This is a genomic window from Thermodesulfobacteriota bacterium (genome assembly GCA_040757775.1).
GTDB lineage: Bacteria > Desulfobacterota > UBA8473 > UBA8473 > UBA8473 > UBA8473.
This window is the reverse complement of the sequence record JBFLWQ010000010.1, coordinates 1-57,671: the sequence shown is the minus strand read 5'-3', so window position 1 is coordinate 57,671 and position 57,671 is coordinate 1. Positions and strand designations below refer to the sequence as shown.

The following is a 57,671-nucleotide window of genomic DNA, read 5'->3' as shown; positions in this document are numbered from 1 at the left end:
GACCAGATCAAAGGGGACCTCATCTCTAAATTCGTTCAAGAGGGCGTGAAAAAGTTCACTTTCCCGAAGGCTGGAATTCAGAAGCTTAAAGATATTTTCCAGTGTTTTGATCTGCTGAACCTTCTCCCTGTTTTTCTTAATCAGCTGAATATTGTCATATGTGAAGGCAGCATTGCTTAAAAGGGAGGTCAAGATGTTGGCATCTTCCGGGGTAAATGGGAGTGCCATTTTACCCCGGGAAAGGGTCAAAACTCCAAAGATATCATGGATACTTTTCAAAGGCATACATAGGAAAGATTTTGTTCCATAGTGAGGACGGTTTTCCCGACCAAAGCGGGTATCCTTTTCGATATCTTCAACCAGGAGGGGGGATCTATTAATAACCGCAAATTTGGCGATACTGGTGTAAAAATCAATCCTATCCCCCTTTTTTAGGATTTCTCCAGGTCCAAAATAGGAATGGACGACAAATGCTTCCTTATGGGGGTCTTCCAGAATTAAAACAGATCCTATATCGGCATTTACCATCTTTAATGCCCGTTCCAGGGCGATATGGAGAATGTCTTCTGTATCGAAGGTCACATAACAAAGGTCCGACAATTCTTTGAGGGTGGTAATCTGCGTCTCTTGTTTGTTAATCTGTTCAAAGTTTATCCTGAGTTCCTTTTCTAGGGCACGGAAAGATTGTACGATTCCGTTTAGTTCGTTTGTAGCCCCGGGTTGGTAGAAACCGGAAATTTCTTTTGTAATATTTTCTGCTATATTTTTAGAAATTGTAGAAACTTGATCGAATATCCTCCGAATTAAAACAAACCCAAACAGTGAAGAAGTAAGAAAGAGGAGAAAAAATAGAGCGATATATTCATCTTCCAGGATATTATACTTCAGACTCATATAGAAGAAGCTGATAATGGGAGCAAAGAAAAAAAAGGCAAATATGACAGGGAGCCTGTACCTGAGATTCTTCTTTTCTATCGATACTTCCCGCAGTCTTTTTTTAAGATTCAATGGGTGCTCCTTATTTCTGTGCCCCAGTTTTTATTCATTGTCCAACACATTGTAATTCCAGAAGAATCTAACATTATAAAAGGATGTGTGTCAATGAAAAAATAGAAAATCCAGAACTATCCCAGCATTTTCGTAATGAATAGGTCAAATTCAAAGATATTTGATAGGGATGTCCGTCTATCTTTCAGTCCGACTCAATTTTTTTATTGACATTCTCAGGTAAATTTGGTAAAAAATAACAAATAAATAGATACATTATATAGGTACCCTCTTTAGAGGGTTTAATAGGGAACCCCAAAAAACGGGGACGGTCCCGCCGCTGTGATCAGTGACGAAACCCACAAAGACAGTCAAGGTTGAACAGTGAACAGTTAAAGGTTAAAGAATCAAAAGACTTTTAACTTCCAATTTTGAACTGTTTTAAAACCACTGGTAGTTTTAAAACTGCCGGGAAGGTGTGGGGAGTAGGGAGATCTGAGAGTCAGAAGACCTGCCTATAAAATAGGACTTGCCTCTTCTTCCAGGAAAGGGGGGTGAAGTAAGCTGGGTGCAGCCCTTAAGTCCAAAAGGATTTAAGGGTTTTTTTATTGCTTTTTTCTAAGGTGAAATGAAGACAATAATCACATCATTTTTTGCATGCATTTTTGTTATTATGGGTGTTGGTACCGCCTTCCCGGCAACTTATGTGGATGAGATGGGAAGAAGGGTGGATATTCCATCAGACCCGAAGAGGATCGTCTCTCTGGCTCCCAGCATCACCGAGACCCTTTATTTCCTGAACGTGGGGAAAAGAATTGTAGGGGTTACGGAATTCAGTAGCTACCCTGATGAGGCAAAGAGGAAACCGAACGTTGGAAGCTATATAAACCTGAACATAGAAAAGATTATCTCGTTGAAGCCAGATTTAATAATAGGTATAGCGGATGGAAATAAAAAAGAGTCAGTGGATACACTGGAAAGGCTGGGATACAGTGTCTATGCAATAAACCCTAGGTGTGTAAAGGATGTCTTTCAGACTATTTATAACATAGGGAGAATAACCGGTTGCGTTGGCAGAGCTAATAGGCTTATTAACGAGTTGAAAAACAGGGTAAATTATGTAGAGAGTCGTACAAGAGGAATAGAAAGACCAAGGGTTTTCTTCCAGATCGGGATTAATCCTGTAGTAACAGTAGGCAAGGATACTTTTCATAATGACCTGATAAAGATGGCAGGTGGTTTGAATGTATCTGGAAGCGATAAAGTAAAGTATCCCCAATACAGCATGGAGCAAATTTTGCTCAATGCCCCTGATATTATTATTATATCTTCTATGCAAAGGGGTGGTGGTTTTGAGCGAAAGAAAAAAGAGTGGATGAAGTGGAAAAACATCCCCGCAGTAAAAAATGGAAGGATTTATATAATTGACTCGGATCTGGTTGATCATCCATCCCCTCGTATTATCGATGGATTGGAAGAGCTGGCAAGGTTGATTCATCCGAGATTGTTTAGATAGGAGTATGCGTTCAGTCGTCAGCATTCAGCCATCGCCCTCTTTTTTACTGAAAGCTAACGGCTGATAGCCGAACTCCTGTAACCAGGCAAAGGTAACTCAGTTATGGTGGTAACTCTTCGAAAAGTAGTACTCGTATCCCTTGCTCTTGTTTTTGTTTTCATCATAGTTGCGATACTTTCCATCTCTCTTGGAACGGCTGATATAGGGTTGATGAAAATATTGAGGGGGATATTTGGAGAGGGGACTGTCCCTATTCGCGGATGGACAGATACCGACAGAGTAATTATATTTCAGGTTCGCTTACCTAGGATCATACTGGCCGGTATAGTAGGTGCTACCCTTTCAGTGGCTGGGGTAGTATTTCAGGCTCTTTTTCGAAATCCCCTTGCAGATCCTTACATTTTAGGGATTTCAAGTGGTTCGGCTGTAGGTGCCATCCTGGCAATTATCTCAGGGGCAGGGCTAGGCTTCTTGAGTATTCCCGTTGCTTCTTTCTGTGGGGCACTGTTGACCATTTTACTGGTATTGGGCATTGCAAGGACAGGATATAGACTTCAAACTAATACTTTACTTTTAGCAGGTGTAATAGTTGGTTCTTTCTTTTCTGCCATTATAATGTTTTTGGTGTCCATTACCCATGATGAGAGGCTTCATAGTATTATCTTTTGGTTAATGGGGGATTTAAGCCTGTCAAAGTACAACGAGATTATAATTGTTACCCCCTTTGTTATTATTGGATGCCTTATTATCTATTTGAATGCCCATCCCCTGAACCTGATCGTTACAGGGGAAGAGACTGCCCTCCAGCTGGGAGTCGAGGTGGAGAGGGTAAGGAGACTTTTGCTTATCACTGCATCTTTAATTACGGGGGTGGTTGTTTCAGTAAGTGGTGTTATTGGTTTCGTGGGACTTGTCGTTCCCCACATGATGCGTATGGTATTTGGTTCAGATCACCGCCTTCTTTTGCCTGCCTCAGCTCTTTTTGGACTTTCTTTCTTGGTTATAGCGGATACCATGGCAAGAACCATAATTGCCCCTGTGGAATTACCTGTGGGGGTGATAACAGCTATCTTCGGGGCCCCATTTTTTATCTACTTGTTGCGAAGAAAAGGAGTCTGATTTATGGATATAATCAAGGTTTCTCGAGTAAGCTTCAAGTATGTTCATGAATGGGTGCTCAGGGATATCTCATTTGGTGTTAAGAAGGGGGAACTTTTGGGGGTAATTGGTCCAAATGGTTCTGGAAAGACGACCTTATTAAAGAGCCTTAACAGAACCCTTACCATGGGAAAAGGAGATGTCTTTATCAATGGGACAAATATCAAGGATACAAATAGAAGAGAGTTAGCCAGGATTGTAGGTATGGTTCCCCAGGAGACTTCTCTTGTTTTTCCTTTTACTGTATTGGAGGTGGTCTTGATGGGGAGATCACCCTATCTTGGTAGACTTAGTTTTGAAGGGGAGAAAGACTATGCGATAGTCAGAGATGCCATGGAGATGACAGATACCCTTTCATTTTCAACTCGAAGTATCAATGAATTAAGCGGGGGTGAAAGGCAGAGGGTACTGATTGCAAGGGCACTGGCCCAGCAGCCACAGATCATACTCCTCGATGAATCCACAGCCTATTTAGACATCAAGCATCAAGTAGCCTTTTTTGATTTAATAAAGACCTTAAATCGGGAAGAAGGACTGACGGTTGTAGCTGTGACTCACGATGTGAATTTAGCTTCTATTTTTTGTGATAGGGTCATGCTTTTAAGTAAAGGAACTGTCCACTGTATAGGAACTCCCGGGGATATAATCACAGAATCCAATGTAAAGGAGGTTTATGAAGCCGATGTATTAGTTGATACCAATCCGCAAACCGGATTGCCGAGAGTAACGCTCTTAGCATCAAGTCTGTCAGATAAAGGAAGGCGGTCAAAAGCCGACGCTGCCCCGCAACTGTAGACGGAACGAAACTCAATAAAGACAGTTAAAAGTCAACAGTGAAAAGTTAAAAGTAAAAGGATAAAAAAGCAAAATACTTTTGACCTGCAACATTGAACTTTTAACTGTTTTGAACCACTGGTGGTTTTAAAACTGCCGGGAAGGTATGGGGATTAGGCATAACCGTAAGCCAGGAGACTTATTTGACAGATCAAATAAACATCCCGACCGAGGGGAAAAGGAGGATTAGGAAATGAAGATGTTGTTAAATTGTATTGTGGGATTACTTGCATGTTTGTCTATGTCATTGTCCACCCTGGTTTGTGCAGAGGAAAAAACTGGGGAAGTAGAGATGAAAGAAGTGGTCGTAACGGCCAGCAGGTTGGAGGAGCCATTAAGATACTCCCCTGACTCGGTTACTGTAGTTAATGAGGATGATATTCATAAAAAAGGGGCGAAAACGGTCATTGATGTTCTCAGAGATGTACCAGGGGTTTCTATTGCCCAGTACGGTCAATTTGGAGGGTCCGCATCTATATACCTGCGGGGTACTAACACTGCCCATACATTGATTATGATTGACGGAGTGAAGGTAGGGGATCCAATGGCCACAGATGGAAAGATGAGTATTTCTGACTTATCTACAGATAACATCGAAAGAATAGAGGTAGTCAGAGGGATGCAAAGCGTGCTTTATGGGTCCGATGCTATTGGAGGTGTCATAAATGTCATTACCAAGAAGGGTAAAGGTAAGCCCGAATTTTACCTTTCCGCAGAGGGGGGGTCTTTTGAAACCTTCAGAGAAAAGATAGGAGTCAGTGGATCAAATGATAAGGTAAGTTACTCTGCCTCTATATTACGTACGGATACCAAAGGGGTCTCAAAGGCGGACAGAGATATGGGAAATACAGAACCGGATTACTACCGCGGTACCAATGCCTCTGCTCGGCTTGATGCCCAAATCAGTGAAACAGTGAGGGCAGGTTTCTCTGTTCGCCACTCTAAGTCAAAGATGGACTATGATGACACGGGAGTTGATGCTGATAAGGTTCAGGATACTGGCATTACCAGCATTTCTACAAATTTCGATCAGAACCTGTTTGAATGGTGGCAACATGTTGTCAAGCTGGGCACCACAGGCACAAAGAGGGAATATACAGCCAATGGCTCTTTTGATGAGACCTATAAAGGGACAACAAACCTGGCGTCATGGCAGCACAATTTCTTTATCAAAGACAAGGATACCATCTCTGCGGGATTCGATTATCAGGAAGAAAGCGGGGATCTCGAGAGTGTGTGGGGGAATATCTCTGAGAAGAAGGTTGATACAAAAAGCTTCTTTATCCAGAACAAATTGACCCCATTTAAAGGACTCTCTTTCACCTTAGGGTCCCGGCATGATAACCATCAGACCTTTGGTGGCGAGGACACATATAAGGGTGCTCTTGCCTATCTCTATGAAGAGACAGGCACCAAGATAAGAGGAAGTTACGGAACAGGATTCCATGCCCCCTCCCTATATCAGCTTTATTCTTCCTACGGTGATGAAAACCTGAAACCGGAGGAGAGTAAAGGCTACGATGTGGGTGTAGACCAGGAATTTTTCGGGAGAAAGGTCCTGCTGTCTGTGACATACTTCCACACAGAGATCAGAGAGTTGATTGACTGGAATTGGGATACATGGAAGTACTATAACATTGGTAAGGTCAAGACAAAGGGCTGGGAAACATTGGTCTCTTTTAAACCACTGGACTGGTTGACCTTAGATGTCAATTACACCTATACCGAGGCAAAGGACGACACGACAGATAAAGACTTGATATACAGGCCAAGACATAAGGGGGGGGTTGCCCTTAACATGATCCCCCTGGAAGGATTAAACCTGAATGTTGATGTTCAATATGTGGGAAAGCGGTATAGAAGCACTGACAATACCCTTGAGATGCCTGAATATACGCTTGTGAACTTAGCGGCGTCTTATGAAATTACCAAACACCTTCAGGTCTTCGGAAGGGTGGATAATATCACAGACCAAAACTACGAATCGGTATATCAGTACGGAGAACCAGGCATCGGGGTCTATGGCGGAATCAAGATAACATTTTAGAGAGCTTTGAAAAAGTATCCCTTTTCGCTTCAGTCCGCCTCAGGCGGAAATTTTTTGACCCATCTATGATCGTAAATCGCGAGTCGTAGACAAAACAGGTATCAGATAGTAGGTTGACAACTATGAAATCCAGATCCTTGATGGTTCAGGGAACGGCATCACACGTTGGAAAGAGTGTTCTGGTTGCCGCATTCTGCCGGATACTCAGACAGGATGGGTATAATGTAGCGCCCTTCAAGGCCCAGAATATGGCACTAAACTCTTTTATCACCAAGGACGGGAGAGAAATGGGAAGGGCGCAGGTCGTACAGGCAGAAGCCGCCGGGTTGGAGCCAGAGGTTGATATGAATCCTATATTGATAAAGCCTAATACGGATATCGGGGCTCAGATAATAATTCATGGAAGGGTTTACAAAAATATGTCTGCATGCCTGTATCATAGTTTCAAAAAAGATGCCCTTGGGTTTGTCAGGGAGAGCTTCAGGAAGTTGAGGGAGAAATACGACTTTATAGTAATAGAAGGAGCGGGATCTCCTGCGGAGATAAACCTCCGGGAAAATGATATAGCTAACATGGGAATGGCTGAAATTGCGGACTGCCCTGTGGTACTGGCAGGGGACGTAGACAGAGGAGGGGTATTTGCCTCCATTATTGGTACTATGGAACTACTTGCCGAAGAAGAGAGGCGAAGGGTTAAGGGTTTTATCATAAACAAGTTTAGGGGTGATATCTCCCTTTTGAAACCAGGACTCGATTTTTTAGAAAAAAGAACGGGGGTCCCGGTATTAGGTACTATACCCTATTTTAAAGACATTTATATCCAGGAGGAAGACAGCGTATCACTAGAAAGATTAATAACTTCAAACAAGAACGGAAAGGTTGATATAGCGGTCATATATCTTCCCCATATCTCGAATTTTACAGATTTTGATCCATTTGAAAAAGAGCCCGATATCAACCTAAGATATGTTAGTCATGGTGAGTGTATTGGGGACGTAGATGTGATTATCATACCAGGGAGCAAAAACACCATTGATGACCTTAACTACCTGTACAATTTCGGCTATGCAGGAGAGATACTCAGACACTATAAAAAGGGTGGATCGGTCGTTGGTGTCTGCGGAGGTTATCAGATGCTTGGTGAATACATTGCGGATCCTTATTGTATCGAAGCTTCTCTCAGCAAAATATCTGGAATTGGTCTTTTGCCTGTAAGAACATCTATAGAAAAAGAAAAGGTGACATCTCAGGTATGTGCAAAAATCCATCCCTTAAACCAGTTTTTCAAAAATACAGGTGAACTAAAAGGCTATGAAATACACATGGGTCTGACAGATTTCTATGAGGAAAGGTGCATGCTTGAAATTGTCGAGAGAGACGGCTCCTCAATCTCGGTTCCGGATGGATTTATATCTGAGAACGGCAGAGTCTGGGGAACATATATCCACGGTATCTTTGACAATGATGGTTTCCGTGAGGAGTTTATCAGAAGGATAAAACTGGCAAAAGGCATTCCTATTGCTACAAGAGGGGAATCAGAAACAAACACTTCTTTCAACTTCCAGGAGTTTAAAGAGACACAATACGACAGGCTGGCAACACTTGTCAGAAAAAATATCGATATGGAGACCTTTTACAGGATTGCAGGTCTGAGGTGAAAGGTAAGGCTGGATGGTCAACTTGTTGAGGGAAGAGGCAGACAAGACTTATGTAAGTAGGTATGATTATCAAACCCATGGAAAAAGAGAGATGAATCTTTTGAACAATAAGACTCTTTGTAATGGCGTCCCTTCAATAGGGTTGGAGAAGATGATTATACCATCAATTCTTCTCCACCTAGCCATTATAGCCCTTATAATTGCTTCTTCAACGTTGTACATTAAGAGAACCTCTTGTCCCCAAATATATATTGTTAGTTTGGTCTCATCTCCATCAGAGAAGCCTTTGGGATTAGGGAAAAAGCAGATAAACAGAGAGGCTGGGAAAATTGAACCTATTAACCCCATCAAGAATTTCCCAAAGATGGTTAAAATAGAAAACGAAAGGATTGCAGTTCCCGAGCCTGAGGCAAAACCCGAACCTAAGCCTCAAAATAAATCAAAGCCCGAATTTGGCTCTGAACCTGAACCCAAACTCAGCATTGTTGGAAGTCTCTCCGAACCTGATGAGAGAATAAAAACAGGGTACCCGGGGTTTCCAGAACAAGGAGTAAGGGAATTAAGTGATAGAAAGGGAGACGCTCTTTATGGCATCAAGGAAGAGTTCGGCGGAGAGCAAGGGGTGAAGGAAGGAATCAATCGAGGTGGAATGCCAATTAGCTACTCGTTATCTAGCCGAAAACCAGTTTTACGGAGTACTGCCCCTTCTTTCATCGCGAATCCTAAACCCCAGTATCCAATGATAGCAATAAGAAGAAAGATGGAAGGGGTTGTTTTACTTAAAGTGGAGGTTTTGGGGGATGGGGGAGTAGGGAAGATAGAGGTGAAAAGATCCTCTGGGTACAAGGCACTAGACGAGTCTGCTTTAGAGGCTGTAAAAAATTGGAAGTTCTTGCCTGCCACATTGAATGGCATTAGTGTTAAAGTCTGGGCAAGCATTCCTATAAGGTTTGAATTGGAGAGATGAGAGAAAAAATAAAAATGTGGGGTGCCCTTCCTAACATCAACATGGAGTAATCAACTAAGTGTTAAAATATTTTTTAACAGCATAATAACTTTAGCCCAGAAAGAGAAACCGCACAGCAATTTGCAATTCAACATTCGCTTCAACTTGAACATTCACTAAATCAACAGGAGATAAGAACGATACAGCATTTCACATACAGCGAGAGAATAACTGGAACAGGAAGATCGGAAGTGCACCCCGTATACTTGTATTTTAACAGGTGGACTGCTACCACCTCTTTACTATGCTATTTTAGGATATCTATCCAGTCAGGTCGCTTTCTCCCTAAAAATTTACGATTATTGGCTTTAGACAACTTTGCCTTTTTTCCAAACCGTGCGAAGAGTTGCGCTAAGTTTTTTGAAAACACAGGAAATGTTCTGTTGTTTTTTATTTCTGCTACCATGTGTTATCCCTTTTGTTTATCCTTGAATGATTTTACCTTATTGACCTTTTTAAACTTAACTTATAAAGCCTGCAATTAGCATACCAAAAATGATAGACTTGTTTATAAAACCTTCCCAGGCTTGATAGTAAAGGTTTTGATGACATTATTGGTATACTTTGATTGTAGATTAAGAGGTTGAGATTGGGACAGTATTGCACTTATGCTTGATAGTAACGATTGGGATGCTAAAGCGAAAGGGGCAAAAAGTGGGACAGATCGCCAGAATGGGACATTATGGCACAATATGGATGCCGTGAGAAAGCCAGATCAAAAACCTGCATAAAGTGATGGGAAAAGAGGTTTTTCTATCCAGACTGATTGGTAGGACTTTGAATATAACCGCTAAATAGGATGGTTTTCCATTAAGAAACCAATAAATGCCTCTAACAGAGGGGACCTTGTTCTTCCTTTATGAAATACAATATAAAAGTTTCTAATTAATTTAAGACCCTTGACTCTGATTTCTTTGAGTACCCCAAGTTTCAATTCGTCCTCTACTGCCCTCTTGGAGAGAATAGATATACCGATTCCAGCCTTGATCCCTTGCCTAATTGCTTCGGTACTCCCCATTTCAGCTATAACCTTTAGAGTGTTCAAATTAGTTCCACTATCATGGAAAGCTTTTTCAATGGTTATACGGGTTCCAGATCCCCTTTCTCTTGAAATATAGGATTGGTCTTTAAGTTCCTCTGGTCTTACAGAGGTTTTTGATTTCCATGGGTGGGAGGAAGGAACAACCAAGATCAGCTCATCCTTGATGAATTCACTGTACTCAAGCCTTCTGTCCTGAATTTTTGCCCCCACAATACCCATCTCGATTCTATTATTAATTACCTGGTCTATAATTTCTTTTGTATCCCCAATCATTAAGCATATAGAGATATTTGGATAATTATCCTTAAATTTGCCGAGTAAATAGGGCAAAACGTATTCTCCCGGTATATTGCTTCCTCCGATAGTAATGTCACCAGACATTTTCCCCGAAAAATTTTCCAGGACCTGTTTAGCCTCAACCCTCAGTTCCAATATCTTCTTCGCATACCTGTATAAGATTTCTCCGGCTTTGGTGGGGATAACCTCTCTTCCCATCCTGTCTAAAAGTCTCGCATCCAGATGGTCCTCCAGAGATTTAATATGTTCGCTGATGGTAGGTTGAGTTAAGTATGTTGCTTCGCCTGCCTTTGAAAAGCTACCCAGTTCAACAACTTTACAGAATATATCCAATTGTCTTAAATCCATCAAATTAGAGGTAACTATGGAGTAATGAGGTTATGGGGTTTTAAACCATACAGACAGTTAACATCAGCGGCTGATGTTAAATCCCATGAAACTCACTGTCTGTTAAGAGATATATTTATACACTTCAATTGCACTCTCTGGGCACATCTTTCCACATATGGCACATGCTGTGCAGCATTCTTCATTTACAAAGATCGGTAATTGGTATCCCTGGGCGCTAAATTTATCTCCCATAATGACACAGTCTTTAGGGCAGAACTCTGCACAATATCCACACCCTTTACAAAATTGTTCGCTTATAGCTATTTCTCCTTTACTTTTTGCCATCATTTTAACCCCTTGTTAATTTTTTCAACAGCCTCTTTAAAGTACTTATATCTCATATTATAAGAAGCCTTGTTTATTCCGCTCAGAATTATTTAGTTCATCCTGAAAAATTCCCTTTTCCGCTCTCTGGTGCAGTATTTTTGACCCATATATGACTCGCTTCAGGCATTTTCAGGAACTCTCCGCCTTTGGCGGATCAACCACCTGAAAATGCTTATCTTCCGCTTCGTCAAGATGGGTACCCCAAAAATCCTGCTCATGTTCGCTTCAAAAGAAATTTTTCGTTTTTCAGGGTGAATTATTTAGTGACAGAACAGAAAGTAAGCCTCTATACTATAGACGTGAATTTTATAGTTGAAAGAAGTATTAAAATCAAGTTTTTTTTGTTTCAAGCCAAAAATTCTTGACACAACTAGTTTAATATGCTAAAAATATCCTTCTAAAAAGATTTAACAATTTGTTATCCCGCTTGGATCCATATATTTGGACTGAGACGGAAGGAACTTCGATAGGGTCGATAAATGGGATAGTTGATCAGGGGAATTCCCCCTAGGTCTATTCGTTAGCCCATTGATAGAAAGCCTTCTGGACTCAGTCCAGAAGGCTTTTTTGTTTTAACTTAGGGGGTATAGATGGGAAAGATAACGATCTTAGACTTACAAAGGATGAAAGATGAAGGGGAAAAGATAACGATGCTTACTGCTTATGATTACCCTACTGCCAGGATTCTCGATGCCTGTGGAGTGGATATCTTATTGGTTGGCGACTCAGTTGGCAACGTTGTCCTGGGGCAGGCAAATACCCTGCCGGTATCTATCGGAGATATGATTCACCACACCAAGGCAGTTGCAAGGGCTTGTAAAAATGCGCTCGTTGTCATAGACATGCCGTTTATGTCTTACCAGACCAGTATAGAGGATGCCAAGAGGAATGCGGGCAGGATGATAAAAGAGAGTGGGGCTGAGGCTGTAAAACTTGAGGGTGGGGCTAATATGGAGGACACCATCAAGGCTATTACAGATATAGACATACCTGTAATGGCACATATTGGTTTAACACCCCAGTCAGTTCATAGAATGGGAGGCTATCGGGTTCAAGGAAAAGAAGATAAACAGAGAGAAAAACTCCTGGCAGATGCCCTGGCAGTTGAGAGGGCAGGGGCATTTTCCGTTGTCCTGGAGGTGATCCCCAGTCAACTTGGTGAAGAGATTACCAAAAGGCTGAAAATTCCAACCATAGGCATTGGAGCGGGCATAAAATGTGATGGTCAAGTCTTGGTGATCAACGATTTATTAGGGCTGTCTGGTGAATTTCGACCGAAGTTTGTAAAGAAATATGTGAATTTGGAAGAGGTAATCTCAAAGGCAGTTAAAGAGTATATCTCGGAGGTAAAGAACAAAGCCTTTCCCAATGACGAGCATAGCTTTAAGTGATATGATGTAGTGAAATGTGAGGGGTGATTTAGGCTAAATATGAAGATGGTAAGTAGTATCAAAGAGATGCAGGAGTTTTCAGAGGGCTCCCGTCTGAAGAATAAGATAATTGCTCTGGTTCCAACCATGGGTTTTCTCCACGATGGCCATCTCAAGCTAATTGAGGAGGGAGGGAGAAGGGCTGATATCTCAATAATCAGTATATTTGTTAATCCTACCCAATTTGGAGTAGGAGAAGACCTTGAAAAATATCCCAGAGATTTAGAAAAAGATAAGAAATTGGCAGAAGGAGTTGGCGTTGATATTATCTTTGCCCCTACTGCTTCCGAGATGTATCCCAAAACCTATCAGACCTATGTAAATGTAGAATATGTAACCAGGAACCTGTGCGGTGCTTCCAGACCTACCCATTTCAGAGGTGTAACAACGGTAGTCGCAAAGTTATTCAATATTGTTAAGCCGCATATTGCCATTTTTGGAGAGAAGGATTTTCAGCAGTTAGTTACTATCAGGCAGATGGTTAAAGACCTTAATTTTGATATAGAGATCATTGGAATCCCTACTGTCCGGGAAAAGGACGGTCTGGCAATGAGTTCCAGAAATACTTACCTGACCCCAGAAGAGCGCAAAGCTGCACTAAGCTTAAATCAAGCAATGTCTGAGGCGAAGGAGTTATTCAAATCAGGTGAAAGAAGGTCCGAAAGTATTCTTCGGGAGGTTGAGAAAAGAATTGAATCAGAAAGTCTAACGGACATCGATTATGTTAATATATGTGACTCTCAAACACTGGAGTACATTAAAGAGATTGATAGAGACGCAGTGCTGGCAATGGCAGTGAAGGTTGGCAAAACAAGACTTATTGATAATTGTACTTTTGAAAGAAGAAGATGACAAATTTTGTGAAGGAGGAAGAAGTGACGTGCAGAGAATCATGCTGAAATCCAAAATACACCGGGTAAGGGTTACAGATGCTAATCTGGATTATGAAGGAAGTATTACCATTGATGAGCTCCTGATGGAAGATGCAGGCATAATACCCTACGAATCGGTTCACATCTATAATATCTCCAATGGTGAAAGGTTTGAAACGTATGCCATTAAAGGGGAAGCTAACTCTGGTACTATTTGTCTTAATGGGGCCGCTGCCCATAAGGTCAGTATTGGTGACCTAATAATAATTGCTAATTATGCGCACTATGAGGAAAAAGAGGCGATAAACCACAAACCTAAGCTTATCTATGTTGATGCAAATAATAGAAAAATAGAGAAAAAATCATCAGTATATCTCCAGTCACTTTAAATTTTTCCTTTTATTTCGGGCAGTATTCGGTATTGGATACTAAAGAGAGGAGATACCTCACCTGGGTGAAGCCTTCAAAAGGGGGCTGCTTATAATTATTTTATTGAAAAAGATTATCCTCTCTGTTAAACTGCTAAATAGTTTGCCCTGAAAAATTCCCTTTCCCACTCCTTAAAGTGGATTTCCAAAAAGCATGTTCCTGCGAAGGCAGGAATCTATGAACTTGCTCTCAGAGACACTTTTTTAAAAGCTCTCGAAAGATACATAAAAATGAAAACGCGGATAAAAAATTATTTTATAACGGGTTTATTAGTAATTATACCTGCTGGTTTAACAATTTACATCCTGGATATCCTTATTGGTATTATGGACAGGGTTCTTAACTACCTACCATTAAAGTTCCATCCTGATACTTACCTACCCTTTCATATCCCAGGGCTGGGGCTGATTGCAACAGCGGTTTTCACAATCCTCGTGGGGATCCTTACCCAGAACCTCTTGGGGAAAAAGTTGGTCTACCTATGGGAATGGGCAGTATCGAGAGTTCCCTTTGTTAGAAATATATATCTTGCCATCAAGCAACTGGTCGAAGCCATATTTGCCCAGGATTCGAAGGGTTTTAAACGAGTTGTATTGGTTGAGGCTCCCATGAAGGACATGTGGATTATGGGCTTCTTAACTGGTGTTACCGAAGGGGAGGTCCAGGATAAAACTGAAAAGAGGGTTGTTAATGTGTTCGTTCCTACCACACCAAACCCCACTACTGGATTATATCTTCTGGTTCCAGAGAAAGATGTTATAAACCTGGATATGACTGTGGAAGATGCCTTTAAATTAATAATGTCTGGAGGGATTGTTACTCCTTCAGACAAGCTAACCGTAACTCCCAAATGTCGAAAATAAGCCATCTGCCTAGTTTGTTATTAAACAGGCGGAAAATTTGTAGTAAAATTCATTAGTTTATTTCTATAGTATTCAACTAGAGGAAAAAAGATGAAGGCTGAAGATAGTGAATCTGCATTGGGGACGAAAACCGCCCCAGATATATATGCTGTAAATGTTAAGATATATAAGCCCAGGCAGACTATAATAAGTGAGGGTGAGAAGAATGAGTACTTTTATGTAATTTTACAAGGTTCGGTAGAGGTATTCCAAAAGGGCAAAAGTGTACGTGTGTTAAAAGAAGAAGATGTATTTGGCATCGAGAATTTTTTCTTATATAGGCCTTACACAACAACCGTTCGGGCATTAACCACTACGCGTATAGCTATCTATAGTACAAAAGTGTTGAAGGATATTATATACACTAAACCCCAACTGACCGAGAAGATACTAATCTCTGTTCTGAGCCAACTGGAGCAAACAACGCAGATTGCTAAAGATAATATTGTGTTGGAAGGTTTAATAGACCTCAATGAGAAGGTCTATGAAGATGGTGAGGTGATAATAAAAGAAGGGGCTATGAGCTATGATTTTTTTAGGCTCCTAAGAGCAGAAGGTGGGTTATTGGTGACGAAGGAGGGTAAAGAGGTGGGCAGGATCAATAAGTCTGGGGAATTCTTTGGAGAGATGAGTGGGCTACTGAGCCAGCCAAGATCTGCAACTGTTACATCCATAGGGAAGAGTGTGGTGCAGGTATTTTCTGGTGCTAACCTGGATGAGATTATTGAATCGTATCCAAAAATAGCAAGAAAATTGTTAGAGGACTTAGCTTATCGCCTGGCAGAAGCAAATAAAAGGATCATTAAGGCATTTAAAAAGAAGGGTACAAAAAAGCATGGAATTGAAGAAGACGACCATATAAGTATGATATAGAAGGATTGAAAGACTTTTATGAAACAAAAGGCCGTTTTTATTAAGACTTTTGGATGTCAAATGAACGAACATGATTCTGAAAAGATCCACAGAATCCTGGGAGATCACGACTATAAATTAACAGAGAATATTAACGATGCCGATCTGGTTTTGCTGAATACCTGTAGTATAAGAGAAAAGGCGGAGCACAAGGTTTACAGCAGCCTTGGAAGGCTTAGAAGATTAAAGGGGAAAAACCCTAAACTTATCATCGGTGTTGGTGGATGTGTAGCCCAACAGGAAGGAGAAAGACTTTTGCACAGGGTTCCTTATCTGGATATAGTATTTGGAACCCACAATATCCATAAATTGCCCGAATTTATTCATGATGTTGAGCGGACAGGGAGGAGAATTCTGGAAACCAGTCTGTATGATTCAGTTCCTTCCCTTGGAGTTTACTCTAACCCCAGAGAAAAAGAGATAAAATCCTATGTTACAATTATGCAGGGTTGTGATAATTACTGTTCTTATTGTATAGTTCCCTATGTAAGGGGCAGGGAGATAAGCAGGCCAAACGGAGAGATACTGGAGGAGGTAAAAAGACTGTCGGAGAGGGGCGTAAAAGAGGTAACGTTACTGGGCCAAAATGTAAATTCTTACGGGAAGGGCATTACAGAGGGTATGACTTTCCCCCGACTGTTGTACTCCATAAATGAGATAGAAGGAATAGAGAGGATACGTTTTACCACATCCCACCCCAAAGACCTATCTGAGGAATTGATTTCTTCTTTTGGACAATTGGATAAATTATGTGAACATATTCATTTGCCTGTTCAATCTGGTTCTAATTCAGTCCTGGAGGCTATGAAGAGGAGATATACGGCAGAAGAATACATTGCAAAGGTAGAAAGGCTCAGGAATACTTGTCCGAAAATAAGCATAACATCGGATATTATCGTGGGATTTCCCGGGGAAACTGAAAAGGATTTTAAAGATACCCTTGAATTAATAGGGGTAGTTAAATTCGACAGTCTTTTTTCTTTTAAATATTCTGACAGGGTTGAAACAAAGGCATCAACCCTCACTGAAAAAGTCGATGATGAGGTCAAAGCCAAAAGGTTAAGTATCCTCCAAACCTATCAAAAACTTTTTACTTTAACTAAAAACAGAGAATTGGAAGGTAAAGAGGAAGAGATATTAGTAGAAGGCCCGAGCAAAACTAACCTAACGCGTTTGACCGGCAGAACCAGATCAAATAAAGTAGTTAATTTTGAAGGGTCATCTGATTTAAGAGGATGTATAGTGCCTGTCAGAATAAAGAGGGCATTCCTTAATTCGCTGGAGGGAGAGATAAATACCACTTATTGTGGTTAATAGGAGGTCTATATGTTTAAAGAAATGAGAGTAGCGGGATTAACAGTGGACCCTTTTACCAACATGCCTATTATTATCCTTAAGGACATGGAAGATAAGAGTGCGGTTCCAATCTGGATTGGACTGCTGGAAGCCAGTGCTATAGCTACTGAGCTTGAAAAAATTCAGCTTCCCAGACCTATGACCCATGATTTATTAAAGAATATTTTGGACAACTTCAAGGTTGATGTAATTAAGGTAGAGGTTAACGACTTGCAGGACAACACCTTCTATGCTACCCTATATCTTAAGATGGGTAACAAGAAGTATGCTATTGATTCTCGTCCCAGTGATGCAATTGCTATAGCCTTGAGAACCAATTCTCCCATATATGTCAGTGAAGAGGTCATTGCTCGGTCCAGGAGGATTGACTTAAGAGAGACAACCGTGGGGAAAGAAGGTAAAGAACCAGAAAAATGGGCTGAAATTTTAGAAAATATGTCTCCAGAGGACTTTGGCAAGTATAAAATGTAAAAGAGCTAACTTAGCAACACTGCAACTTAACTTAGATCAACTCCATAATTCCAATTCCACATTTTGCAACTTTTTGATTCTGTCTCTAAACTCTGCTGCTTTTTCAAATTCAAGATTATCAGCCGCTTTTTTCATCCGGGCTTTCAAATTTTTAATGAGTTTTGGTATCTCATCTGAAGGTATATATTCTTCTTCAGGTTCATTGACAATGGGTACAGTGTAATAATCTGCTTCATAGATTGAGGTTAGGATGCTGGATATAGATTTTTTTATACTTTCAGGGGTAATGTTATTCTTTTTGTTAAACTCAGCCTGAATTTTTCTCCTGCGGCTTGTTTCATGGATGGTAGCCTCTATAGACCGGGTAATGGTGTCGCTATACATTATTACCTCTCCGGCTATGTTTCTGGATGCCCTTCCGCACATCTGTATCAATGACCTTTCAGAGCGAAGGAATCCTTCTTTGTCAGCATCTAATATGGCAACCAGAGATACCTCGGGGATATCCAGTCCCTCTCTGAGCAGGTTTATCCCTATGAGGCAATCGAATTCGTTCATGCGTAAACTTCTGATTATTTTTACCCTTTCCAGAGTTTCAATATCCGAGTGAAGATACCTAACCCTTATTCCCAGCTCACTGTAGTATTCAGAAAGGTCCTCAGCCATCCTTTTGGTCAGGGTGGTAACCAGTACCCTTTCCTTGCGTTTACACCGTTTATTGATTTCATGCAGGAGATCATCGACTTGATCCCTGGCAGGCTTGACTGTGATTGCCGGATCCATTAGGCCTGTAGGGCGAATAATCTGTTCAACAATTTTGCCTTTGCTCTTTTTAAATTCATAATCTCCCGGGGTCGCGGAGACAAAAATAGCCTGGTTTATAAGCCCCTCAAATTCATGGAAATTAAGGGGCCGGTTATCAAGGGCTGATGGGAGACGAAATCCGTACTCTACCAGGGTTTCTTTTCTTGACCTGTCCCCACGATACATACCATGAAGCTGAGGGATTGTTACATGACTTTCGTCTACGAAAATAAGAAAATTCTTGGGAAAATAATCCACTAGTGTAGGTGGTGGCTCTCCTGGTTTTCTGCCATTCATGTGTCTGGAATAGTTTTCTATACCTGTACAGTAACCTGCTTCCTCCAGCATTTCGATATCAAAATTGGTCCTCTCCTCTATCCTTTGAGCCTCTAAAAGTTTATTATGGGAATAAAAAAAACGAATCTGTCCCTTTAATTCTCCCTTGATGGCTTCAATAGCTTTTTTTAGCATATCTTTAGGGGTGACGTAATGACTTCCCGGATATATGGCAACCTTTTCCAGTTTTCTGATCCTTTTTCCCAGGAGGGGATCAATTTCGAAGATAGCCTCCACAAGGTCACCGAATAACTGAACCCTAATGGCCATATCCTCTTCATATGCAGGGAAGATCTCTATCACATCACCCTTGACACGGAATCTCCCTCTATGGAAGTCGAAGTCATTCCTTTCATATTGGATTTCCACGAGCTTTGATATAATCTTATCCCTGGAAATCTCATGCCCCTCTTCCAGTGACAATAACATTCCATAATACGCCTCTGGAGAGCCCAGACCATAGATGCAGGAGACGCTGGCTACGATTATAACATCATTTCTCTCAAGAAGAGAACGGGTAGCAGAGTGCCTCATTTTATCGATTTTCTCGTTTATAGAGGCATCCTTTTCTATATAAGTGTCCGATTGAGGTATGTACGCCTCCGGTTGATAGTAGTCATAATAGCTTACAAAGTATTCCACTGCATTTTCAGGGAAGAGCTCTTTGAATTCACTAAAGAGTTGTGCGGCAAGGGTTTTATTGTGAGCAATAACCAGAGTGGGTTTCTGAACTTTTTCGATTACATTGGCCATGGTAAATGTCTTACCTGATCCGGTGACCCCCAGTAAGACCTGGTACCTTTCTCCAGCAGCAATTCCATTGCTCAGTTTCTCGATAGCCTGGGGCTGGTCACCTCTGGGTATAAACTCTGTTGTAAGTTTGAATTTATTCATAGCTAATATGTTTGCTTGGCAGAAATTTTTCTATGAAATTTTTCTATTGCAAGATGTCTTCTTATCTGATATACAATTTACTTTTTCTCACTTTTATAATTTTTTGTCTATTGGTTTTTATATAAAAATGTGAATCACAGATAATAATAAACAGCGCAGCAACCAGACTACATGAAATCCAGGGGTGATAAGTGAGTTTGACCAGAGCAGCCATAACAAGTGTGGGAAGATTTCTTCCTAAACGCATAGTAACCAACAAAGACATGGAAGAGATGATAGATACGTCGGACGAATGGATCGTTCAGAGGACGGGTATTCGTTCAAGGCACTTCTTAGAACCGGGCTTGGGTAACTCCTACATGGCTAGCAGGGCTGCCAAAGATTGTTTAAAGAAGGTGGGAGTGCTCCCTTCGGAGATTGATGCAATCATTGTAGGTACAATCTCACCCGACATGTTCTTTCCATCGACAGCATGTCTGGTTCAGAAGATGATACGGGCAAACAATGCCTGGGGTTTTGATTTGTCTTCTGGATGTTCCGGTTTCGTCTTTGCCATGACAACGGGTGCCCAGTTTATAGAGTCCGGCCGCTACAAAAAGGTTCTGGTAGTAGGGAGCGATGTAAATACAACTTTCCTCAGTCCTGAGGACAGGAGTACCTATGTGCTTTTTGGGGATGGGGCGGGCGCTGTGCTCCTTGAACCATCAGTGGACCCTGCTCTTGGAATCATCGATTTTGAGAAACGCATTGACGGGGTGGGGGAACCTTATCTTCATGTAAAAAGTGGGGGGAGTAGAAGCCCTACAACCCTTGAAACCGTTAAAAATAACGAACATTTTGTGTATCAGGATGGCAAAACAGTCTTCAAATATGCTGTTAAGAACATGGCCGACATAGCAGTAGCAATGATGGAGCGAAATAATATTCAAAATAGTGATTTGGATCTTTTTGTTCCCCATCAAGCCAATTTGCGAATCATTGAGGCGTGTGCTAAGCGTATGGATCTGGGTATTGACAAAGTGATGGTCAACATAGACAGGTATGCTAATACAACATGTGGAACCATACCTTTGTGTTTCTGTGATGCTGTAGAGCAAGGGCGTTTAAAAAAAGGAGACAGAGTCATAGTTGCCTCTTTCGGTGCTGGATTTGCATGGGGGGGAGTCTACCTTAGGTGGGCTATGGACAACATCTTATCAAAGAAATAAGAGACATACCTTAAGAATACCAAATAGTCCACCCTGAAAAATGAAAGATCTTTTGATTTCTGACTACTGGAAAGTATTGACCATTTTTCTTGACTTTTCAGAACTTCTTTTGATAAAAAGATTAACCGTCCCCATAAGTTGCACAGATCATCTTAAAATCTTCAAACCTCTCGGCAGGTTGCGCAAGGTCTCATTACACAGGAGGTGAGGTATGACAACAAAAGTAACAGTTCCGGGTAAAAAGAATTTAAACTCAACATTAGAGGTAAGCAAAGCCATTAAGGCATATTATGGAAATATAAAGGAAGCCAAGAAAGAAGGAAAACCGATAGTCTGGTCTGTTGGATTTACCCCCAGAGAAATATTCCATGCGTTGGATGTACCAGTAGTTTTCATGGAGCATTTCATACTTTTCATGACGGCGAAACAGCTATCAGGAAAGTACATACAGGCTGCCGAACAAGAAGGAATATCAAGAGATGTCTGTGCCGGTCACAGGAGTTATTTAGGCTGTACTGTTATCGAAGAGATGGACCCGTATATTGAGAAACTTTTTGTCCCACCTGATCTTATAATAGCCAGTAATATTCCCTGCATGTCTGAGTCTAAGTCCTTCCTGTACGTGGCTGATCACTACGGTTGTCCATATTATTTTATAGATGCCCCTATAAACACATGGGGGAAGGATATCCCTGATTATGCCGTTGAATACTATAAGGACCAGCTACAGGGGGCGTTGGATTTTATGGAGGAGCATGGGTACAAGGTTGATATAGACAGGCTTAAGGAGTCCGTCCGCCTTTCCATGAGACTCATTGAGCTATGGAACAAAATAGAAGACTGCAGAAAGTCTGTGCCTACTCCCATAAGTGCAGTCGATGGGCTTACTGCTGCGTATCCACTGATACAGCTGGCTGGTACTGAACTCGGAGTTGAGTTATATGAAAAACTGCTTGCAGAGCTGAAGGAAAAGGTAAAAAGAAAAGAGGGTGTTATTGAAGAAGAAAAGTTGAGACTCATGTGCTTTGGAGTACCTCCTGTCTATAATCTGGGGCTTTTCAACTATGTTGAGAAATACGGCGCAGTAGTTGTGAAGAGCATGTTAGAATATATAGGAGGCGGGGTATATGCTTCTTCTAATATGGATCCGGAGAAACCCCTTGAGAGCCTTGCCTACAAGACCCTCGGTGACATATTCAATCCGCCATCCGGAAATATAGCGGATTTTATTAAAAGAACTATCAGTGATTTCAACATAGACGGAGTTTTCGGGCTGGTAAAGAGGACATGTGGGCTCTTGCCCGGATATATGAGACCGGTAAAAGATATTGTATACAAAGAATTTGGTGTGCCTACAACCATCTTTGATTTAGACGGCATAGATATAAGAGAATATGATGATATTTCTTCCAAGGCAAATCTCGATTCATTTGTTGAAGCCCTGCTGGCAAGCAAAGGGAGGTAATCAATAGAACAAATAAGGTAATCATATAAGAGAATTTTTCAGGACTTCCACTTCGGCCTCTTATTGACATCGAGGACTCCTTTTCTCAACCTGATAGACTGTGGCGTTACTTCAACCAATTCGTCTTCTCTGATGAACTCAATAGACTGTTCCAGAGTCAGTAGTCTTGGAGGGACTAACTGCAATGCTTCGTCAGAACCTGCTGCCCGCATGTTTGTGAGCGCTTTTTCCTTTGTAACATTCACGTCCAGATCATTGTCCCTTGAATTTTCGCCTATAATCATCCCTTCATAAACCGGTGTGTTTTCTTTAATAAAAATGGTTCCCCTTGGCTGAAGATGGACTAGCGCATATGTGGTTGACTTGCCATTTCTGTCAGACACAAGGGCACCGGTCTGTCTTTTCGACATGTGTCCATGCCATGACTCGTACCCGTCGAACAGGTGGTTGAGAAGCCCGGTACCTCTCGTGTCGGTGAGAAACTGTGACCTGAAGCCTATCAGACCTCTTGAGGGTATCCTGAACTCAAGCCTCACCCTTCCGCGTCCGTTGTTATGCATCTTCTGCATCTTTCCCTTTCTCAATCCAACCTGCTGCGTTACCACACCAATAAACTCTTCCGGCAAATCAATAACGAGCAGTTCAATGGGCTCATGCAATGCGCCGTTTACTTCCCTTGTTATTATCTCGGGCATTGATACTGAAAGCTCATAACCCTCACGCCTCATCATCTCTATGAGGATTGCAAGCTGTAGTTCTCCTCGTCCCATAACCTTAAATGAATCCGTATTCGTGAAATCGACCTTTATGGAAACATTGTATAGCAATTCCTTCTCCAGCCTTTCCCTTAAATTTCTGGAGGTAACATACCTTCCTTCCCTACCGGCAAAGGGAGAGGTATTCACTGAAAAGACCATTGAGATGGTCGGCTCGTCAACCTTGATCCGTGGAAGGGGTTTTGGGTTTTCAATCTCCGTAATCGTATCCCCGATATTGATGCCTTCAATCCCTGCCAGTACAACGATATCACCTACAGACACTTTCTTTGCCTCTTCACGTTCAAGTCCATGAAAGGTGTACATTGAGCTTATATTTCTTTTAACGGCATTTCCATCACCATTTATTACAGCCACGTTGTCCCCAATCCTTATTGACCCTGAAAACACCTTTCCTATGGCAAGCCTGCCCAGATAGTCATTGTAGTCTATGTTTGTAACCAGATATTGGAGTACGGCATTGTTGTCGCCTTCAGGCGCAGGGATAGTTCCGAGGATAAGCTCAAAGAGCGGCATTAAATTGCCTGATTTGTCACTGAGATTGCGTTTTGCAACCCCCTGTTTGGCATTAGTATAGACAATTGGAAACTCCAGTTGATCTTCTGTAGCATCGAGGTCGATGAACAGGTCATAGACTTCATTCAAAACCTCCTCTATCCTGGCATCAGACCTGTCTATTTTATTAATAACCAGGATTACCGGCAGATTCAGCTCAAGAGCCTTTTTCAGGACGAATCTTGTCTGAGGCAGCGTACCCTCGGAGGCATCAACTAACAGGAGAACACCATCCGCCATCTTCATTGTTCTTTCCACTTCACCGCCGAAATCGGCATGCCCCGGGGTGTCAATAATATTTATCTTTATACCGTTGTATGTAACCGCGGTATTCTTTGCCATAATGGTAATTCCCTTTTCCCGCTCCAGGTCAATACTGTCCATGACCCTTTCCTGCACCTTTTCATTGGCACGAAAAATACCGGCCTGATGAAGCATGCCATCCACAAGGGTCGTTTTGCCATGATCAACATGGGCAATAATGGCGATATTCCTTAAATTCTCTCGTTTCATAAAACATCTCTCCCTGCCAGACAGTCTGACAGCTCCCTTCTTCTTGTTTCCAGCTTGTCCTGAGTCCTTTCCCATTTCAGAAGTAACTCATCCTGCTCTTCCCTGACTGCTTTGTATTCTTTAAGAAGCAGAACACCCCTGTCGTTATCATTAAAGATGTTCGGTTCTTCAAGCAGTCTTTCCAGATCTTCCTGCCTTGCTTCAAGCTCAGCAATTCGTTCTTCCAAACGACCCACTTCGGTCATGATCGGTTTCAGCGTACCGTATATCAGTTGCCGTTTTTCTGCTTTCCCCCTTTTTTCTTTTTTTCGATCCTGCCCCTTTTTGACCGATGCCTTCTTCCCCCTTCTTCTTTCACATAATGTCCCCTGGTCATAACCGTTAGCAGGTTCCTCCTCTGCCATGGCAATATGGAAATAATATTCGTCCAGATTTCCCGGGTACTCTACGATTCCGCCTCCTCTTATATCCCATATCTTTGTTGCCAGCCTGTTGACAAATGACTGGTTATGCGATACAAAAAGCAGGGTTCCGTTGTATTCAGAAAGCGCATCGATCAATGCCTCTGAAGATGAAATGTCAAGATGGTTGGTTGGTTCATCCATCACCATAAGATTTCCGGGCTTGATAAGAAGCTTTGCAAGTGAGACACGGGCCCTTTCTCCCCCAGATAGAACACCTATAGTCTTGTCCACGTCCTGCCCTGAGAACAGGAATGCCCCACAGACCCCTCTTACGAAACCGATACTCTCATCCGGAGAAACCTGGTACACCTCTTCAATCACTGTCTTTTGATGGTCAAGCATGTCTGAGTGATGCTGTGCAAAATAGCTCATACTGACCTTGTGCCCCAACGATATCTCTCCCTTATCCGGTTCTATTTCACCGGCAACCATCCTGAGCAAGGTTGTCTTACCATATCCGTTTGGCCCGATAATGGCTGTCCTTTCCCCCCTTAACACGCTCAAGTTAATGTCTTTATACAAAGGCCTTTCATCAAACCCTTTTGACATACCTTTGATGGACACGACAACCATTCCACTTCGAGGAGCGGCAGGGAAGGAAAAATGGGGTGCCTTTTCTCTGCGGTGGGTTTTAACCAGTTCCATTTTGTTGAGCAATTTAATCTTGCTCTGTGCCTGTCTGGCTTTACTGGCCTTGGCACGAAATCTTTCAATAAATTTCTCCGCCTCTTTAACTCTTTGCTCCTGCTTTCTGGCATTTGCCTCAAGGGTTCTGTGCTCTTCCTCACGGGCTTTCAGGTAGAAATCGTAATTGCCGCTGTAAGATTTCATCCCTTCCTGACCAAAGCTGATAATTCGATTGATCTGCCGGTTTATGAAATCCCTGTCATGGGACACAAGAATCATAGCACCACTGTAGTCCTTCAGAAACTGTTCAAGCCAATGCACGGACGGGATGTCAAGGTGGTTAGTAGGCTCATCCAGGAGGAGCAAGTCGGGTCTCTGGTATAGAAGACTGGCCAGTGCCGCTCTCATTTTCCATCCACTGCTTAGAGAAGAAACAAGTCTGTCAAAATCAGAAGTCACAAACCCAAGCCCCAACAGTATCTTTTCCGCCGCATGACGCGGGTATTCCAGGTCGAGCCGGTTGATCTCCTGATGTATCTCTCCCAGTTTTTCGGCGATGCTCGTTTGATCCCGTTTACGAGATGCTTCTTCAAGAGATGCCTCTGCCTTTCTAAGCTCATTTTCCATGTCTACCCGCCCGGGAACGGAATCAATAACAGATTGCAAGATAGGTCCTGACAGGGTTTCCTGTATGCTCTGGGGCAGGTAGCCTACCCGGGTGTCTTTTGTTACGATGACTTCTCCACTGTCAGGGGAAACCTCCCCCATGATAAGCCGGAGCAGAGTGGTTTTCCCGGATCCGTTTGGACCTACCAGGCCTATCCGGTCTCTCGGTTCTACCTGTAACCCTATTTCACTAAAAATCTGCCTCCCGGCAAATGAAAGTGAGGCTTTTACGACTGTCAGAAGACTCATTTTGACGAATAGCTCCGAATAAAAAGCATCTTATTTTTGTTTGCTAAAGCTGTCAGTCTATATCTCATGAATCATTGTTTTTTTCAAGGAGTAATTCTGGTTATGCCATGAACCATTTAAAGCATTTAAGAAGATTTATCTTCAAAAATATTTGTTTCTTTGGTTAAAATATAGTATTGTTAAGCATAAATCAAAGGTGTAAACTGATTCACCATAATAATTGTTGGTCCGATGATTGACAAAACGATAACGATGATGATATTGTAATACCTAAATATCATCGATAAGGAGGTCATCATGAATACCGTTACAGTTTCTCCTAAATACCAAGTTGTCATTCCAAAGAATATAAGAGATTCTCTGCAACTTCGCCCCGGTCAGAAAATGAAAGTTATAGAATATAATGGGCGAATAGAGCTAATACCCGACCGAGAAATATCCGACTTAAGAGGTTTCCTCAAAGGAATTAATACGGACTTCATACGTGAGGGTGACAGGTTATGAATATCGTCGATTCTTCGGGATGGCTAGAATATTTTTCAGGAGGACCCAATTCGGACAACTTCTCAACCCCTCTTCAAGATTCGTCATCGTTAATTGTACCTGTCATTACCATATATGAAGTGTTCAAAGTGGTGTTACGCGAATCAAGTGAAAATGAGGCTCTTCAAGTCGTAGCTGCGATGCAAAAAGGTACGATTATAGACCTTACCACAAGTATTGCAATGAATGCTTCGAAGTTGAGCATACAGTATAGGCTGCCTATGGCTGACAGTATCATTCTGTCTACGGCTCAATCTTACGGATGTTTGATTTGGACACAAGATTCAGATTTTGAAAATTTACCGGATGTAAAGTTTTTTCCAAAATAAAATGCAGTTTTTTTCAAGGTTTGATAAGCAGGGACAAACTCAAAAGCGTTACAGGCGATGGGTAAGTGATGCTATACCCCGGGGTGAATGGAATCTGATACGACAGGCAGTTCAGAGGGGGCATCTAACACGTAGCTCTGGATAAATCGAAGAGGTTAATAAAAAGACTGGGAACAAATTGGGGAAAAACCCCGTGCTTCTGCACGGGGTATCCAGGGTTAGTTTTTCATGAATATATGGCAATTCTCAAATATTCATCTTTTTAATTCCCTGTTCTGAGATAATATCCCTATTTTGTTGAAGGTTCCGACTTCCAATCAGTAACAGGTATGAACCTCTGATTTGGAGGATCCGTTTTCACAAGTTTAACCATAGTCATTCCATAATGCATTGTTGGGGTATAAGTTATGGGACTAGACAGACCCTTTGTATCAAAATTTCTCATGGTTTCTAAAGCGTCTACCAGTTTTTCTCTGTCCAAATCTTTTCCAGCCTTCGTCATTCCTTCAAAAAGAACTTCAGCGAGAACCCATCCATACAGATAACTCCTGTTCGGATAAGACGCTTTGGCATTAGGGTTATATTTCATGCTTATATTTCTAGCCCTCTTCATGCCAGGGTAATCCTCATGCCAGGAGCTATAAGAAGTGGCACCAATAAAACTCTTTGTCGCCTCTCCGGCTATCCTCATAATATCCTCTGTGCATGCAGCACTTGATCCAAATGTTGGAACAACAAAACCAAACCTCTTCATGTCTTTCAATGTGGCAGATACACCTGGTGCAACATGATGTATAAAGAGATGCGTTGCCCGAGCTCTCTGCATCGTAAGGACCTGGGAGGTGACATCTATAACAGCCATCGGAATGACCTCGTAATCAATGTCCGTTATCCCAAACACGTCAGCCCATTTTTTAACCAGTTCCTTCATTCTCATGCCTGATTCAACATCAAATGTGAGAAAGGCTAACTTCAAGTTTTTGGGCTTTAACGTATTTACAATATAATCAAATATAACACCTACTTCAGTATCATAGAAACCATTCACCGGCAAAACGTACCTCTTATAGGGAACCTTCAGTGAGTCGTCTGGCGTCCACGGCAGTGTAGGAATTTGGTTTTTTTGAATATCCTTAAATAATACTCTGCTTCCACCCACGCTCACTGGCCCCATGATAGCAAAAACACTGTCTTTAAAAACCAGTTTCTTAAATGCTGAAATATGTAATGGTATAGAATAACGATTATCCTCGATTATTAAACTAATCTTTCTTCCGTGTATCCCCCCCCTATCATTTATATCGGAAACAAGATTTCTATAGGCAAGTGCCATCAGAACTCCGACATTAGAAGTAGGACCTGTCATATCTACCATTACCCCAATTTTTGCCAGGTCATTCGTTACCCCATCCTTTATTCCAGCGTATGAAGGTGCACTTAACAAGAAGATTAGAGTTGAAACAGAAAGACACATGGTTATCAGCAACTTTTTTTTCATTATACTCTCCTTTCGTTGTATGGGGTTAAAACGGCTTGAATATTGTAACCTCTTTTTTTCATCATCACCTCCTTTTCTCTAAATTACTTCCTTGAATTAGAAATAGCCTGCCAGACCATCTCAAACAACTTATTAACATCGTTAGTCAGGCTTTCTTTTTCTCCCCGGGAAAACCACATACTAAAGCGTCTAATAAGAATACCATTGATGATGTCGAGTAACATGCTTGGGTGAACGTCCGGATTGAAAACTCCACTCTTCTGGCCATCTTTAAGAACATCTGATAGTACTTTATAGTACTTTTCCTGTTTAAAACTTTCATCTCTTACCCAACTATTAAGTGGAATGTTCAAAAACATAATCCGTGCCTCATCTATTTTTCGCTCACAGAATTCCAGACATAACCAGAATATCTTTCTCAATTTCTCCTTTGGTTCCTCAATACCATTAAGGTGATCGATCATACGCCCGGTCAGTTCCTTGAGCCATTTATCAGCAAAAAACAACACTAGTTTTTCCTTGTTCCCGTAATATTTATATATGTAACTGAGACTGACTCTTGCCTTCTTGGCAACAGTACGGATGGATGCTTCATGGAAATTATTCTTAGCAAAAACATCCAGGACAGCCGCTTCAATTCTATCTTGTATCTCAGGACTTAACTCGTCAAGGGAATAATTCATTTACTATCTCTTTTGCCCGGAATTTGCATATCAAAAAGATATGTTTCTGTTAAGAGTCAGGTTTTAGGAATAAGTAAGGTTTTAATACCAACCATATTGGAATAACATTGTTACCAATATATCCAGATAGATATTTATTGAAGGCATCCGTTATTTATAACATATTGAAAATAATAGATTATTTTTCTAAGCAAGTCAACCGTATAACCATTAAAGAAACATTGTTACTATAGTTAACTATTTGTATTTATAAGATTATTTTCTATTTATATTATAGAAAGATGCTCAATATGAAATGTTATTACTCTAGCGTACTGTAATTTACATGTCAAGAAAAAAAATGCGGCTTCTTCGTGAAAAATTAAGTAGCGAATTAAATTAGGTAGTTTGCCCTTCCCTTTGCATTTCAATTCCTGTAAAATAAACAAATGTCTTCATATGATGTTATTCTCGTACTTCCCTATCCATTTTCGGATCACCCCTCTTTTCCTGAAGGGATTCTAAAAAAAGCCCTGGAGATTGAAGGCTTTCGGGTAGGGATTATTGAAACTCCATGCTGGCAGAAAAGCCAATCCTTTTCTTTACTTGGCAGACCCAGTCTCTTTTTTGGCATTATTCCGGGACCTGTTGACTCCATAGTATTAAACTATACCTCGTCCCGAAAGAGGCGAAGAGAAGACCTCTATCAGATAAGTGGGCAGGCATATTTTGAGGGTACACCACCTTCCATCAGCAACAAGATCAGACCGGATCGTACCACTATAGTCTTTGCCAACCGTATCAGAGAGATATTCAAAGATGTCCCCATTATAATCGGGGGTCTTGAAGCCTCACTCCGTCTTTTCTCCCATTATGATTTTCAGCAGGACAAGATCAGGCGTTCCGTACTGGTCGATTCAAGAGCTGACGCAGCGGTCATAGGTATAGGCGAGAAGCAGCTCGTTTCAATCGCCCATTTCCTTGCAAAAGGCGGGTCTTTGGAAAAGCTCAATATGCCCGGAATTGCCATGATGGCCAGTCAGTTACCGGCAGAGAAGGGTTTTGTAGAATTGCCTTCCTTTGAATCAGTGCAATCTGACAGGTCTGCACTGATAGGAATGCAACTCGCACTGGAAAGGGCTATATCCGAAGGAAATGGGGTAGCTCAGAAACACGGAGACCGCTATGTGGTAGCACATAGATCTGAGGAGTATTATCCCTCGGATATTGATCGGATCTACGGGCAAACGTACACCCGCAACCATCTGAGAGGCTCCAGCCTTACACCTGCGCTTCAAATGAATATCTTTTCTATAACCTCCCATCGCGGCTGCTGCGGAGGGTGTTCCTTCTGTTCCATAGCCCCTCACCAGGGAAGAAAAATTGTTTCCCGATCCCAGGAATCTATTGTGGATGAAGTAGTCCAGCTAACCCACCATCCTCTATGGCAGGGATACATTTCAGATATCGGTGGTGCCTCTGCTGAGATGTACGGAGTAACGTGTCAAAGACATTCATGCAAGAAGCCGTCATGCCTCTATCCGGTATCCTGTAAATTCTTTTCTCCGGCAAAGTCATACATAGAACTATTAAGGACGTGCAGACAGGTAGATGGGGTCAAGAAAATATTTCTGGGTTCTGGCATACGCCATGATGTTATGGTGAGATATCCCGAGGTGCTGGAGGAGATTATGCTCCATTATGCCGGCAAATCCCTGCGTATAGCCCCTGAGCACACTGAAGATGCGGTTTTGCAACTGATGAGGAAACCACCTTTTAGTATCCTGGAAGAGTTCGTGAATCTGTTTCGCTCAATCAATAAAAGACTAAAACGTAGGATTGAACTTGCATCTTATATCATTATTGGACATCCTGGAGAGAGTTTCCGTGATGTCCTGGAGATGAAAAGAAAATTGAGGGCACTGAGCTTAAGGCATAATGATGTGCAGATATTTACCCCGAGTCCTGGAACACTTTCAACAGCTATGTACTACACTGGCATTAACGCTTCCATGAGACCCATTGAAACTGAGAAAAAGATAAAAGAACTATGTCGCCGCAAAGATATGATAAACAAAATATAACTTGAATTTTGATGACACAACACAGTGGTGCCTTTTTAATTGACAGATAAGCGAAAGTTTGTATAATTACAAGGTAAATTATGAAATATCTTGAAGTAACCGTGAAGTAAATGGTAGAACTTTGAAAAACCAAAGAGACAACATTATCAGTCAGAGGAGGTAGATTATGAAGAGGTTAGCTCTATTTAGTATGGTACTGCTCTTAATGGGAGGCATAGCATACGCAAAGGATTATGAAGTAAAGAAAACAGCAGGGGAGTATGATGTAGAGATAAAGATAGATAAAAGCCAACCTGTTGTGGGCAATAACAATATCGAGATCGGAATTAAAGATGCATCTGGGAAATATGTTACTGACGCAAAGGTAAGAGTTGAATACTCCATGCCGGCAATGCCGGGTATGCCTGCGATGAACTACAAGACAGATACAGTGCTTAAAGGTTATAAGTACAGGGCGACAATCAATCTTTCAATGTCAGGGTCATGGAACACCTCTGTTATGATAACTCGTGGAGGGAAGATAACAAAGGTAAAATTCAATGTGGATGCACGGTAAAAGAAAAAAGTACAGAGATTCAAAAATCCAAGCATTCAAACCCCTGATCTCCCGAATCCTCGTATACTTTACTGTTTACTGTCTACTGACTCCTGCCGCAAATGCCATCGCTGTGGATCTAAAACTCCAGGACATGATAGATGAAGCCCTGAAAAACAACCATGAGATACTCGCATCCGAATCAAGGGTAGCAGTCTCAAAGTACAGGATACCACAGGCAAAGAGTCTTCCTGATCCCATGTTTATGTTCGGCTATCAAAATGAGGGATACGAAAGATACACCTACGGTGATATGCTGGGCGCGCAATGGATGTTTTCTGCCTCCCAAAACTTCCCCTTTCCTGGCAAACTGTCAGTAAAGGAAGAAATGGCTGTAAGGGATTCTGAAACCCTTGCAGCATCGTATGAATCTACCAGGCTAAAAACCATACTAAGGGTTAAAGATATCTACTATAACCTCTTCCTTGCCCACAAGAGCCTCGACCTCATAAGGAGCAAAGCCGCACTTTTTTCACGCATAGAAGATGCCTCACTGGCACGGTATTCAGCAGGCATGGCACTCCAGCAGGAGGTGCTGATGGCACAGACGGAAAAATATATGCTCCTCGAAAAAGAAGAGATGCTCAAACAGAAGGTTCAATCCCTGGAGGCAATGCTTAACACAACTGTCGGGAGGAATGTTAACTCTCCCCTTGGCAGACCAATTGAGCCTGTTTATACTCCATATCCCCACATCATGGATGAACAGATTAAAACAGCCTATGAAAATTCTCCCGAAATAAAATTCAGAGAAAAGATGATCGCCAGTGCTGAGGCAAAGGTTCAGATGGCAAAAAAGGAATACTATCCTGATTTTACCCTTGGTGCCAATCTCTATAAGAGAAGGGGAGAGCTTGATGATATGTGGAGCCTTACAACCACAATCAACATTCCCATCTTCTACAGGACAAAGCAGAGGATGGCTGTGCTTGAGGCAACATCCGCCCTCTCAGAAGCAAGGCATGAAATTGAGGCAACTAAACTTATGCTTGCCTCAGGCATAAGGGAAAATTACTCAATGCTCACCACGACAGAGAGACTAATGGAATTATATAAGAATGGTTTGATTCCCAAAACATACCAGGACTTTGAACAGGCTATTGCCGGATATACAACGGGAAAGATCGAGGCCATAACTGTTATCTCGAGGTTAAAATCCTTCATTGACTACGAACTGTTATACTGGGAACAGTTTGTGGAAAGGGAAAAGGCAATAGCGAGGCTTGAGGCTTTAACAGGAGTCAGAAATCAGTAAACAGGGGAAAAAGAGATCATGAAAAAGATGAAGCGAAAGAATCTTGTAATCATTGCAGGCTTGATCTTGACGACAGGAGTCTTGTTTTATCTTTCCCGAGCGGGTCTCGTTTCTAAAATCTTAAAATCCGGAACTTCAGAACCTGTAAAAACAGGGACTCTAACAGAGCATCAGGGACATACAGGCGGAGGCATACAGTCTCAGGCTGGGTCGGATAAAACACAGGGACAAACGGCAGAGGAAGTTCCAACCGTTGAGATACCCCTCGAAAAACAACAATTGATAGGTGTTAAGACATTGGAGGTAGCCATAAAACCGTTGCAAAAAATTATCAGGACGGTAGGGCGCATTGAATATGATGAAACCAAACTCGCCACTGTCAACACAAAAATCGAGGGATGGATCGAGAAGCTCTATGTGGACTACACAGGCAAGTATGTCAAAAAAGGAGAGCCACTGGTAGAGATTTACAGCCCTGAGCTCTTTGCCACTCAACAGGAATTCATAAGCTTATTAAAGTGGGGGGCGAGACCAGAGATCGGAAATCAGAAATCAGAAACGGGAAAGATGCTCTCAAGAGATGCTGAGGCAATAGTTGAGGCTGCAAAAGAAAGGTTAAGACTCTGGGACATAACGGATAGGCAGATAAAAAAGATAGAGGAGACGGGGAAGCCGATAAGGACGATGACTATCTACAGTCCGGTAAGCGGTTATGTGGTGCAAAAAATGGCCATACAGGGAATGCGTGTGATGCCCGGAGAAAAACTCTTCGATGTTGCCGATTTATCTTCTGTCTGGATCATCTCCGATATCTATGAATATGAGTTGTCGCTTGTAAAAGCGGGACAGACAGCTGTTATCAGTCTCAGCTATTTACCCGGCAGAGAATTTTCCGCGCTCATTGATTATGTCTATCCCAGCCTCGCAGGGGAAACAAGAACAGCAAAGGTAAGATTTACCATCCCCAACCCCGGCGGACAGATGAAACCTCAGATGTTCACCAATGTGGAAATAAAGGTCAAACTCGGTAAAAGGCTTGTCATTCCAGAGGATGCTGTAATTGATACAGGGATAAGACAGATAGTCTATGTTGACAGAGGGGAAGGATATTTCGAGCCGAGGGAAGTTACCCTGGGCCTTAAAGCCGATGGGATGGTGGAGGTTATAAGAGGTCTCAAGATCAAAGAAAAAGTGGCGTCATCAGCTAACTTCCTTATTGATTCAGAGGCAAAACTTAAGGGTGTCATCAGATAATGATTGCAAAGATAATTGAATATAGTGCCCGGAATAAGTTTGTCATCTTTCTGATGGTGTTCATCTCCCTCGCCTGGGGTTACTGGGCGTTGAAGAATACGCCGTTGGACGCCATCCCGGACCTGAGCGACACCCAGGTCATCATCTACACGGAATGGGCAGGTCGGAGTCCCGACCTTGTGGAAGACCAGATCACCTATCCCATTTCCTCCACCCTCCTTGCCGCCCCTCAGGTGCAGGCAGTCAGAGGGTTTTCCTATCTTGGCAGCTCATTCATCTATGTTATTTTCAAGGAGGGGACGAATATCTACTGGGCGAGAAGCCGGGTGCTGGAGTATCTCCAGGCTGTCAAAAACAAGATCCCTGCCGATGTAAACCCCATCCTGGGGCCCGATGCAACGAGCCTGGGATGGGGGTTTTCATACGCCGTGGTTGATGAAACAGGTCGGCATGATCTTTCGGAGCTTCGCTCTGTTCAGGACTACAACATAAAACTCGCCATTGAAAGCGTCCCCGGTGTTTCTCAAACAGCCAGCATCGGCGGATTCGTCAAGCAATACCAGGTCACCATCGATCCAAACCGGCTTCTTGCCTACAATATCCCGATTACAAAAGTGATGGAGGCGATCCGAAAGAGCAACCGGGACGTGGAAGGCAGGGTTCTGGAGATGTCGGGTGTGGAATACATGGTAAGAGGCAGGGGATACATAAAAAACCTCAGGGATCTGGAAGATGTCTCTCTGGGAACGAACAGTGCGGGAACCCCCATTTATTTGAAAGATGTGGCCCATGTTCAGTTCGGACCGGAAATCAGGAGAGGCATGGCAGAACTGGACGGTAAGGGAGAAGTCTCGGGTGGTATTGTCGTCGTGCGCTTCGGTGAGAATGTCCTTTCTGTTATTGAGCGGGTAAAAGAGAAGATCAACAAAGACATTGCCCCAAGCCTTCCCGAAGGGGTGAAGATAGTCACTACGTATGACAGGTCAGACCTGATCAATCGTTCCATCGATACCTTGAAAGATGAGATCATCAAGCTGGCGGTGGCGGTCGGTGTTGTCTGCATTATTTTTCTATTCCATCTGCCCAGTGCCCTGGTTGTAATTCTCACATTACCCGTTGCGATCATTATGTCGTTTATATGCATGTACTATCTTGGAGTCACGTCAAATATCATGAGTTTGAGCGGTATTGCTATCGCCATTGGAGCCATGGTCGATGCCTCCATCATCATGGTAGAAAACGCCCACAAGAAGCTGGAAGAATGGGAAGCACAAGGAAGACCGGGAAACAGGACAGAAGTGATTATCGATGCAGCCAGGGAAGTCGGACCTTCTCTCTTTTTTTCCCTTCTGGTGATCACCGTGGGATTCCTTCCCGTATTCACATTGCAGGCACAGGCGGGCAGATTGTTCAAACCGCTGGCATACACGAAAACGTTTGCCATGCTTTTTTCATCATTCCTTGCCATTACCCTGACGCCGGTATTGATGACTCTCTTTATAAAGGGGAAGATAAGACCAGAAGAAAAAAATCCTATTAGTATCATTCTTCATAAGCTCTATGAACCTGTTGCTGTATTTGTCCTCAGATTTAGAAAGACGGTTATTATCGCTGCCGCCATTATTCTGATACTGACCGTTTATCCCTTTACGAAGCTGGGGTCGGAATTTATGCCCCCCCTTTACGAAGGGACCCTTTTTTACATGCCGGTGACCATGCCCGGGGCATCTATTTCCGAAGTCTCCAAACTATTGCAGATACAGGATAAAATCCTGAAAAAAATCCCGGAGGTTGCCCAGGTTTTCGGAAAGGCTGGCAGGGCGGAAACCGCGACAGATCCCGCCCCCCTTGAGATGTTCGAGACGGTGATCAACCTGAAACCGGAATCCGGGTGGCGCGAAGGAATGACAGTGGAAAAACTCAAGGACGAGATGAACGATGCGCTTACGATACCGGGTATCGCAAATTCCTTTACCATGCCGATCAAGGCCCGCATTGACATGCTTGCCACGGGGATCAGGACTCCTGTGGGGATCAAGATTTTAGGGCAGAACCTCGAAGAAATAGAAAAGATAGGACTTGCCATAGAGCATCATATCAAGGATATTCCGGGAACCCGTAGTGTTTACGCGGAGAGGGTCACGACTGGCTACTTTCTGGATATCGTTATTAAGAAGAACGAGGCAGCGCGATATGGTTTGACGGTAGATGATATCGGGGAAGTGATCCAGGTCGCCATCGGGGGTATGAACCTGACCACCACTGTCGAGGGGCGGGAGCGCTATCCCGTCAATATTCGGTATTCAAGGGAATTACGAAATGACGTGGAAAAGCTCAGGCGTGTACTCGTGCCGGTAATGATGGCAAACCGCCCGGTTGCCCAATCGGCTGCGGGTATGTCCGGCTCACCAGGTCCTCTCCAAATACCCCTGGGGGAGCTTGCAGACATCAGGATTGTCAAAGGCCCTACAGCCATAAAGAGTGAGGAAGGACTCTTGACCTCCTATGTCTATGTAGATTACTCAGGCAGGGATGTGGGTGGTTATGTTGATGAGGCCAAAAAGAAGGTAGCCTCTCTGAAGATCCCCGAAGGCTACCGTCTTTCCTGGAGCGGCGAATATGAATACCTGATTAAGACGCATGAGAGATTGAAACTGGTCATCCCTCTTACGCTCTTCATCATTTTTATCCTGATCTACTTCAATACAAAATCAGTCACGAAAACGGCGATTGTCCTCCTCGCTGTTCCCTTTTCACTGGTCGGTTCATTCTGGCTTCTCTATCTTCTCAATTACAACATGAGTATTGCCGTATGGGTGGGCATCATCGCTCTTGCCGGACTGGATGCGGAAACGGGCGTGGTGATGCTCCTGTATCTTGACCTTGCCTATGAGAAATGGAAAAAGGGGGGGAGAATGAACAACGTGTTTGACCTGAAAGAAGCCATTATGTACGGCGCCGTGAAAAGAATTCGTCCCAAGATTATGACGGTAAGCGTCATTCTTGCGGGCCTTATCCCAATCATGTTCAGCCAAGGCACCGGTGCCGATGTGATGAAACGTATTGCAGCTCCGATGGTAGGTGGAGTTACTACTTCTACAATTCTGGAACTGGCTATTTACCCAGCCATTTACATGATATGGAAAGGGAGAGAGTTCAAAAAGATCAGACCTTAACTTCTTTCGCGGTAAATGCCTCATCTACCATAAGGTTCTCGAATCGGAAGGTACTGTAGCTTGCCAGAATCTTTGCAGGTTCGTAGTCAAGGGTTTCCACGCCTCTGTAATAGGTCTTCTTTTCTGCCTGGTCATTTACTATCTTGTGATCCTCTACAACAATACTTCCACTCTTTATCAGATAGTCACAGTCTCTGAAACTAGCCACCAGTTTATCTGGTTTTGTGTCTTCGTTAATATCATAGATGGCTATATCTGCTTCTGCTCCTACCCCCAGATGCCCTTTATTTTTTAAGCCAAGGATAACTGCAGGATTATGCCTTGTAATACTTGCAATATCTAGAAGGGAGTACTCGAAATCTGGAAGCTCTTTAGCGAACAGATTGGCTCTATTCTCTGCCTTCATCAACCATGAAAATATCTTAGGGTACGCCTCAAATGAGGCATTGGCAGGGCTGTCTGTTGAAAAAGATATATGACCGGAGGGCTGGCTAAGGGCAAGTTTAAAGGCAAAAAATGGGGTTTCGCTCTCAGAGGCATTCCCTTGCGAGAACACAATATCCTCTGAAAGTCCCATATCTACCCTGCCGAAAACCTCGCCAACGGTCTGTTTAGGATTTGATATCCTTAGGTTTTGCCCAAAATCGAATAATCCTAAATCTGCGGTTGCCCCTGCATTAAGGTAGCTCAAGACCTTCTGGTAGGCTTCTTCATTGCCTATGACTGATCCAACATGGGAGAAGTGGAAGCCTGCGGGATTTTCAATCTCTTCACCAAAGAGTTCAGGGGAACTATGCATGATTATCCTTGGAATGATTTCCCTGTTTATACTTGAAAAGAAACTTAGGGCTTTCTTCGCCGTTACATTTCTCAAGATATGCGTTCTCTGAGCATATCTCACGAAGGGTTCATATATCTTTAACCCGATAGCCTTGGTTCCTGCAATGATAATGGGTATAATCTTCTCAACCTCTTCCAGATGTTTGACGGACTTGATCCTGGCTTCAACATCCCTGAGATTCAATACCAAAAAGGCAGAGGTGTCTAATATAGGTATTGAGGACAGTTCATGATGAACGTATCTGGCAGTAACCTGAGTCATGAAAGGTTCGTTTACGTGGGTGTATCCCATCTTGGCGTATATATGGCCAATCTCTCTGGGTGAATAAAAGCGGCCCGTTCCTCTTATGAGGTTTAAACCATAGGTAGCTATATGACTGTGAATATCGATGCCACCTGCCATAATGGTTTTCCCGGAGGCATTGATAGTCCTGTCGGCACTGGAGAATCTGTCTACTATTATGCCATCCTCTATGAAGATGTCTCTCTCTTTTCCATCCAGGTTGTTTCTGGGGTCGTATAGCCTTCCGCCTTCTATCTTTATCTTCATTGGAATTCCTTTATTACAAACGCTGATATATATCTCCCAATATGCGTTCGTCCGATGGATATTCACTCTCCATGACCTTTTTCAATTTGAGAGGCAGACCATCCATTCTGTAAGCAATCCCCCCTGCCTCTATACCCGTAACGGCTGTTGGGAAAACCACCTGGCACTTGCTGGTTGTCCTTGTCCAGAAAGGATCAATAAGAACCACAGGTATTTCTTTCAAGAAATCGGACTTTTCAGAAGGAAGAGACCAAAATGGATCGTCTCCAACTATTAAGGCAGCGTCTATCTCGTGAATGTTTTCCAACAAGGAGTATTTACTACTGTTGGCATCGTAATTACCGGAAAAATCTACTGGCATTGGGCTTTTCAACTCCCTGATAAGAAGCTGTATCACCCCGCTTGTATTGAAATCATCATACAGAGGAAGAATCACAAATCTGGTTTTACTGTTTAACTCCTTAACCAGTGCCATAAGATTCTCGACGTTTCTCTTCGCACTATCCTTGCCTGACAATCCCAAACCGAAGAATATCGTACCATAAGATACTTTGGTCATATACTTGACCATGTTTTCTATGCTAACAATATCCCCTTTATAGTCTTCAACGCTTTCCCCCCTAAGCAATTTCATCATCGTTTCCATTGCCAGAAAATCAGTGCCCCGTTCCACTTGAAGAAATTGGCGGGACAGCTTTCCCATCTCGTTCTCAGCAACATCCACAGTAAAAACCACCCTGTCCTGACTCCCTCTTTCCTTGCATCTTCCCCTTGGATATACCGAATATCGGGCAAGGTGCCTTGGAGTGGAATGTATAGGGTTACACCCCCAATAGATTATAAGATCAGCATTGTTCCTTATCTCCTCCAGAGGTGCTACGTAAAAGTTTGAATTACCCATTGCTGCATAATATGAACTCAAGAGGGCTGCCCCCCTTGGTTCAAACAATCCCTTTAACCTTCTTGCAATATTTAGTGCGATTTTTTGGGCGTTATACCCTGAGTTTGTCAGCCCATAAATCAGGGGCTTTTTTGAACCCTGTAATATATCCACTGCCCTGGAAATGGCTGTCTCATAATCAGTCTCTATCAGGGTTTTCCCCCTGATCATCGGCTTTTCTACCCGTCCCCTTCTTACATTTGAAGTGAATTTCTTGGTAAAAAGAAACTTGTTTATGCCCCATTCACATACATTTCTTATACTCTTTACCCTGTTCTCCTCAACGACTACATCTATGTCATCACACAGGCAGCCACAGGATGGGCATACTACGGATTCATACAGTATTTCCGACAAATTTTACCTCCATTTGTTTTAGACCTTTGCGCAAACTGCCGAAAGCTTTGAAGAAGTCCTCTGAGAGCGAATTCATAGAAATACCAAAATCAAACAAGGCTAATAGCCTTTGTGGGGCATAGCTCCGCACATGCCCTGCAAATATGGGAAGAGGGGTTCGCCCGTCTGCAGGATTGGGGGTCAACCAGCTTAATCTTTCCATCATCTATTCGTAACACCACATTGTCTGAATACCCGGGACCTCTCCCTGACTCTACCTCTTTGCTCTTTTCCATATTTACTTCACATACAGTAACGCATATACCGCATCCATTGCACTTTTCCTGGTCAATTATAAGTCCTGTAATCTCTTTTTCAACCTCAGGACCCAAAAGCCTGTTCAGTTCGGTCAGGGACCCTGAGTACTCATGTTCTAGCAGGAAAGGGCAATCCTCCGGTCTAACATCTCTGGAAATAAGGCGATTAGCAAACCCCATACATGAAAAACCGCACTTCTCACAATCGGTCTTCGGCAGATATTGATACAGTTGGTACATGGATAACTTTGCCATAAAATCACCTTATTTACTTCTGGTCATTAACAGTCATCATACAGGCGATCACTGCCCCAATGATTGTGGTCTTTCCACCGCCGGTAACGATATTTGTCAAAAGGTCTTTTTCTCTTAAGATTTCAAAACAATAAACAGAGCGCTGTATTGCCTCAAGCTGCATACTCCACTGTTTCTCGCTAAAGAGTTCCATCTTGGGCTTAAAGTGAGAAGAGGAGAGATGTCTTAAAAATGCAATACCAGGCTCAGAGATACCCATAAATCCCGATTTTATCCAGTCCTTAAAATTTTCTTCGTGTGGTTTAAAGGAATAGTGCATTTTGTATTATTTCTAAAAGTGCCTTTATGCTTTTATCAACACTTTCTACAAGCTGCTGAAAATGGTTTTTTAAATTTCCATGCTTTGCAATCAAATCTTTTCTGATCTTATCTGCCTTTTCCCCAGAGCTATGCCCGGCTAACTTTGTCCTCAGAGAATGAACCTCATCCAACGGAGATATGATGTCGTTGACTTCATGCTCATCAATGCCTTTTGTTTCCAAGACTCTTTCAAGCAATTTTATGCTCCTAAGTTTTCGATCTTCTTCAGAGTTTTTATCATAACATTTTAATGATATGGCTAATGTTTTCAAGTAAGAATGTTTAAGACCTTCAACAACAAGTTTGTCCAATGTATGAATTTCGTCTGCATATTCTTTTACTGAATCCGTAACCGGATAATTGAGTTGCTGGAATAGTTTCTCATTGGTACATGACCAAAGCTCGACTTTTTCTTTCTCTAATTTTTTCAAAGTTTCCTTTAATTCTGAAAGTGGCTCATAAGATAAATCCCATTCTCCCTCAAAATCCGTTTTAAAGGCTCTCTCTGATACGCCAGCTTTTGGTTCTTCATTAAATGATTTCCAATAAACCTGCTCCGAATAAGGAAGATATCCTAAGTATTTTAAGTAGGTATGCACCTGTCCTGCTTCGTTAATATCATATGTTTGTAAATACCAACTACCTCTACAACTGATAGTTTGCTGATTAATAGTATACTTTTCTGGGTCTTGCTTATACCTTAATAAAACTTCTGGTTTGAAGAAGACGGGCGAAATTTCAAAGGGTTTATCTGATTCAACAAAATAATTACCAAGTTCTTTAGGGTCACATGAGCATTCAGCAATTCTATTATGCTTCCAGTCCGAAGTAATAAATCTCTCGTATTTTTTGGGTTCCAAATCTTTTCCAGTCAAAATTGCAATCATTTTTTTGCGGGGTTGATCATTTCGTATAATTTGAAAGCCTCTGAGCCAGCTCACCGTAGGAAGCTTTTCTTTACTAAATGCTATGCCTCGCCGAGCATAAATTTCATTCTTCTGGTCGTGCAGCTCAGATTCTTGTCTGCTTTTTTCACCAAACCAATCATTACCAAGGGTTCTATCAAAAAACCTCAACAATACCGATTTAGTCAAAAATAAGTGAAAATCAAGCACATCTTGTTTTATAGTTACTAAAACTTCTCCTTGTGTATAGTGTATTTTAATAACCTCTTCAATATCGCCGTCCTCATTTAAGCAGCAATAAGCATTCCTTTCTTCCACGAAATGTAAATTATGAAGGTGGGTCAAGAACTGATTAAGTTCAATATAGCTTTTTTGGCCAACTTTACCGACAAAACTTCTTGAAAATGTAATAGGCGTAGCTTTTTTTAATAATTTTGATCTGTCGGAATCAAGTGGTTTTGAAATAGAAATACTCTTTGGTTTTCCCTTCTCACCAGAAGAATAACCATATCTCCAAGAGCTATTAGGACCGCATTGCCATTGCATTAAATCATCAACATAATTCTCTTTCAAACAACTTTGTGGAAGTAATACAGAATAGATATAAGTTCCGTTATATGAAACATACAGAGGAATTTCACCAATACTTGTATTCAATAAAAATTGCAGAAATTCTTTTTGTTCAAGCCACTGCTTATAATCCTCAGTTCCGTGTTCTGGGATTTTGGATATTTGATCTAATTTCTCTAGTATTCTGTTTTGATTCATAGGTTTTTATTTCGCTCTTTCAAGAGGGTTTATAAGTAAAACGGTATACCCCTTGTCAATTTCTGTCATGCCGCGCTTGACACAGCATCTAGTTGCCTGGATTCCTGCCTCCGCAGGAATGACGAAAAAGCAGACTTTATGGACAAACATAAATTACTCTACCATTACCCTATTCGCCAGCACCGTCTCCCCCGCCAGATTATCCTGCACCTTGCAGGCAATTATCCATTCGCCATCTTTATCGAACTTGTGCCTGGCGGTCAGGATTGCCTCAAATCTTAAATTTCATAATTTCCTTACAGACTTTTTGTTGTCCGGTTTATCTGAGAAAACAGCGTACACACCTTTGCTGCTGCCCCGCTTGCCTGAGCGACTGTCTCCGGTATATCCTTAGGTCCCTGGCAGGTACCGGCTAAAAATACCCCCCTGTTGGAGGTCTCCAGTGGTCTTGAAGTCGAATCCAGCTCTTTGAAAAAACCATGGCAATCAACCTCCAGACCGAGCATTTCAGCGAGGCGGGGGTTCTGTTTCGAAGGTTCTAATGCCAATGCCAGAACTACCATATCAAACTCAATCTCACTGTGTTTCCCATTCTTAGGGTCTTCAAATACTACAATGGGATTTTCAGTAACAGGGTTCTCTCTTATCTCCCCTGGTAGACCTTTGATGAACTTCATTCCCTCTTTTTCCGATCGTACATAGAGCTCTTCAAACCCCTTCCCAAAGGCACGAAGGTCATTGTAGAATATCCACACCTCTGCATCCTGCGCATGTTCCATAACCAGTCTGCCCTCTTTTATACTCGCCATACAGCAGTAAAAGGAACAGTACTCGTGGAAATGCAAATCCCGGGAGCCAACACATTGGATAAATGCCACCTTCTTTATATGCTTACCATCCGGCCTTATGAGTTCTCCACTGGTTGGACCGGAAGCGCAAACTATGCGCTCGAACTCGATATTGGTAACCACATTCCTCACCCTGCCATATCCATACTGCTCTTTTCTGGAGGCATCAAAGGTCTGGGTGCCTGTAGCTACAACGATAGCCCCCACGTGTAAAGTTCGGCTCTTCGGTTCTTCGTTGAGATTAATTGCATCCAGTTCGCAGACCTTCTTACACAGTTCACACTCAATACACTTTTCTTTATCTATTGTATATCTCAAGGGGACAGACTGGGCAAACATCACATAAATGCACTTCCTGGGCTTCAGGTTTAAGTCCCACTCGTTGGGCAATATCACAGGACAGACCTCTACACAGGCACTACATCCATTACACTTTTCCATATCCACATATCTTGGTTGTATTTCAACCTCCACATTGAAATCCCCTGCCTTGCCAGTTATGTTCTTTATGTCGGCATTTGTTATCAGCTCAATCTCGGGGTGTTTGCCGGCATCCACGAGCTTTGGCCCAAGGATACATATTGAGCAGTCCATGGTGGGAAATGTCTTGTCAAGCTGTGCCATAACGCCGCCAACAGACAGGGTTTTCTCCAACACATAAACCTTATAACCCTCTTCGGCGATATCAAGGGCAGCCTGAACCCCACCTACACCACCACCTATAACGAGGACATCCCTGGTCATAACCTCTTCCTTGACAATCTCCCCTTCACCTTCTTTTAGTCTTTCTTTTATTGAATCTATGAGGTTTTTTTCATCCTTCACCTTTCCTATATCAATGTATTCTATACGAAGCCCTTTCGATAAAGATGCCCTATCAAAGACGCGACGGTGAATATCCTCTGGACATGCCACAATGAATATGCGATCGAGTTTATCCTTATCGATACAATCATCTAAAAACCTCAATCCCCTTTGTGAACAGAGATATCTGTAGGAGCGAACGACCGTATTGGGTAAGTCGAGGCTTTTCGCAGTTTTTTCTATATCAATAGCTGAAGTTGCAGATGGACATGTACACAGGAATATGCCGGTTTTATTCATCCCTTACCCCTTTAAATCCTTCAACTGCTTTGCCATCTCTTGAGTAACCCTCTGAAACACAACCCCCTCTGCAGCGGATATCCATTCCAGCCTGAGCCTTTTTGGGTCTATGCCCTTCTTAGGCAGGCTCTTCATTAAAGAATTTACCCGTTCTTCGCACCTGTAATTACCGGATACATAATGACAATCCCCTGGGGGATGGCACCCTGAAACGAGAATCATTCCTGCACCTTTCTCAAAGGCGTACAGTATAATGTCCTTGCTCAACCTGCCTGAACACATGGTACGGATTATCCTGACATTGGATGGATATTGCAGTCGGGATACACCGGCAAAATCTGCGCCGGCATAGGAACACCAGTTACAACAGAATGCGATTATCTTTTCTCCAGGATTCTCTTCCAGTGCTGCATCTATCTGGGCATGCAGCTGCTCGGTTGTAAAGCTGAATGCCTCTATTGCCCCTGTGGGGCAAGCTCCTGCACACACACCACAACCCTTACATGCAGCCTCAACAACCTTTGCCTTTTTTTCTCCTTCAATTTCCTCTTCTATGATTGCCTGGAATGGACACTGTTTTATGCAAATCCCGCACCCAATACATACCTCTGTATCTACCTTCGATATTATCCCGTCAAGCTTTAACCTGTCTTTTGAGAAAATGCCGCATACCTTGGCCGCTGCCCCGCTTGCCTGAGCTATAGACTCAGCAATGTCTTTGGGACTCAGACAGGCGCCGGCCAGAAAGACTCCGTCAATAACAGTATCTATAGGTTTAAGCTTCGGATGTGCCTCCATAAAGAAGCCATCTGGGCTTACGGGAACCTTCACTATTTCTTTTATTAAATTCCCGTCTATACAGGGTTCAAGCCCAACAGCCAATACCACCATTTCAACATCTTGAACGATTAAGTCGGCTAAAGTATCACTGAAGGCACTTATCAACAGGTTATTACCCTCTGTTTCCGATACTTCTCTGATTTCCCCTCTTACGAAAAGTACGCCCGCCTCTCTTACTTCTCTATACATCTCCTCAAGCTCTTTTTTTGGCAGCCTTATGTCTCTGTAATATACAGTTATATCAGTCTCAGGGAAGAGGGCATTCAGTCTCTTTGCCTGTTTTATCGTTGACATGCAGCAGATTTTTGAACAGTACTGGTTCCCGTCTTCCTCCCTGGAACCAATACATTGTATAAAGGCGATTTTTGTGGGCTTCCTGCCATCAGAAGGTCTCAGGGGTTTGCCATCCGTTGGACCTTCAGTGTCCAGCATCCTCTCCAGTTGAAGTGAGGTTATGACGTTCTTGAATTGACTATAACTGTATTTTGGTTTATCCTTGGGATCGAAGGATTCAAAACCGGTTGCCACTATGATACTGCCAATCTCAAGCTCCAGCTCTTCTTCCCCCTCTTCCAGATTTATAGCATTTACGGAACAGCTCTCAACACAGAGTCCACACCTTGTGCATTGTTCCATATCTATCACATAAGTAGAAGGGGTAGCCTGTTCAAAGGGAAGATAGACAGCCTTTCTGAAATCCATTCCTGCATTGAACTCATCTTTAACCTCTACAGGACATACAGCATTGCATTCACCGCACAGGATGCAGCTTTTCTTCACATATCGGGGGTGTTTTATGATTTTAACTTTGAAGTTGCCTATATATCCATCTACGGATTTTACCTCGGCATTTGTGAACACCTCTATATTCGGGTGGATTATTGCCTCTGTCATCATGGGGATAAGCAGGCATTCCGGAGATTGGTGATATGGTGAGACACCTGACAGTTGAGCTACCTTACCTCCCAGCGAAGGGGCCTTTTCGACCAGGTATACACGGTGACCTGCATTGGCTATGTCAATAGCTGCCTGAAGCCCGGCAATACCGCCACCTATGACCAGAGCATTTTTCGTGGTAGGCACTTCTCTGTCGCTCAATGGTTGAAGAAGCCTTGCCTTTGCTACCCCCATTCTGACCAGGTCCATAGCCTTTTTCGTTGCCGCATCGGGCTCGCGCATATGGACCCAGGAGCAGTGCTCCCTGATATTTACCATCTCCATAAGATAGGGGTTAAGACCGGCTTCTGACACTGTTCTCCTGAAGGTGGGCTCATGGAGTTTGGGAGAACATGAGGCTACCACAACCCGATTGAGGTTATGTTCCTTTATGTCATCTCTAATCTGGGCCTGACCGGTTTCAGCGCAGCAGTAGGTATTCTCCCTGGCTATAACCACGTTATCCAGGGAAGATGCAAAATCGACCACAGCAGAAGGGTTAACAACCGCTGCGATGTTCTTACCGCAATGGCATACATATACCCCTATCCGTATCTCTTCATTCATGAAATCACCTAATTCTAACCTATTGAACGCCTTGAAAAAGTATCCCTTTTCGCTTCAGCATACATTTTTTGACCCATCTAAGCTCGCTCCAGTGAAAATTAACAAACTCCCCGCCTATGGCGGGTCAAACATGTTAATTTTCTACATTACGCTCGCTAAGAAGGGTTCCCCAAAAAATCTATGAATTCGCTCTCAGGGATACTTTTTCAAACCCCGTAACCCGTAACTCACAACTCAACCCATTAACTTCTCTACTGCATTCGACCATACAGCCGTAAACTCCCCCTCTTCCGCTTTCACATCTGTCCTTTTCAGGTCGATCGCCTCTTTGTCACATATATTCACACATGCCCCACAGAATGAGCAGTATCTGTCATTGACAAAAACCTCTTTCCCCTCTCGACTGATTGCCTCAGTTGGACATATATCTATGCACTTTGTACATTCTTCAGGGCAGAGCCTGCTGTCAATACCTATCTCTCCAGAAAATACAGGGGTTATGATTATTGAACCATACTCACAATTGTCCTGGCAATGGGGGCAGCCAAGACATCGGGCTTCATTGGGTTTTACTGATTCATCCTCTACTTTTATTAAGTCTCTCGGACAATTTTCAGCGCATAAAAAACAGAACTTGGGACAGTCTTCATAAGTATTATCGATTGTTTCGTCATTTCTGCGACACCACCGGTGTTCTCCCTCCGGGTTTTTAGAGCAGTGACTGGGGCATCTGCTGGTATCTATCTCTATCCTCTTTGGGAATGAAAGTACTCCCTGGTTGTCCAGAAGAATACTTTTTGGAACATTATTGTAGGCTAGGGTGATTGCTGATACAGGGCAGAAGTGAGAGCAGACCTCGCAAAGGACACATTTCTCCTCATCAATATCAATCCTGACCTCTTTTTCATCCCGAATTACCGAGATAGCATCCTTTGGGCAAACCGTTTTACATATATCGCATTTAATACAAACCAATTTATTCAAGGTCAGGGAGATTTCATCCACATACAGCTTCAGCTTAATCTCTATCTTTTCATCTGTTTCAGTCTTTGTATTTAAAGCAATCATAATATCTCCCGAATTAGTGCTCTGAGGGCTTTAGGAATCTATACAAACTGTCATTGCGAGGAGCGGAGCGACGTGGCAATCTTATTATTTATCAATGAGTTGTAAGATTTCTCCTTCCAGTCGAAATGACAAAGTGCGTATTTTTCAAAAGTCTCGTTCTATTAAACAGGCAATAAAAACCAGCACCCTCTATAGATAATTAAATAGCGGGATGTTGTCAATAACATTTATGGAATTTTCTATCTTTTGAAAGCTGTGCATACAATCAATAACACATCTAATATAAGACGCAACCACTGAAAATTCAAGGGCTGGATAGCTGAAAGTGCAGGGTGTAAAAAAGACTTTACTCAGCGGCAGAAAGGTGTTACCTTAAAAAATGACGTCGATATGTGTATTGATAAGAATGACTGTACCCTAAGTTTTTACGGAGGACTCTTAAAATGGATAGTTTATTACCAAAGGTTTTAGGGAATATATCGAGTTACCTGATGAAGTACAGGGCGGTATCCGCTGAGGAATTGATGTGGAAGATAGATCAAGAAATAGACGGTCTGACTGAGGATGATAACAAGAGGCTGGAAAAACTACTGGAAGGTGATGTAAAACAGATGATCTTTGACGGTATAACAGGAAAGATTCGCCTCTCTGTTTTCTCTCCGGATATGCATGTACAGCTTAACTACCTGGGAGAGGTATTTTACACCCCCCCCACCCATAAGTACATGCCTGAGGAACTGGAAAGGGGATTTAAACGTCTTGCCAATTTGCGGTTCCCTATGGTTTCCCGGATAGTAGAGGATGCAGTAAAGGATCTGATGTGCAAATCAGGATATGAGGTATCGGATATTCAGGCAGAGATACAGGGTACCAGTAAGACCATTAAGGCAGTTAAAGACAACCATGAACTCCAGCTCTTTATATTTCCATCGATTGTATTTATAGCTGAAATTCTGGAAACATTAAAGGGGGTAACTGCTGAACACATAGTGGTAGTTCCTTCAGAGAAAAGTCCTGCTCCCTTTGTAAACTTCATCCGGGAAAACATAGATAAACTAAAGGAAAATGTTAAGATGATGATATGGGTCGCCAATTCACTGGAAGGGACCATAAACCCATTTATGGGGACCCCAAAAGATAAGGAGATATGGAAAAATTTTAAAGACCCTGAGAAGTCCCTCCAGGCATGCCAGAATTGGATAAAAGGGGCAGTAAGGTCCAGGGTGCTAGACGAGGATTTCTAGTTTGTCCAGTATCTGCCCTACGGCAATGACAGCTGGGGAATCATCGGGCAGGTCAATCAGTGGCTTCCCGGCAAGATCGTACTCTGTAATATTCTGATCATACGGCACTATCCCTGCAAGCTCAATTCCGTATTTTGATGCACTCTCGCTGAATACTCTTGCCTGTTCTTCCGATGCCCTATTGAGGATAACGCATATTTTATAGAAATTTATCTCCAGACTCTCTGCCAGTTCTTTTATCAATTTTGCCGTATTAATACCCCTCTGAGTGGCATCAGTCACTATGATCATGGTATCAACGCTTCTTGTTGTTCTCCTGCTCAGATGTTCCAGACCCGCTTCACAGTCGATTACTGTGACATCATAATAGCCTGAGAACTTTTCTATGGCATGTCTGAGGATGTCGTTGACAAGACAGTAACATCCCGGACCTTCTGGGCGACCAATGGCCAGAATAGAGATTTTTGGTATCTCAGCCAGGATACCCCGTATCTGATATTCCAGCATCAGATCAACGGGCAAATCGGTGGTTGGACCTCTTCCGGGTCCTTGAACGAGCGTCTCTCTTATGTCTCCTATGGTCTTCTTGATACTGACACCCAATGCAGGGGGGAGGCTCGTTGCCGGATCAGCATCGATTGCCAGAATCTTCAAGTCTTTCTTCTTTAGGTGTTTTATAATGATTGTGGATATGACCGTCTTTCCTGTACCACCTTTCCCAGAAACGGCTATAACAGACTTTTTATTTGACTTCGCAAGGTCGTCTTGAAGGCTTGTCATATTCATCTCCTTGGCTTATAGGTTAAACCTAAGCTACTAGGAATAAAAGAAGGTGTCAAGGGAAAACTATATATCTTGACATAGGGTATATGAATTTGTTATGAGATTTAAAAGTGATTAAAGTACATAGGAGGGAGGTGGAATTTTTGGGCAAGGAAAAGATCGTTATTATCGGTTCTGGACCTGGTGGTTATGTAGGGGCAATAAGGGCTTCACAGTTAGGTGCTGAGGTTACTGTTATAGAAAAGGATGCTATCGGAGGTACCTGTCTCAACCATGGTTGTATCCCTACCAAGGCCATTCTTGCATCCGCTGAACTCTTTACCTCTATAAAGGAAGCAGGAGAGTTTGGGGTTTATGTTAACGAAGTTCGTGCTGATCTCGGAAAGATTATGGAACGGAAGGGTCGTGTTGTCGAAGGCCTGGGCAATGGTATACACGGGATATTCAAGAAAAGGGGTATCAGATTTGTCAGGGGTACTGCAACTTTAATCTCACCAACAAAGATCAGGGTGGAATCCCCTTCTGGTGCTGAAGATATAGATGCCACAAAGATCGTAATAGCGACCGGCTCTAAACCAGCAATGCTGCCTCTCCTAAATTCTGAGCACCCCTCCGTTTTAACGAGTACCCAGGCACTAAAACTGGATAAACTACCCAAAAGTGTCCTTATTATTGGAGGAGGGGCAATTGGGTTAGAGTTTGCCTGTTTCTTCAATGCCTTAGGCGTAAAGGTCACCCTGGTTGAGATGATGGATCAGATACTGCCCAGAGAGGATAAAAGGATTTCGAGGCAGATGACACAAATTCTGAGAAAAAGGGGAATTAAGATCCTTGTGAAGACCAGAGTAAAGGATGTGCTCTCTTACAAAGATGAAGGCATTACCTGTCTTTTGGGCAACGGTGATGAGATTGCAGGTGATAAGCTCCTTATTTCCATCGGAAGGATCCCCAACTCAAAAGGCATTGGATTAGAGTATCTGGGAGTTAATCTCGATGAAAAAGGGAATATATTGGTGAATGACAGGATGGAGACAAATATCAGGGGTATTTATGCCGTTGGGGATGTTACCGGAGGGATACTCCTTGCCCATGTGGCATATGCTGAGGGTATTGCAGCAGTTGAGAATGCCATGGGGATAGACTCTAAAATTGATTATTCTGTTATCCCCCGTTGCGCTTATACTTCCCCTGAGATAGCCAGTGTTGGTCTGACAGCAGATGATGCACGGGCATCAGGGGTAGAGGTTAAGACAGGGTGGTTTCCCTTTTCAGCATCCGGTAAAGCCATGGCCATGGGGCAGGCTGTTGGTTCGGTCCAGCTGGTGGTGGAAAAGGGGACAGAAAAGATTGTGGGTGGTCAGATCATAGGCCCCCTTGCAACGGAATTGATCCATGAGATTGCTTTGACTATCAAACTGGGAATAACAGCTAAAGAATTGAGTGCCACTATCCATGCCCACCCTACGCTGTTCGAGAGCGTGATGGAAGCTGCCCATAGTGTATACGGAAAGGCAATACATGTATTTTAACTCTTTACCTTTCACTGTCTACTGTGTAGCCACAGGGAAGAAAAAATGAAGATCAGCAAAAGGTTAAGTCTTGGACTTTCCCTATTCGTCCTGCTTTTTGTAGGCATAGTAGGGGGTACACATATAGTATATCTCCACAGGACCGACCAATGGCTTGAGGTACATCAGAGATTGGATGAAATAGAGATTAATTTTTTGGATGCAAGGAGAGAGGAGAAAAACTGGCTTTTGTTTGGAGAAGATCGGTTTTCTCCGGGAAAAGAGACCTCCATGGAAAGGTTCAGAGATGCTATAGCCAGAATCAAAGAGGCAGGGAAGGGTGAAGGTAGACTTATAAGTGCACTGGATGATCACATAGCCGTATTTGAAAAGATAGTCGCCACTGGCAGACCAAGCCAGGAACAGATGATTGAACTGAGGAAAAAGGCAAGGAAAGTACATGCCATCATGGAGGAATTTAGGGCAGAGACAGACAGGCTTATAAGCTCATCTCATAGAAAAGACTTCATGATTACTATCGCAGTATTCATCGCTGGCATTATTACCCTTATATTCCTGGGAAGACGCCTTTCTGCCGGCATAGTAACACCCATAAGTCATTTAAAGGACTTTGCCGGGGCAGTGGCTCAGGGAAACCTGGATTATGAAGTAAAGATGTCATCACCTGATGAGATCGGGGACCTGGCTGCTTCTTTAGATGATATGAGGAAAAAGCTGAAAGCGAACAGGGAAGAACTCATTAAAACGGAAAGGCTGGCTACCATAGGGCAATTGGCCGCCCACGTAGGGTACGAGCTGAGAAACCCCCTGTCGGTAATCAAATCCTCGGTTTACTACCTCAACATGAAGCTTAGGGATCCTGAAGAGAAGGTTATAGAACACCTCCAAAGGATAGAAAGACAGATAAGTCTGTCTGACAAGATCATATCAGACCTCCTGGACTTTTCTCGTATGAGGACTCCCGTCCTGGTGGAGGTTCTGGTCAGCGATATTATTGATGATGTGTTATCCAACATTGCAGTGCCTGAAGGAATAGAAATAGTTAAGGACATGAAAAGCACCCTGCCTGCAATTAAGGCGGATAAGGATCAACTCCGGTTGGTATTCATAAATATGGTTACAAATGCCGTTGAGGCAATGTCCGGGGGAGGAAGGCTGCATATCAAAACCGGAGAGAAAGACGGTTTCCAGGAGATAGAGTTCAAAGACACTGGTTGTGGGGTCTCCAGGGAAGACAAGAGCAATATCTTTGCCCCCCTCTTTTCCAGTAAGCCCGCTGGCATCGGTCTTGGACTCACCCTTTGCAAGTCTCTGGTGGAAGGGCATGGTGGTACAATTGAGGTTGAAAGTGAAGTTGGTAAAGGAACCGCCTTTTCTATAAGATTACCCATAGGTTAGACGAAGTTACCCTTACACCCTTAATTTTTTTTCAGGAGATGAAGATGGTAGAAAAGACCAGACTCTTGATCGTTGATGATAACGTGGACTTTGCCTACAACCTGGCTGATGTGTTAGAACTCAAGGGCTACAAGGCATATGTCTGTCCGGATGGACATAGAGCTATTGACACAGTGAAGAAGGAGAGGTTTGACCTCATTCTTATGGATATAAAAATGCCGGGAATGGACGGGGTAGAAACCTACAAACGGATAAAAGAGGTCAGCTCCGGGACAGTAACCATTATGATGACTGCCTATGCTGTGGAAGACCTGGTAGGGGAGGCGCTGGCTTCCGGGGCTTATGACGTCTTTTATAAGCCTTTGGATATCAGCAGGCTATTGATCGCTATCGAAGAATCTCTCAAGGAGGAGAAAGGACGGTTAATCCTGATAGTCGATGATGATAAGGGTATCCTCCATAACCTGAGAGACATCCTCCAGACCAAGGGACATACTGTGTTTATCGCAGATTCCGGGCAAAGAGCCATCGAGTTAGCCAGGGATAAACAGTTTTGCATTGTATTCATTGATGTGAAGATGCCGTTACTCAATGGACTGGAGATCTATAAGGCTATTAAGGGGATTAACCCCCTGGCCTGTGCGGTGATGATGACGGGTTACCGACAGGAAGTAAAGGCACTGGTGGAAGAGGCACTGGACAGCAGTGCCTATACCTGCCTTTATAAACCCCTGAACATGGATGAGGTATTAAATGTAGTGGATGAGATATGCAGGGGTAACAGGAAGGGGATCAAAGTATGAGAAGGGAAAATGGAGAAGATGTCTGAAAATGTAAACCTCCTGATAGTTGATGACCAGGAAGAACTCTGCGAAGTCTTGAAGGATGTATTTCAGGATATAGGGTATCAGGTAGATGCCGTCCAGAGAGGTAAAGAAGCTGTAGCTAAGGCAGAGCATACTTTCTTCCATGTCGTCCTCATAGATATAATACTCCCTGATATAAGCGGGATAGAGGTTCTGAAAAAGGTTAAGGAGATTTCTCCTCAAACCGAGGGCATCATTATCACCGGCAATGCCTCCCTCAAGAATTCAATAGATGCCCTTAGTATAGGGGCGTTCTCCTACCTCATAAAGCCCCTGGATCTGGATGAGGTGAGAGCAGTAATCCGAAATGCCCTGGAAAAACAGCGTATAGCTATGGAAAACCTGCTGTTAAAAAGATTCAATGAGAATATAGTATCTTACAGTCCCTCTGGACTTCTGGTAATGGATAAAGAGTTTAACATAATGCTGGCAAATAGGAGCTGTTGTGAAATCTTCCAGATCGCAAGAGGGGATGCCAGTGGTAAGCCCTTAAAAGATGTTTTGCCCATAGAGAGGTTAGAGGAGAAATTATACAGGGTCCAGAGGAGCCATGAACCGTTGTACGGGCTGGAATTAAGATACCATTGCCCCGGAGACGGGATAAAGGTCTTGAACGCGAGCATCTCAGAGATACCTTTATCCAGGGTAACAGGGGAGGAGACAGGTATCCTTCTGGTGATTCAGGATTTAACAGAGCAGAACCGGTTGGAGAAGGAGCTTTTTCAGTCTCAAAAGATGGCTGCCCTGGGGGAAACCGCAGCCCGGGTAGCCCATGAAATCAGGAATCCTTTACAGCAGGTCCTCACAGGGGTTCAGTGTTTCCAGAAACATTCTACTATTGATGAAGAAGAAAGGATTGCACTCGAAGGAATCGTGGATGGAGTGGGTTCTATCAACAGGATTATAACCGATCTCCTGGACTATGCCAGGCCGGTAGAGCTTACCTGCAATAAGGTAGATATCCATGATGTCCTCGATGGTGTCCTGTTTCAGGTCGAGGAGGCGTTCAGGAAGTCAAATATTCAGGTCAACAAGCGTTATGATAAGAAACTTCAAAGGATCTGGGCGGATGGCTTCAAGATCAAACATGCCTTCCAGAATATTGTAAAAAATGCCATGGAGGCCATGCCACATGGGGGTAATCTCACTATCACCACCTGCATCAGGGAGGAAGAGGGGAGCAGGAAAACTGCCGATGTCCTGGAGGTGAAGTTTGCCGATACCGGCTGCGGAATCTCTGAAGAAGAAGTCGAGAGGATATTTCAACCCTTCTATACCACCAAGGATAAAGGGATTGGGCTGGGTCTGGCTATTACCAGGAACATGATTAACCTCCATAAGGGGGAGATACTGGTGGAAAGCAAGGTAGGTGAAGGTACCCAGATGGTTGTCAGGTTGTCGATCAAATGAAAAGACGTATACTGATTGTTGATGACGAGGAGATATTTCTGGTTCAGCTAAAGATGGCATTGAAAGGGATGGGGCTGGAAATCTCCACTGCCAGAAACGGGGCAGATGCCCTGAATAAACTGGAGGAAAGGAATTTCAATATTGTTGTGACCGACCTGAAGATGCCGGGTATGGACGGGCTTCAGCTTCTGGAGAATATAAGAAAATCCTATCCCCACATATACGTGGTTATCGTTACCGCTTACGGAGAGATACCACAGGTGGTTCAGGCTATGAAGCTGGGAGCCTATGACTTCATCCAGAAACCCTTTGATATAAATCTTCTGGAACTCTCCCTGAAAAAGATACTCCAGACCCATGCCTTGATGGAGGAAAATGTCTCCTTGAGGAGAGAGGTCGAGGAAAGATACGATTTTCATCAAATAGTGGGGAAGAACCACAGGATGAAGAGGGTGTATGAGCTTATCACCCTGGCTGCGGAGAGTGACACCACAACCCTGATCAGGGGGGAAACAGGAACGGGAAAGGAACTGGTGGCAAAGGCTATCCATTACCATAGCACCCGAAAAAAGAAACCTCTGATCACGGTAAACTGTGCTGCTATCCCTGAAACCCTGCTGGAATCTGAGCTTTTTGGACATGAAAAGGGTGCCTTTACAGGTGCCCACAACCAGAAGATTGGCAGTTTTGAGTTGGCACACCAGGGAACCCTGTTCCTGGACGAGATAGGCGATTGCCCCCTTTCCATCCAGGGAAAGCTGCTGCGATTTCTTCAGGAGAAGGAGATACGTCGGGTAGGGGGAAACAGGATTATAAAAGTCGATGCCAGAGTTATATCAGCGACAAATCAAAATCTGGAAGAATGTGTAAAACAGGGAAAATTTCGAGAAGACCTTTACTACAGGATCAATGTCTTATATATTAATCTTCCCCCTCTGAGAGAGAGACTGGACGATATTCCCCTTTTAGTTTCCCATTTTTTGGAAAAATACGGAGATCCTCGAAGCGGAGGGATAAAAAACGTTTCTCCTGAGGCATTAAATTTATTATTCCAGTACCACTGGCCAGGGAATATAAGGGAGCTGGAAAATACTATAGAAAAGTCTGTATTGATAGAAAAAGGGCCAACAATTCAAAGGTTTGATTATTCGCCTATATTCGAGGTAAACTCCTTCTCCAGGCAAGCCAACTCACCTTTGCCCCTCGATACCAGCATGCCCTTCAGGGAAATGAAAAAAGGGCTTATTTATGCATGGGAAAATGAATACCTGAAGGCAGTGCTCTCCAAAAACAGAGGAAATATTACACTGGCAGCCAAGCAGGCAGGATTGAATTATAAGACCTTCTATGAGAAGTTGGTCAGGTATGGTCTTGACAGGAAAGAGTTCCTCTAAATCATCAAAAAGCTCAGATGTATCCAATGCTCTTATGGGGATTTACCCATAACTCTTCTGGCTTAGGGAGTAGCCCTTTCTTTCCAATAAACTCCAAAGATTACAGATAGATAGCCAAACTTACCGCAACACAATTATGGTGAAAACACCATAACCAAAGAGGGAACGGCTGATTTAAAATAAGTCAAAACAATTATAAATTACCCTTTATAAATAAGATAGTTATAGCTTTCTTCAGGTATTGTATTCAGACTTTTTGAAGTTGGAATGAAAATTGCTTTAACTCTAATTATTTCTTCGAAGCTTTCGTGGGGAAGGAGTAACTCATGGACAACCCTGTCAATTTTTTGTTCAAACATTCAGGCAAAGAGTCTTATATTCAGATTCAGGGAGAGCTCAGTCCCAAAACGGTTTACGATATCTATTCTTTCCTGAACGACTCCCTTTCTCCCCATTGTCAGCATTTGACCATCGATCTTAAAGAAATTGACCAATATACAACCTTTGGCACCTTTTTGCTTTCGAGTGTTGTACGGGAGTTAAAAAAAACGGTTCAATCAATAAAAATACTTGGAATTTCATCGGGGCAGGAAGGCAACTTCAAAAATCTGGGAATGGTGAATGTACCTGAATATACATCACCATGTGGTTTTGAAGGAGCAACCTCTCTGATGAAGTAATGGAACCAGGTATAAAATTTTAGGTGATTGTAAAAGATTTGGCACCATAATATAATGGTGTCATGGACATAAAGTCATTCGAACATACCGTAAAGACTGAGAATATAGCTCGGCGGTTTTTAGTAAAGTTGTGTTGGAAAAACTAC

47 protein-coding genes, 1 pseudogene and 2 riboswitches (1 of these 50 running past the window's edge) are annotated in these 57,671 nt (G+C 42.8%); of the genes and pseudogenes, 31 read left to right on the top strand and 17 right to left on the bottom strand.

The window, feature by feature from the left end; translation table 11 throughout:
• On the bottom strand, positions 1-1,008 hold the 5' end (the start) of the coding sequence (locus tag AB1401_07975) for a GAF domain-containing protein (protein MEW6615386.1). Its footprint begins 1,533 nt before the window's first position; only the first 1,008 of its 2,541 coding nucleotides appear in the window; the start codon lies at positions 1,006-1,008; its stop codon lies beyond the left edge, outside the window.
• A gap of 244 nt (positions 1,009-1,252) precedes the next feature.
• A riboswitch (cobalamin riboswitch) is annotated at positions 1,253-1,521 on the top strand.
• Positions 1,522-1,615: 94 nt separating this feature from the next.
• Between AB1401_07975 and AB1401_07970 the strand changes: the two genes are divergently transcribed.
• The 7 genes and pseudogenes from AB1401_07970 (at position 1,616) to AB1401_07940 (ending at position 9,937) form a co-directional block, all read left to right on the top strand.
• Positions 1,616-2,503, top strand: coding sequence for a cobalamin-binding protein (locus tag AB1401_07970; GenBank protein ID MEW6615385.1), 888 nt, complete (start codon positions 1,616-1,618; stop codon positions 2,501-2,503).
• Between the two features lie 102 nt (positions 2,504-2,605).
• Entirely contained in the window at positions 2,606-3,622 is a 1,017-nt protein-coding gene (locus AB1401_07965; protein MEW6615384.1) for an iron ABC transporter permease, read from the top strand.
• A gap of 3 nt (positions 3,623-3,625) precedes the next feature.
• Positions 3,626-4,117: pseudogene (locus AB1401_07960) on the top strand (ABC transporter ATP-binding protein).
• A gap of 267 nt (positions 4,118-4,384) precedes the next feature.
• Positions 4,385-4,657, top strand: a riboswitch (cobalamin riboswitch).
• A 31-nt stretch (positions 4,658-4,688) separates the two neighbouring features.
• Positions 4,689-6,542 carry a TonB-dependent receptor gene (locus AB1401_07955; GenBank protein MEW6615383.1) on the top strand — a complete coding sequence of 618 codons (1,854 nt, stop codon included), beginning with the start codon at positions 4,689-4,691 and terminating at the stop codon, positions 6,540-6,542.
• 122 nt (positions 6,543-6,664) lie between these two features.
• Positions 6,665-8,200: a cobyric acid synthase gene (locus AB1401_07950; GenBank protein MEW6615382.1), complete on the top strand. Its 1,536-nt coding sequence runs from the start codon at positions 6,665-6,667 to the stop codon at positions 8,198-8,200.
• 13 nt (positions 8,201-8,213) lie between these two features.
• Positions 8,214-9,167, top strand: a complete 954-nt coding sequence (locus tag AB1401_07945; GenBank protein ID MEW6615381.1) for an energy transducer TonB — start codon at positions 8,214-8,216, stop codon at positions 9,165-9,167.
• A gap of 647 nt (positions 9,168-9,814) precedes the next feature.
• Entirely contained in the window at positions 9,815-9,937 is a 123-nt protein-coding gene (locus AB1401_07940) for a hypothetical protein (protein MEW6615380.1), read from the top strand.
• 59 nt (positions 9,938-9,996) lie between these two features.
• Here AB1401_07940 and AB1401_07935 read toward each other — a convergent pair whose 3' ends face one another.
• Both AB1401_07935 and AB1401_07930 read right to left on the bottom strand, forming a co-directional pair.
• Entirely contained in the window at positions 9,997-10,893 is an 897-nt protein-coding gene (locus tag AB1401_07935; GenBank protein MEW6615379.1) for a selenium metabolism-associated LysR family transcriptional regulator, read from the bottom strand.
• Between the two features lie 102 nt (positions 10,894-10,995).
• Positions 10,996-11,223, bottom strand: a complete 228-nt coding sequence (locus tag AB1401_07930) for a ferredoxin family protein (protein ID MEW6615378.1) — start codon at positions 11,221-11,223, stop codon at positions 10,996-10,998.
• A gap of 629 nt (positions 11,224-11,852) precedes the next feature.
• Here AB1401_07930 and panB point away from each other — a divergent pair.
• The 7 genes from panB to AB1401_07895 all read left to right on the top strand — a co-directional run bounded on the left by panB (position 11,853) and on the right by AB1401_07895 (position 17,634).
• Positions 11,853-12,653: a 3-methyl-2-oxobutanoate hydroxymethyltransferase gene (gene panB / locus AB1401_07925; protein ID MEW6615377.1), complete on the top strand. Its 801-nt coding sequence runs from the start codon at positions 11,853-11,855 to the stop codon at positions 12,651-12,653.
• Positions 12,654-12,692: 39 nt separating this feature from the next.
• Positions 12,693-13,544: a pantoate--beta-alanine ligase gene (panC, locus tag AB1401_07920; GenBank protein ID MEW6615376.1), complete on the top strand. Its 852-nt coding sequence runs from the start codon at positions 12,693-12,695 to the stop codon at positions 13,542-13,544.
• A 28-nt stretch (positions 13,545-13,572) separates the two neighbouring features.
• Positions 13,573-13,953: an aspartate 1-decarboxylase gene (panD, locus tag AB1401_07915; protein MEW6615375.1), complete on the top strand. Its 381-nt coding sequence runs from the start codon at positions 13,573-13,575 to the stop codon at positions 13,951-13,953.
• 270 nt (positions 13,954-14,223) lie between these two features.
• The gene (locus tag AB1401_07910; GenBank protein ID MEW6615374.1) at positions 14,224-14,856 is read left to right on the top strand and encodes a DUF502 domain-containing protein; all 633 of its coding nucleotides are present in this window, start codon (positions 14,224-14,226) and stop codon (positions 14,854-14,856) included.
• 90 nt (positions 14,857-14,946) lie between these two features.
• Positions 14,947-15,768, top strand: a complete 822-nt coding sequence (locus tag AB1401_07905) for a cyclic nucleotide-binding domain-containing protein (protein MEW6615373.1) — start codon at positions 14,947-14,949, stop codon at positions 15,766-15,768.
• Positions 15,769-15,786: 18 nt separating this feature from the next.
• Positions 15,787-17,121, top strand: coding sequence for a tRNA (N6-isopentenyl adenosine(37)-C2)-methylthiotransferase MiaB (gene miaB / locus AB1401_07900; GenBank protein ID MEW6615372.1), 1,335 nt, complete (start codon positions 15,787-15,789; stop codon positions 17,119-17,121).
• A gap of 12 nt (positions 17,122-17,133) precedes the next feature.
• A complete protein-coding gene (locus tag AB1401_07895) occupies positions 17,134-17,634 on the top strand; it encodes a bifunctional nuclease family protein (protein ID MEW6615371.1) in 501 nt (166 codons plus the stop codon).
• A 36-nt stretch (positions 17,635-17,670) separates the two neighbouring features.
• Here the strand turns inward: AB1401_07895 and uvrB are convergent, their stop codons facing one another.
• A complete protein-coding gene (uvrB, locus tag AB1401_07890; protein ID MEW6615370.1) occupies positions 17,671-19,668 on the bottom strand; it encodes an excinuclease ABC subunit UvrB in 1,998 nt (665 codons plus the stop codon).
• Positions 19,669-19,859: 191 nt separating this feature from the next.
• Here uvrB and AB1401_07885 point away from each other — a divergent pair, with 191 nt between their 5' ends.
• Together AB1401_07885 and AB1401_07880 are read left to right on the top strand one after the other, a co-directional pair.
• On the top strand, positions 19,860-20,876 hold the full coding sequence (locus AB1401_07885; GenBank protein ID MEW6615369.1) for a beta-ketoacyl-ACP synthase III: 1,017 nt from the start codon (positions 19,860-19,862) through the stop codon (positions 20,874-20,876).
• 211 nt (positions 20,877-21,087) lie between these two features.
• Positions 21,088-22,341, top strand: a complete 1,254-nt coding sequence (locus AB1401_07880) for a 2-hydroxyacyl-CoA dehydratase family protein (GenBank protein ID MEW6615368.1) — start codon at positions 21,088-21,090, stop codon at positions 22,339-22,341.
• A gap of 38 nt (positions 22,342-22,379) precedes the next feature.
• Here AB1401_07880 and typA read toward each other — a convergent pair whose 3' ends face one another.
• Both typA and AB1401_07870 read right to left on the bottom strand, forming a co-directional pair.
• Positions 22,380-24,185, bottom strand: a complete 1,806-nt coding sequence (gene typA / locus AB1401_07875) for a translational GTPase TypA (GenBank protein ID MEW6615367.1) — start codon at positions 24,183-24,185, stop codon at positions 22,380-22,382.
• Positions 24,182-26,191, bottom strand: coding sequence for an ABC-F family ATP-binding cassette domain-containing protein (locus tag AB1401_07870; protein MEW6615366.1), 2,010 nt, complete (start codon positions 26,189-26,191; stop codon positions 24,182-24,184). Before AB1401_07870 ends, typA begins: the two co-directional genes overlap by 4 nt.
• A gap of 297 nt (positions 26,192-26,488) precedes the next feature.
• On the opposite strand from AB1401_07870, the gene AB1401_07865 reads away from it, so the two are divergent.
• Together AB1401_07865 and AB1401_07860 are read left to right on the top strand one after the other, a co-directional pair.
• Positions 26,489-26,695 carry an AbrB/MazE/SpoVT family DNA-binding domain-containing protein gene (locus AB1401_07865; protein MEW6615365.1) on the top strand — a complete coding sequence of 69 codons (207 nt, stop codon included), beginning with the start codon at positions 26,489-26,491 and terminating at the stop codon, positions 26,693-26,695.
• Entirely contained in the window at positions 26,692-27,063 is a 372-nt protein-coding gene (locus AB1401_07860; protein ID MEW6615364.1) for a type II toxin-antitoxin system VapC family toxin, read from the top strand. Before AB1401_07865 ends, AB1401_07860 begins: the two co-directional genes overlap by 4 nt.
• A gap of 289 nt (positions 27,064-27,352) precedes the next feature.
• Here the strand turns inward: AB1401_07860 and AB1401_07855 are convergent, their stop codons facing one another.
• Positions 27,353-28,561 (bottom strand): ABC transporter substrate-binding protein, encoded by a 1,209-nt coding sequence (locus tag AB1401_07855; GenBank protein ID MEW6615363.1) that lies wholly within the window; start codon positions 28,559-28,561, stop codon positions 27,353-27,355.
• Positions 28,562-28,644: 83 nt separating this feature from the next.
• Positions 28,645-29,244 carry a TetR/AcrR family transcriptional regulator gene (locus AB1401_07850; protein ID MEW6615362.1) on the bottom strand — a complete coding sequence of 200 codons (600 nt, stop codon included), beginning with the start codon at positions 29,242-29,244 and terminating at the stop codon, positions 28,645-28,647.
• A 428-nt stretch (positions 29,245-29,672) separates the two neighbouring features.
• On the opposite strand from AB1401_07850, the gene AB1401_07845 reads away from it, so the two are divergent.
• The 5 genes from AB1401_07845 to AB1401_07825 all read left to right on the top strand — a co-directional run bounded on the left by AB1401_07845 (position 29,673) and on the right by AB1401_07825 (position 37,587).
• Entirely contained in the window at positions 29,673-31,307 is a 1,635-nt protein-coding gene (locus AB1401_07845; protein MEW6615361.1) for a YgiQ family radical SAM protein, read from the top strand.
• 166 nt (positions 31,308-31,473) lie between these two features.
• Entirely contained in the window at positions 31,474-31,863 is a 390-nt protein-coding gene (locus tag AB1401_07840; protein MEW6615360.1) for a FixH family protein, read from the top strand.
• Positions 31,853-33,157, top strand: a complete 1,305-nt coding sequence (locus tag AB1401_07835) for a TolC family protein (GenBank protein MEW6615359.1) — start codon at positions 31,853-31,855, stop codon at positions 33,155-33,157. The genes AB1401_07840 and AB1401_07835 overlap by 11 nt, the downstream gene beginning before the upstream one ends.
• 18 nt (positions 33,158-33,175) lie before the next feature.
• Entirely contained in the window at positions 33,176-34,411 is a 1,236-nt protein-coding gene (locus tag AB1401_07830) for an efflux RND transporter periplasmic adaptor subunit (GenBank protein MEW6615358.1), read from the top strand.
• The gene (locus tag AB1401_07825) at positions 34,411-37,587 is read left to right on the top strand and encodes a CusA/CzcA family heavy metal efflux RND transporter (GenBank protein ID MEW6615357.1); all 3,177 of its coding nucleotides are present in this window, start codon (positions 34,411-34,413) and stop codon (positions 37,585-37,587) included. The genes AB1401_07830 and AB1401_07825 overlap by 1 nt, the downstream gene beginning before the upstream one ends.
• Here the strand turns inward: AB1401_07825 and AB1401_07820 are convergent.
• The 5 genes from AB1401_07820 to AB1401_07800 form a co-directional block, all read right to left on the bottom strand.
• Positions 37,577-38,977 carry an amidohydrolase family protein gene (locus tag AB1401_07820; GenBank protein MEW6615356.1) on the bottom strand — a complete coding sequence of 467 codons (1,401 nt, stop codon included), beginning with the start codon at positions 38,975-38,977 and terminating at the stop codon, positions 37,577-37,579. The two genes, AB1401_07825 and AB1401_07820, sit on opposite strands and share 11 nt — an antisense overlap.
• Before the next feature lie 13 nt (positions 38,978-38,990).
• The gene (locus tag AB1401_07815) at positions 38,991-40,274 is read right to left on the bottom strand and encodes a formylmethanofuran dehydrogenase subunit B (GenBank protein ID MEW6615355.1); all 1,284 of its coding nucleotides are present in this window, start codon (positions 40,272-40,274) and stop codon (positions 38,991-38,993) included.
• Positions 40,275-40,363: 89 nt separating this feature from the next.
• Positions 40,364-40,825, bottom strand: a complete 462-nt coding sequence (locus tag AB1401_07810) for a (Fe-S)-binding protein (protein MEW6615354.1) — start codon at positions 40,823-40,825, stop codon at positions 40,364-40,366.
• Between the two features lie 13 nt (positions 40,826-40,838).
• A complete protein-coding gene (locus AB1401_07805; GenBank protein ID MEW6615353.1) occupies positions 40,839-41,144 on the bottom strand; it encodes a hypothetical protein in 306 nt (101 codons plus the stop codon).
• The gene (locus tag AB1401_07800) at positions 41,128-42,858 is read right to left on the bottom strand and encodes a hypothetical protein (GenBank protein ID MEW6615352.1); all 1,731 of its coding nucleotides are present in this window, start codon (positions 42,856-42,858) and stop codon (positions 41,128-41,130) included. Before AB1401_07800 ends, AB1401_07805 begins: the two co-directional genes overlap by 17 nt.
• 138 nt (positions 42,859-42,996) lie before the next feature.
• Here AB1401_07800 and AB1401_07795 point away from each other — a divergent pair, with 138 nt between their 5' ends.
• On the top strand, positions 42,997-43,140 hold the full coding sequence (locus tag AB1401_07795; GenBank protein MEW6615351.1) for a hypothetical protein: 144 nt from the start codon (positions 42,997-42,999) through the stop codon (positions 43,138-43,140).
• Between the two features lie 14 nt (positions 43,141-43,154).
• On the opposite strand, the gene AB1401_07790 is transcribed toward AB1401_07795, so the two are convergent.
• The 3 genes from AB1401_07790 to AB1401_07780 form a co-directional block, all read right to left on the bottom strand.
• Positions 43,155-44,810 carry a CoB--CoM heterodisulfide reductase iron-sulfur subunit A family protein gene (locus AB1401_07790; protein MEW6615350.1) on the bottom strand — a complete coding sequence of 552 codons (1,656 nt, stop codon included), beginning with the start codon at positions 44,808-44,810 and terminating at the stop codon, positions 43,155-43,157.
• 3 nt (positions 44,811-44,813) lie between these two features.
• A complete protein-coding gene (locus AB1401_07785; protein ID MEW6615349.1) occupies positions 44,814-47,153 on the bottom strand; it encodes a hydrogenase iron-sulfur subunit in 2,340 nt (779 codons plus the stop codon).
• 234 nt (positions 47,154-47,387) lie between these two features.
• Positions 47,388-48,221, bottom strand: coding sequence for a 4Fe-4S binding protein (locus AB1401_07780; protein MEW6615348.1), 834 nt, complete (start codon positions 48,219-48,221; stop codon positions 47,388-47,390).
• A 443-nt stretch (positions 48,222-48,664) separates the two neighbouring features.
• Between AB1401_07780 and AB1401_07775 the strand changes: the two genes are divergently transcribed.
• Positions 48,665-49,465, top strand: coding sequence for a hypothetical protein (locus tag AB1401_07775; protein ID MEW6615347.1), 801 nt, complete (start codon positions 48,665-48,667; stop codon positions 49,463-49,465).
• On the opposite strand, the gene AB1401_07770 is transcribed toward AB1401_07775, so the two are convergent.
• Positions 49,448-50,245: an AAA family ATPase gene (locus tag AB1401_07770; protein MEW6615346.1), complete on the bottom strand. Its 798-nt coding sequence runs from the start codon at positions 50,243-50,245 to the stop codon at positions 49,448-49,450. The two genes, AB1401_07775 and AB1401_07770, sit on opposite strands and share 18 nt — an antisense overlap.
• Positions 50,246-50,391: 146 nt before the next feature.
• Between AB1401_07770 and lpdA the strand changes: the two genes are divergently transcribed.
• The 6 genes from lpdA to AB1401_07740 all read left to right on the top strand — a co-directional run bounded on the left by lpdA (position 50,392) and on the right by AB1401_07740 (position 57,525).
• Complete coding sequence (gene lpdA / locus AB1401_07765) at positions 50,392-51,777, top strand: dihydrolipoyl dehydrogenase (GenBank protein ID MEW6615345.1); 1,386 nt, start codon at positions 50,392-50,394, stop codon at positions 51,775-51,777.
• Between the two features lie 45 nt (positions 51,778-51,822).
• Complete coding sequence (locus AB1401_07760; protein MEW6615344.1) at positions 51,823-53,175, top strand: ATP-binding protein; 1,353 nt, start codon at positions 51,823-51,825, stop codon at positions 53,173-53,175.
• Between the two features lie 44 nt (positions 53,176-53,219).
• On the top strand, positions 53,220-53,978 hold the full coding sequence (locus tag AB1401_07755; protein ID MEW6615343.1) for a response regulator: 759 nt from the start codon (positions 53,220-53,222) through the stop codon (positions 53,976-53,978).
• Between the two features lie 9 nt (positions 53,979-53,987).
• Positions 53,988-55,451, top strand: a complete 1,464-nt coding sequence (locus tag AB1401_07750) for a response regulator (protein ID MEW6615342.1) — start codon at positions 53,988-53,990, stop codon at positions 55,449-55,451.
• Positions 55,448-56,845 (top strand): sigma-54 dependent transcriptional regulator, encoded by a 1,398-nt coding sequence (locus AB1401_07745; GenBank protein MEW6615341.1) that lies wholly within the window; start codon positions 55,448-55,450, stop codon positions 56,843-56,845. The genes AB1401_07750 and AB1401_07745 overlap by 4 nt, the downstream gene beginning before the upstream one ends.
• Before the next feature lie 326 nt (positions 56,846-57,171).
• On the top strand, positions 57,172-57,525 hold the full coding sequence (locus AB1401_07740; protein MEW6615340.1) for a hypothetical protein: 354 nt from the start codon (positions 57,172-57,174) through the stop codon (positions 57,523-57,525).
• Positions 57,526-57,671: the final 146 nt, after the last annotated feature.

Bases quoted from the DNA above. Each gene is read 5' to 3' on its own strand.
- AB1401_07740 (MEW6615340.1), top strand. From the start codon at position 57,172: ATGGACAACCCTGTCAATTTTTTGTTCAAACATTCAGGCAAAGAGTCT.
- AB1401_07955 (MEW6615383.1), top strand. From the start codon at position 4,689: ATGAAGATGTTGTTAAATTGTATTGTGGGATTACTTGCATGTTTGTCT.
- AB1401_07780 (MEW6615348.1), bottom strand. From the start codon at position 48,221: ATGATTGCTTTAAATACAAAGACTGAAACAGATGAAAAGATAGAGATT.
- AB1401_07820 (MEW6615356.1), bottom strand. From the start codon at position 38,977: ATGAAGATAAAGATAGAAGGCGGAAGGCTATACGACCCCAGAAACAAC.
- AB1401_07755 (MEW6615343.1), top strand. From the start codon at position 53,220: ATGGTAGAAAAGACCAGACTCTTGATCGTTGATGATAACGTGGACTTT.
- AB1401_07760 (MEW6615344.1), top strand. From the start codon at position 51,823: ATGAAGATCAGCAAAAGGTTAAGTCTTGGACTTTCCCTATTCGTCCTG.
- uvrB (MEW6615370.1), bottom strand. From the start codon at position 19,668: ATGAATAAATTCAAACTTACAACAGAGTTTATACCCAGAGGTGACCAG.
- AB1401_07785 (MEW6615349.1), bottom strand. From the start codon at position 47,153: ATGAATGAAGAGATACGGATAGGGGTATATGTATGCCATTGCGGTAAG.
- typA (MEW6615367.1), bottom strand. From the start codon at position 24,185: ATGAAACGAGAGAATTTAAGGAATATCGCCATTATTGCCCATGTTGAT.
- AB1401_07865 (MEW6615365.1), top strand. From the start codon at position 26,489: ATGAATACCGTTACAGTTTCTCCTAAATACCAAGTTGTCATTCCAAAG.
- AB1401_07970 (MEW6615385.1), top strand. From the start codon at position 1,616: ATGAAGACAATAATCACATCATTTTTTGCATGCATTTTTGTTATTATG.
- AB1401_07870 (MEW6615366.1), bottom strand. From the start codon at position 26,191: ATGAGTCTTCTGACAGTCGTAAAAGCCTCACTTTCATTTGCCGGGAGG.
- AB1401_07835 (MEW6615359.1), top strand. From the start codon at position 31,853: ATGCACGGTAAAAGAAAAAAGTACAGAGATTCAAAAATCCAAGCATTC.
- AB1401_07895 (MEW6615371.1), top strand. From the start codon at position 17,134: ATGTTTAAAGAAATGAGAGTAGCGGGATTAACAGTGGACCCTTTTACC.
- AB1401_07950 (MEW6615382.1), top strand. From the start codon at position 6,665: ATGAAATCCAGATCCTTGATGGTTCAGGGAACGGCATCACACGTTGGA.
- AB1401_07860 (MEW6615364.1), top strand. From the start codon at position 26,692: ATGAATATCGTCGATTCTTCGGGATGGCTAGAATATTTTTCAGGAGGA.
- AB1401_07770 (MEW6615346.1), bottom strand. From the start codon at position 50,245: ATGACAAGCCTTCAAGACGACCTTGCGAAGTCAAATAAAAAGTCTGTT.
- AB1401_07930 (MEW6615378.1), bottom strand. From the start codon at position 11,223: ATGATGGCAAAAAGTAAAGGAGAAATAGCTATAAGCGAACAATTTTGT.
- AB1401_07830 (MEW6615358.1), top strand. From the start codon at position 33,176: ATGAAAAAGATGAAGCGAAAGAATCTTGTAATCATTGCAGGCTTGATC.
- AB1401_07825 (MEW6615357.1), top strand. From the start codon at position 34,411: ATGATTGCAAAGATAATTGAATATAGTGCCCGGAATAAGTTTGTCATC.
- AB1401_07750 (MEW6615342.1), top strand. From the start codon at position 53,988: ATGGAGAAGATGTCTGAAAATGTAAACCTCCTGATAGTTGATGACCAG.
- AB1401_07880 (MEW6615368.1), top strand. From the start codon at position 21,088: ATGACAACAAAAGTAACAGTTCCGGGTAAAAAGAATTTAAACTCAACA.
- panB (MEW6615377.1), top strand. From the start codon at position 11,853: ATGGGAAAGATAACGATCTTAGACTTACAAAGGATGAAAGATGAAGGG.
- AB1401_07805 (MEW6615353.1), bottom strand. From the start codon at position 41,144: ATGCACTATTCCTTTAAACCACACGAAGAAAATTTTAAGGACTGGATA.
- AB1401_07840 (MEW6615360.1), top strand. From the start codon at position 31,474: ATGAAGAGGTTAGCTCTATTTAGTATGGTACTGCTCTTAATGGGAGGC.
- panC (MEW6615376.1), top strand. From the start codon at position 12,693: ATGAAGATGGTAAGTAGTATCAAAGAGATGCAGGAGTTTTCAGAGGGC.
- AB1401_07800 (MEW6615352.1), bottom strand. From the start codon at position 42,858: ATGAATCAAAACAGAATACTAGAGAAATTAGATCAAATATCCAAAATC.
- AB1401_07795 (MEW6615351.1), top strand. From the start codon at position 42,997: ATGGACAAACATAAATTACTCTACCATTACCCTATTCGCCAGCACCGT.
- AB1401_07935 (MEW6615379.1), bottom strand. From the start codon at position 10,893: ATGGATTTAAGACAATTGGATATATTCTGTAAAGTTGTTGAACTGGGT.
- AB1401_07965 (MEW6615384.1), top strand. From the start codon at position 2,606: ATGGTGGTAACTCTTCGAAAAGTAGTACTCGTATCCCTTGCTCTTGTT.
- miaB (MEW6615372.1), top strand. From the start codon at position 15,787: ATGAAACAAAAGGCCGTTTTTATTAAGACTTTTGGATGTCAAATGAAC.
- AB1401_07910 (MEW6615374.1), top strand. From the start codon at position 14,224: ATGAAAACGCGGATAAAAAATTATTTTATAACGGGTTTATTAGTAATT.
- AB1401_07940 (MEW6615380.1), top strand. From the start codon at position 9,815: ATGCTTGATAGTAACGATTGGGATGCTAAAGCGAAAGGGGCAAAAAGT.
- AB1401_07855 (MEW6615363.1), bottom strand. From the start codon at position 28,561: ATGAAAAAAAAGTTGCTGATAACCATGTGTCTTTCTGTTTCAACTCTA.
- AB1401_07745 (MEW6615341.1), top strand. From the start codon at position 55,448: ATGAAAAGACGTATACTGATTGTTGATGACGAGGAGATATTTCTGGTT.
- AB1401_07905 (MEW6615373.1), top strand. From the start codon at position 14,947: ATGAAGGCTGAAGATAGTGAATCTGCATTGGGGACGAAAACCGCCCCA.
- AB1401_07850 (MEW6615362.1), bottom strand. From the start codon at position 29,244: ATGAATTATTCCCTTGACGAGTTAAGTCCTGAGATACAAGATAGAATT.
- AB1401_07845 (MEW6615361.1), top strand. From the start codon at position 29,673: ATGTCTTCATATGATGTTATTCTCGTACTTCCCTATCCATTTTCGGAT.
- AB1401_07810 (MEW6615354.1), bottom strand. From the start codon at position 40,825: ATGGCAAAGTTATCCATGTACCAACTGTATCAATATCTGCCGAAGACC.
- AB1401_07775 (MEW6615347.1), top strand. From the start codon at position 48,665: ATGGATAGTTTATTACCAAAGGTTTTAGGGAATATATCGAGTTACCTG.
- AB1401_07945 (MEW6615381.1), top strand. From the start codon at position 8,214: ATGGTCAACTTGTTGAGGGAAGAGGCAGACAAGACTTATGTAAGTAGG.
- AB1401_07790 (MEW6615350.1), bottom strand. From the start codon at position 44,810: ATGAATAAAACCGGCATATTCCTGTGTACATGTCCATCTGCAACTTCA.